The sequence below is a fragment of the Streptomyces sp. NPDC058864 genome (assembly GCF_042742985.1).
In the GTDB taxonomy this organism is placed as follows: Bacteria; Actinomycetota; Actinomycetes; order Streptomycetales; family Streptomycetaceae; genus Actinacidiphila.
In genome coordinates, this window is the sequence record NZ_JBHYMQ010000011.1 from 1 (window position 1) to 57671 (window position 57671).

General features: G+C 73.3%; 44 protein-coding genes (1 of these 44 running past the window's edge). 14 read left to right on the forward strand and 30 right to left on the reverse strand.

The features are described 5' to 3' along the window. The 8 genes from ACFW3D_RS11195 to ACFW3D_RS11230 form a co-directional block, all read right to left on the reverse strand. On the reverse strand, nt 1–1004 hold a 1004-nt coding region (locus tag ACFW3D_RS11195; protein ID WP_500503765.1), incomplete at its 3' end, for an ABC transporter substrate-binding protein. Between the two features lie 431 nt (nt 1005–1435). Continuing rightward, nucleotides 1436–4384, reverse strand: coding sequence for a M14 family metallopeptidase (locus ACFW3D_RS11200; protein WP_500503766.1), 2949 nt, complete (start codon nt 4382–4384; stop codon nt 1436–1438). Nucleotides 4385–4622: 238 nt separating this feature from the next. Then, the gene (locus ACFW3D_RS11205; protein WP_500503767.1) at nt 4623–5294 is read right to left on the reverse strand and encodes a TetR/AcrR family transcriptional regulator; all 672 of its coding nucleotides are present in this window, start codon (nt 5292–5294) and stop codon (nt 4623–4625) included. Further along, nucleotides 5291–6232, reverse strand: a complete 942-nt coding sequence (locus tag ACFW3D_RS11210; RefSeq protein WP_500503768.1) for a hypothetical protein — start codon at nt 6230–6232, stop codon at nt 5291–5293. Before ACFW3D_RS11210 ends, ACFW3D_RS11205 begins: the two co-directional genes overlap by 4 nt. Further along, nucleotides 6229–6717: a hypothetical protein gene (locus ACFW3D_RS11215; protein WP_500503769.1), complete on the reverse strand. Its 489-nt coding sequence runs from the start codon at nt 6715–6717 to the stop codon at nt 6229–6231. Before ACFW3D_RS11215 ends, ACFW3D_RS11210 begins: the two co-directional genes overlap by 4 nt. Before the next feature lie 3 nt (nt 6718–6720). Then, nucleotides 6721–7950, reverse strand: a complete 1230-nt coding sequence (locus ACFW3D_RS11220; RefSeq protein WP_500503770.1) for a macrolide family glycosyltransferase — start codon at nt 7948–7950, stop codon at nt 6721–6723. Nucleotides 7951–8223: 273 nt separating this feature from the next. Further along, nucleotides 8224–9195, reverse strand: a complete 972-nt coding sequence (locus ACFW3D_RS11225; RefSeq protein WP_500503771.1) for a patatin-like phospholipase family protein — start codon at nt 9193–9195, stop codon at nt 8224–8226. A 1039-nt stretch (nt 9196–10234) separates the two neighbouring features. Continuing rightward, nucleotides 10235–10720, reverse strand: coding sequence for a MarR family winged helix-turn-helix transcriptional regulator (locus tag ACFW3D_RS11230; protein WP_500503772.1), 486 nt, complete (start codon nt 10718–10720; stop codon nt 10235–10237). A gap of 151 nt (nt 10721–10871) precedes the next feature. Here ACFW3D_RS11230 and ACFW3D_RS11235 point away from each other — a divergent pair, with 151 nt between their 5' ends. Then, nucleotides 10872–11390, forward strand: a complete 519-nt coding sequence (locus tag ACFW3D_RS11235; RefSeq protein ID WP_500503774.1) for a signal peptidase II — start codon at nt 10872–10874, stop codon at nt 11388–11390. 81 nt (nt 11391–11471) lie between these two features. Here the strand turns inward: ACFW3D_RS11235 and ACFW3D_RS11240 are convergent, their stop codons facing one another. Continuing rightward, nucleotides 11472–11837, reverse strand: coding sequence for a winged helix-turn-helix transcriptional regulator (locus tag ACFW3D_RS11240; protein WP_500503776.1), 366 nt, complete (start codon nt 11835–11837; stop codon nt 11472–11474). Between the two features lie 138 nt (nt 11838–11975). Between ACFW3D_RS11240 and ACFW3D_RS11245 the strand changes: the two genes are divergently transcribed. Together ACFW3D_RS11245 and ACFW3D_RS11250 are read left to right on the forward strand one after the other, a co-directional pair. Further along, nucleotides 11976–13046, forward strand: a complete 1071-nt coding sequence (locus tag ACFW3D_RS11245) for an alkene reductase (protein WP_500503779.1) — start codon at nt 11976–11978, stop codon at nt 13044–13046. A gap of 153 nt (nt 13047–13199) precedes the next feature. Further along, nucleotides 13200–15125 (forward strand): FUSC family protein, encoded by a 1926-nt coding sequence (locus tag ACFW3D_RS11250; RefSeq protein ID WP_500503781.1) that lies wholly within the window; start codon nt 13200–13202, stop codon nt 15123–15125. A gap of 12 nt (nt 15126–15137) precedes the next feature. Here ACFW3D_RS11250 and ACFW3D_RS11255 read toward each other — a convergent pair whose 3' ends face one another. The 15 genes from ACFW3D_RS11255 to ACFW3D_RS11325 all read right to left on the reverse strand — a co-directional run bounded on the left by ACFW3D_RS11255 (nt 15138) and on the right by ACFW3D_RS11325 (nt 34485). Then, a complete protein-coding gene (locus ACFW3D_RS11255) occupies nt 15138–16820 on the reverse strand; it encodes a phytoene desaturase family protein (RefSeq protein WP_500503784.1) in 1683 nt (560 codons plus the stop codon). A gap of 12 nt (nt 16821–16832) precedes the next feature. Beyond that, the gene (locus ACFW3D_RS11260; RefSeq protein WP_500503786.1) at nt 16833–18974 is read right to left on the reverse strand and encodes a SpoIIE family protein phosphatase; all 2142 of its coding nucleotides are present in this window, start codon (nt 18972–18974) and stop codon (nt 16833–16835) included. A 259-nt stretch (nt 18975–19233) separates the two neighbouring features. Further along, nucleotides 19234–19917, reverse strand: a complete 684-nt coding sequence (locus ACFW3D_RS11265) for a hemerythrin domain-containing protein (RefSeq protein ID WP_500503789.1) — start codon at nt 19915–19917, stop codon at nt 19234–19236. 79 nt (nt 19918–19996) lie between these two features. Then, nucleotides 19997–20422, reverse strand: coding sequence for an OsmC family peroxiredoxin (locus tag ACFW3D_RS11270; RefSeq protein WP_500503792.1), 426 nt, complete (start codon nt 20420–20422; stop codon nt 19997–19999). A gap of 251 nt (nt 20423–20673) precedes the next feature. Continuing rightward, entirely contained in the window at nt 20674–21399 is a 726-nt protein-coding gene (locus ACFW3D_RS11275) for a hypothetical protein (protein ID WP_500503794.1), read from the reverse strand. A gap of 192 nt (nt 21400–21591) precedes the next feature. Beyond that, nucleotides 21592–22290: a sigma-70 family RNA polymerase sigma factor family protein gene (locus tag ACFW3D_RS11280; protein ID WP_500503796.1), complete on the reverse strand. Its 699-nt coding sequence runs from the start codon at nt 22288–22290 to the stop codon at nt 21592–21594. Between the two features lie 478 nt (nt 22291–22768). Continuing rightward, nucleotides 22769–24937, reverse strand: a complete 2169-nt coding sequence (locus ACFW3D_RS11285; protein ID WP_500503798.1) for a SpoIIE family protein phosphatase — start codon at nt 24935–24937, stop codon at nt 22769–22771. A gap of 54 nt (nt 24938–24991) precedes the next feature. Then, the gene (locus ACFW3D_RS11290; protein ID WP_500503800.1) at nt 24992–25447 is read right to left on the reverse strand and encodes a carboxymuconolactone decarboxylase family protein; all 456 of its coding nucleotides are present in this window, start codon (nt 25445–25447) and stop codon (nt 24992–24994) included. Next, entirely contained in the window at nt 25444–26409 is a 966-nt protein-coding gene (gene sigJ, locus ACFW3D_RS11295; RefSeq protein ID WP_500503802.1) for an RNA polymerase sigma factor SigJ, read from the reverse strand. Before sigJ ends, ACFW3D_RS11290 begins: the two co-directional genes overlap by 4 nt. Nucleotides 26410–26536: 127 nt before the next feature. Beyond that, nucleotides 26537–27022, reverse strand: a complete 486-nt coding sequence (locus tag ACFW3D_RS11300) for an RrF2 family transcriptional regulator (protein ID WP_500503804.1) — start codon at nt 27020–27022, stop codon at nt 26537–26539. A 21-nt stretch (nt 27023–27043) separates the two neighbouring features. Next, nucleotides 27044–27523 carry a hypothetical protein gene (locus tag ACFW3D_RS11305; RefSeq protein ID WP_500503806.1) on the reverse strand — a complete coding sequence of 160 codons (480 nt, stop codon included), beginning with the start codon at nt 27521–27523 and terminating at the stop codon, nt 27044–27046. A gap of 55 nt (nt 27524–27578) precedes the next feature. Continuing rightward, nucleotides 27579–31331 carry a S8 family serine peptidase gene (locus ACFW3D_RS11310; RefSeq protein WP_500503809.1) on the reverse strand — a complete coding sequence of 1251 codons (3753 nt, stop codon included), beginning with the start codon at nt 31329–31331 and terminating at the stop codon, nt 27579–27581. A 192-nt stretch (nt 31332–31523) separates the two neighbouring features. Beyond that, nucleotides 31524–32204 carry a hemerythrin domain-containing protein gene (locus tag ACFW3D_RS11315; RefSeq protein WP_500503811.1) on the reverse strand — a complete coding sequence of 227 codons (681 nt, stop codon included), beginning with the start codon at nt 32202–32204 and terminating at the stop codon, nt 31524–31526. Nucleotides 32205–32298: 94 nt separating this feature from the next. Then, the gene (gene wrbA / locus ACFW3D_RS11320) at nt 32299–32910 is read right to left on the reverse strand and encodes an NAD(P)H:quinone oxidoreductase (protein ID WP_500503813.1); all 612 of its coding nucleotides are present in this window, start codon (nt 32908–32910) and stop codon (nt 32299–32301) included. 450 nt (nt 32911–33360) lie between these two features. After that, a complete protein-coding gene (locus ACFW3D_RS11325; RefSeq protein WP_500503923.1) occupies nt 33361–34485 on the reverse strand; it encodes an MFS transporter in 1125 nt (374 codons plus the stop codon). A gap of 197 nt (nt 34486–34682) precedes the next feature. Between ACFW3D_RS11325 and ACFW3D_RS11330 the strand changes: the two genes are divergently transcribed. Beyond that, nucleotides 34683–35123 carry an ADP-ribosylglycohydrolase family protein gene (locus ACFW3D_RS11330; RefSeq protein WP_500503815.1) on the forward strand — a complete coding sequence of 147 codons (441 nt, stop codon included), beginning with the start codon at nt 34683–34685 and terminating at the stop codon, nt 35121–35123. 148 nt (nt 35124–35271) lie between these two features. On the opposite strand, the gene ACFW3D_RS11335 is transcribed toward ACFW3D_RS11330, so the two are convergent. Continuing rightward, nucleotides 35272–37437: an OmpL47-type beta-barrel domain-containing protein gene (locus tag ACFW3D_RS11335; RefSeq protein ID WP_500503924.1), complete on the reverse strand. Its 2166-nt coding sequence runs from the start codon at nt 37435–37437 to the stop codon at nt 35272–35274. A gap of 47 nt (nt 37438–37484) precedes the next feature. Further along, on the reverse strand, nt 37485–39965 hold the full coding sequence (locus ACFW3D_RS11340) for a ThuA domain-containing protein (protein ID WP_500503817.1): 2481 nt from the start codon (nt 39963–39965) through the stop codon (nt 37485–37487). 201 nt (nt 39966–40166) lie between these two features. On the opposite strand from ACFW3D_RS11340, the gene ACFW3D_RS11345 reads away from it, so the two are divergent. Next, nucleotides 40167–41210, forward strand: coding sequence for a multicopper oxidase domain-containing protein (locus tag ACFW3D_RS11345; RefSeq protein WP_500503925.1), 1044 nt, complete (start codon nt 40167–40169; stop codon nt 41208–41210). Between the two features lie 35 nt (nt 41211–41245). On the opposite strand, the gene ACFW3D_RS11350 is transcribed toward ACFW3D_RS11345, so the two are convergent. Beyond that, nucleotides 41246–43345: a HEAT repeat domain-containing protein gene (locus ACFW3D_RS11350; protein WP_500503819.1), complete on the reverse strand. Its 2100-nt coding sequence runs from the start codon at nt 43343–43345 to the stop codon at nt 41246–41248. Between the two features lie 157 nt (nt 43346–43502). On the opposite strand from ACFW3D_RS11350, the gene ACFW3D_RS11355 reads away from it, so the two are divergent. Beyond that, complete coding sequence (locus tag ACFW3D_RS11355) at nt 43503–44348, forward strand: GNAT family N-acetyltransferase (RefSeq protein ID WP_500503821.1); 846 nt, start codon at nt 43503–43505, stop codon at nt 44346–44348. 124 nt (nt 44349–44472) lie between these two features. After that, complete coding sequence (locus ACFW3D_RS11360; RefSeq protein ID WP_500503822.1) at nt 44473–45282, forward strand: SDR family NAD(P)-dependent oxidoreductase; 810 nt, start codon at nt 44473–44475, stop codon at nt 45280–45282. Between the two features lie 43 nt (nt 45283–45325). On the opposite strand, the gene ACFW3D_RS11365 is transcribed toward ACFW3D_RS11360, so the two are convergent. Continuing rightward, nucleotides 45326–45802: a MarR family winged helix-turn-helix transcriptional regulator gene (locus tag ACFW3D_RS11365; RefSeq protein WP_500503824.1), complete on the reverse strand. Its 477-nt coding sequence runs from the start codon at nt 45800–45802 to the stop codon at nt 45326–45328. 103 nt (nt 45803–45905) lie between these two features. Here ACFW3D_RS11365 and ACFW3D_RS11370 point away from each other — a divergent pair, with 103 nt between their 5' ends. From ACFW3D_RS11370 to ACFW3D_RS11385, 4 genes are all read left to right on the forward strand, one after another. Then, the gene (locus tag ACFW3D_RS11370; RefSeq protein WP_500503826.1) at nt 45906–46955 is read left to right on the forward strand and encodes an LLM class flavin-dependent oxidoreductase; all 1050 of its coding nucleotides are present in this window, start codon (nt 45906–45908) and stop codon (nt 46953–46955) included. Continuing rightward, on the forward strand, nt 46948–47979 hold the full coding sequence (locus tag ACFW3D_RS11375; RefSeq protein WP_500503828.1) for an LLM class flavin-dependent oxidoreductase: 1032 nt from the start codon (nt 46948–46950) through the stop codon (nt 47977–47979). Before ACFW3D_RS11370 ends, ACFW3D_RS11375 begins: the two co-directional genes overlap by 8 nt. Nucleotides 47980–48013: 34 nt before the next feature. Continuing rightward, entirely contained in the window at nt 48014–48700 is a 687-nt protein-coding gene (locus tag ACFW3D_RS11380) for an NADPH-dependent F420 reductase (RefSeq protein ID WP_500503830.1), read from the forward strand. An 89-nt stretch (nt 48701–48789) separates the two neighbouring features. Further along, entirely contained in the window at nt 48790–51015 is a 2226-nt protein-coding gene (locus ACFW3D_RS11385; protein ID WP_500503832.1) for a hypothetical protein, read from the forward strand. 9 nt (nt 51016–51024) lie between these two features. On the opposite strand, the gene ACFW3D_RS11390 is transcribed toward ACFW3D_RS11385, so the two are convergent. Then, nucleotides 51025–52539, reverse strand: a complete 1515-nt coding sequence (locus ACFW3D_RS11390; RefSeq protein ID WP_500503834.1) for a GntP family permease — start codon at nt 52537–52539, stop codon at nt 51025–51027. A gap of 287 nt (nt 52540–52826) precedes the next feature. Here ACFW3D_RS11390 and ACFW3D_RS11395 point away from each other — a divergent pair, with 287 nt between their 5' ends. From ACFW3D_RS11395 to ACFW3D_RS11405, 3 genes are all read left to right on the forward strand, one after another. Further along, nucleotides 52827–54059 carry a CaiB/BaiF CoA transferase family protein gene (locus tag ACFW3D_RS11395; protein ID WP_500503836.1) on the forward strand — a complete coding sequence of 411 codons (1233 nt, stop codon included), beginning with the start codon at nt 52827–52829 and terminating at the stop codon, nt 54057–54059. A gap of 1 nt (nt 54060) precedes the next feature. Then, a complete protein-coding gene (locus tag ACFW3D_RS11400; RefSeq protein ID WP_500503839.1) occupies nt 54061–55002 on the forward strand; it encodes a hydroxymethylglutaryl-CoA lyase in 942 nt (313 codons plus the stop codon). A gap of 62 nt (nt 55003–55064) precedes the next feature. Beyond that, nucleotides 55065–55856 (forward strand): IclR family transcriptional regulator, encoded by a 792-nt coding sequence (locus ACFW3D_RS11405; protein WP_500503926.1) that lies wholly within the window; start codon nt 55065–55067, stop codon nt 55854–55856. 54 nt (nt 55857–55910) lie between these two features. Here the strand turns inward: ACFW3D_RS11405 and ACFW3D_RS11410 are convergent, their stop codons facing one another. After that, nucleotides 55911–57671 carry the 3' portion of a bifunctional serine/threonine-protein kinase/ABC transporter substrate-binding protein gene (locus ACFW3D_RS11410; RefSeq protein WP_500503841.1) on the reverse strand. 351 nt of this gene lie beyond the right edge of the window, so 1761 of the gene's 2112 nt are visible here — the last part of the coding sequence; the start codon falls outside the window, past its right edge; its stop codon occupies nt 55911–55913.

Sequence of the window (57671 nt, forward strand, 5' to 3'; positions counted from 1 at the left end):
GTGATGCCCTGCGGCACGATCGAGTACAGCGGGGTCGCGGTGCGCTGGTAGACGTCACGGATGAACGCCTTGCGGTCGATCAGGTAGGCCACCGCGCGCCGCACGGCCTTGTTGCCGACCACCGGGTCGTCGAGGTTGAACACCAGGTGCTGGACCTCGGCACCGGTACCCTCCACGACCTGGATCCCGGTGTCGCCGGCTATCGAACTGCGCTGCAGCGACGCGATGTCCGCGGAATTCAGACCACGGTAGGCCAGGTCCACCGACCCGTCCTCGACCGCCTTCTTCAGCGTCGGCTCGTCGCCGAAGAACTTCATCGTCATGCCGGAGTTACGGATCTCCGCCGAGCCCTGGTACTTCTCGTTGACCGAGAACACCGCTTCCCGGCCGGCGTCGTAGGAGTCCAGCTTGTACGGGCCCGAGCCCATCGCCCCGTTGTCCGTGCGGAGCTTGTCCGCCGGGTACTGGGTATGGTCCACGATCGACCCCGCACCCGAGGCGATCTTCATCGGGAACGTGGCGTCGGAGTACTTCAGGTGGAACACCACCCGCTCCGGCGAAGGGGTCTCGATCGTCTTGATCGAGTCCAGCAGCACCGCCGGACCGTTCTCGTCATTGATCTTGATGGTGCGCTCGAACGAGAACTTCACGTCCTCCGACGTCAGCGCCTCACCATTGCTGAACTTCAGGCCCTCACGCAGCGTGCAGTCGAAGGTCTTGCTGCCCTCGTCGGTGAACTTGCAGCTCCGCGCGGCCTCGGGCTCGGGCTTGGTCGCGCCCTTGGGGAAGCTGATCAGCGACTGGAAGACGTTGTTGAACACGATCCAGGAGCCGACGTCGTAACCGGAGGCCGGATCCACCGCGGTCACCTTGTCCGTGATGCCCATCGAGAGGGACTTCCCGGTCGCCCCGCCGTCCGACCCACCCGTGCCGCAACCGGCGACCACTACAGCGGTCACCGTCGCGGAAAGCGGGAGCGCCAGCCGTTGGACTCGATTCCTCACAAGACTTCCTCACTACTTTGCGGTAACCTATACACGGTCACCCGCATACAGTTACGAATTTCCGATTCACGTCAGACGGTCCCTTATCCTGCCAGGCGCCGCTTCGGTGCCCGGACCCGGGGTGACCAGCCGGAACGGCAGCATGCGTCGGCATGTTCGGATCGTGCCGGGCCGCGGCACGGCGGCCCTCACGCCCAAAGCCATGAACCTAGCCGTCGTTCCGTGAACGCCGAATTGCTCCGCAGTGGATTCGCGCCTACCGCCGGCGGAACAGCCGGGGCGCCAGCCTGCCTCGCACCCCATCCAAGCCGATCCGGTGTGAACGGCGCGTGAGCGAAAGAACGGCGGCCCGCACCCCGGAGGGTACGGACCGCCTGGCTCACCGATCTTCTTCGTGCTCCGCTCTCAGCCCCGGAGGGCGGCTCCGGCCGTCATCGGCGGAGCGCCTTGAGCGCCTGGCGGACCAGGGTCGCGCGGTCGGCCGCCGAGGTGACGTGCTCGAGGCCGAAGCCCAGCAGCACGGTGTCGTCCGTGACGACCGCGCCCTGCGTCAGCGGGCCGGTGCGCGTCCAGTCCCGCTGGGCGGGCGGACTGCCCGCGGGCGGACCGGAGACGGTCCAGGGGCCGAGGGAGGTCTCGAAGCCCTCGGTCTCGGTGACCGCGCCGCCGATGACCAGGGAGGTCTCGTCGGCCTGGAGGCCCTGCCCGCCGGAGCCGGGGTCGGTGACGTAGCTGAGCGAGACCTCGACCTTCTTGCCCGCGTAGGCGCTCAGGTCGAAGTTCACCGGCTGCCAGCCCTGGGAGGAGCCCGTGAAGCTGTTCCAGGCGCCCGAGGTGCCGGTCGCCGTGCAGCCGCCCGCGCCCGGGGTCAGGTAGTGCGTGAGCCACGGGTGCTCGCCGATGTAGAACCCGGCCTCGCACTCGGTCGGCACGGTGGTGCTGGTGGCACCGCCCGCCTCGGGGAGCGTGGTCCAGTCGTCGGAACCGACGGTGTGGATCTCCAGGATGGCGTTGTCGTAGCCGGGCTCGGTGCTCCACAGGAGGCGCGAGCGGAGGGTGGGGGTGTCGGCCGCGGTGACCCCGGTCAGGTCGATCGTCCGGGTGAGCCGGTTGTAGGCGTCGTCGGTGTGGACGGCGGCCGCCATGTAGGAGCCCGCGTAGGGCGCGTCGGAGGCGACGGACCCGGTGTACCGGCCGGCTCCCTTGCTCGCGAACTGCGGGTACGTGGCGGGCGCGAGCCAGTCGGAGGTCACCCGGTACGTGCCCGCCGTGTCCAGCGGGTTGCCGGTGGCGGCACCGAGCGGACCGTTGAACCCGGCCAGCGCGCCGGTGCCGGCGAATCCGGTCGCCCCGGCGGTCGCCGTGCGCGAGTACGCGCCGAGGTAGTACTGGCTGAAGTCGTTCGACGGGGTGCCGTCGGCCAGGGCCACGTTGCCGCCCGCCCGCTCGCCCGCCTCGATCAGCTTGCCGCCCTCGTTGAGGTAGGCGCGCAGTTCGAGCTGGGTGGGGTTGCCCGGCAGTGCCGCGCCCGTGTAGTGCACGACGGTGCGGAAGTGCCCGAGGACGCCGAGCGCGTCGGGCGCGCCCTGCGTGGCGACGTCCCAGACGGCCGCGCGGTGGCCGTTGGCCTTCAGCGCGTCGACGTACGCCTTGGTCTGGGTGGCGGCCGCGCCTTCCTCGGCGACGACGAGGGTGTCCGCGGAAGGGCGGTCGGCGACGGTGTAGGTGAAGTGGTCGCTGGAGACCTTCTTGCCGCTCTTGGTCCGGCCGGTGAACCACACCTCGACCTTGTCCCCGACGTCTCCGTCGCGGACCGTGGCGCGGTACTCGTCGAAGTAGAGGTTGTCCTCGCCGCCGAAGGTCTCGCCGCCCCGCCAGGAGCGCAGCGACCCGTCCTTGGTGCGGCCGCCGTTGACGCGGTAGTTGAGTTCCTTGTCGCGCAGCGACTTGCGGGCGACGACCGAGACCTGCTGGTCGTCCCCGCGCGCGTAGGAGGTGGTGAAGGACCCCGGGGTGAAGTCGGCGGCGTCCAGGCCCACGGAGGAGGCGGGGACGTCGGGGTGCGCGGCCGACTCGGCGACGGAGAGCGCGAAGGGGATGTTCTTCGCGAACTCGTCCTGGATCAGCTTCTCGTCGTCGGGGAAGTTGAATCCGGACTGGCAGTCGGAGGCCACCCACTGGTCGTTCGGGTCGATGTCGGAAGCCGTCTGGCACGTCGACATCTCGGGGGTGAACATCGCCAGGCCGTTGACGTTGGACGCGTGGCCGTCCGCCTCGCCGTTGGTGGTGTAGAGCTCCGAGGAGACCTGGGGGTGGTAGCCGGGGATCGCGGAGTTGTCCGGTGTGCCGGCCAGCGCCTTGTAGAGGACGTCGTCGGGGGTGTCCGTGGCCACCTGCCAGCCGACTCCGTAGAGCAGCAGTTCGGCGGCGGAGTGGTAGTTGATGCCGTAGGTGAAGTCGATGCGCTTCTGGAAGGCGTCCAGCGCCCGGGTCTCCGGCTCGGAGTTCGGGCCGGCGCCGCGGTAGGTCTCGCTCGCCGGGTTGGGCGAGGAACCCTCGTTGTCGTAGCCCCACTTGTAGGCGAAGTTGCGGTTGAGGTCGACACCGTCGCCGGCGGTGATGACGCCGTCGCCGTTGATGTCCCGCAGGTTCTTGCGCCAGAGGCGGGTGTCGTCGCTCTCGAAGGTGTAGTCGTAGCCGTCCGGGTTCGCGGATATCAGGAACCAGAGCTCGGTGGAGTCGACGAGCTTCTTGATCCGCTTGTCGGTGCGGTAGTTGTCGAGGTAGTAGTGCATGAGCCGGCGGGTCATCTCCGGCGTGATCCATTCACGCGCGTGCTGGTTGGACATGTACAGCACGGCGGGCTTCGAGCCGTCCTTGGACTTCGCGGCGTCCTTGGTGAGCTTGAGGGCGAGGATGTCCTGCCCGCGCGTCGTCTTCCCGATCGAGACGACCTTCGTCAGGCCGGGGTTCGCGCGGCCGGTGGCGAGGATCTCCTCCTTGATGCCGCCCTTGCCGCTGTACGGGCGGAACACCTTTTCGGCCGCGTTCTGCACGCGCGCCTCGGCCTTGGCTCCGAGCGTGCGCTCGGTGAGCCGTACGCCCTTCCTCTCCAGCTCCTCCGCCTGCTTGCCGGTGAGGTACACCTCGACCGCGGCCGTGCCCTGCGCGGGCGGGCGCTCGCTCAGCTCGTGCGCGTCCTGGCCGGCCTGGAGCAGCAAGGGGATCTGATTTTGCGTCACTTCCGCGCGGTACACCTTGACGGTGTCCGCTTCGGTGGCGGCCGTGCCCGCGTCGCGGGCCTGGGCCATGGGAGCCACCGTCGCACTGCACAGGATGAGGGCGCCGACCGCGGCGATCGTTAAGGATCTGGTTCTCACGAGCATCCCTTCACGTCGTTCCAGGACAGAGGGGCCAATCCCATAAGAAGCCGGGGCGTCAGTCAAGATGCGGGGAAAGACACGTCTGGGGGTGCCGTTGTGTCATCGGGGAGTCATTTCCCTTCCGGCGTCGGCGAATTCGGACGCCATTGCCCGAAGGCGGGTCGCGGGGCCGGGGAAATGCGGGATCGCCGTGAACGCGGTTCGTGATGGGCCGCCCTTACTTCTCGGTAGCCTGCTAATGGCAGGAATAGCCCGTTCCGTATTCGGGGTGCGCGGTCGGCTCCTCGTGCCGGGCCCCGTGGGTGTCTACGGCGCGGGCGAGTACGTCCGTCAGCGTCTCGAAGTCGAGCGAGGCCAGGGGTTCGGCCGGGAAGACGTAGCGCAGCATGACGAGTCCGGTCAGGTGTGCCGACAGCAGGGAGACGGACATCGGCGACCGCCGGACCCCTTCCGGGGCGGTCCGGTGCAGGCACGAGGCGAGGGCCGCGTCGACGCGGTGGCGGAGGGCCGCGGCGATCGGCCCGTCCGACAGTCCGGTGCGGTGGACGGCGACGAGCGCCGGACGGGTCGACTCGTCCTCCCAGACGGTGAGGACCGCCCGGGCCAGCCGCTGCCCCGGGCCGGTGTGCCCGGCTTCCGGCTTCCCGTCAGCAGGGTCGTCGAAGAGGGCGGACAGGTCGATGCGGGAGGACACGGCCTGCCGGAAGAGGGCGTCCTTGTCGGCGAAGAAGTAGTGGATCAACGCCGGGTCCACTCCCGCCCGCAGGGCGATCTCGCGCAGGGTGGTGCCCGAGTGGCCCTTGGCGGCGAAGACTTCGAGCGCGGCCGTGAGGATGCGGTTCCTCCTGTCGCTCCGCTCCGGACGGCGGCCGGCGGCGTCCGGGGGGTCGCCCGTGGGCGGCCTCATGGCAGCAGGTCCTCCGTCACCACGGCCGGGCCGCGGTGGTGGGCGCGGATGACCGCGACCACGGTGTCGGCGGTCCGGTCGACGTGCCTGCGGCCGTCGGGTGCCTCGGCGGTGCGGCTGATGTAACTGTGCGGGCCGACGTGGGTGGCCGGATCGAGACGGTGCACGGTGATCTTTCCGCTGCGGCGGGCGCGGTTCCAGCCGCTGTGGCGGAGCAGTGGCCAGCGCTGGGGGAAGATCCAGGTGCCGAGCCGTTCGATGCGGTCGCCGGCGCTGGTCAGCCGGTGCAGGTGCGCTGCGTGGGTGAGGTCGTTGGCGCCGTTGTGGAATCCACCGAGGGTGATCAGCAGGAGTGGCGCCGCCAGTCGGGCGTGCAGTTCGTCGACCGCGCCGGTGGCGACCTGCGCGCCGCCGCTGTAGCTCAGCAGCACGACGGGGGTGCCGCTGCCGGGGTGGTAGCCGGCGAGCCGGAGCTGGGTGGCGATCTGGCGGCCGACGGCCCGGTTGTACAGCGGCCGGTAGCGGCGGTCGGCGGCGACGAAGATCTGCATGACGTTGTGCAGGAAGAGCAGCAGCCCGATGCGGCGGCGCAGCCATGCCCACACCGGCCGTTCGGCCAGGGGGTCCGCGAGGGGCGAGTAGGGCTGCACTTGACCGAGCACCCGCAGTTCCGGGGCCCGGGCCAGGACGGCAGTGACGAGTTGGCCTCCGTCGCGGGTGTCGCGGACACGGCGTTTGCCGATGCCGTCGAGGTAGACCAGGTACGCGGCCGGGGGGCTGTCGGGAGCCGCGCCGCGGGCGTAGGGCACACCGTCCGGGAGTTCGGTGACGGGGGCGCGCCAGCGCGCACCGTAGGCCAGCACTTCGTAGCGGGCCAGCAGCGCTTCGGCGATCAGGGCGGGCCCGACCGCGAACGCCCAGAGCAGGTGGCCGTTCATGCGATCGCCTCCCGCGGTTCCGTCGCGCCGATCCGGACGACCATACGCCGTACGGCCTCGACCGCGAGACCCAGTCCGGCCCCTGCGACGGCCACGCAACCGGCGGCGTCCCACCAGCCGAGACCGCCGGCCGCGGCGAGCGGGCCGGCCAGGGCGGCCCCGACGCCGACGAAGAGCAGGAGGTGGAGGACGGGGCCGAGCCAGGGAAAGGCGAGGACGCCGGCGAGCATCAGCGGGGCCGCCAGGTCGGCGGTCCACACCGGTCCGGCGCCCTGCGGCGGGGCGGACAGGGCCAGTTCGGCCAGGGTCGCCGCGGTCAGTGGCCACAGCGCGAACACGGCGCCCTCGACGAGGCCGCCGCCCAGCAGCGAGCCCGCCACGAGGGTGCGCGGCATGCCGGGTCGGCGTACGGCCAGGGGCACGATGCGTCCGGCGGCCTCGGACACGCCACCGAGGGCCAGCAGGATCATGACGACGGGTGACATGGCTCAGCCTCGCCCGGGAGCGTCGGCGTGGGCGGCCTGCGCGCGGCCGACTGAGCGAGGTGCACGCAGGTAGCGTTCGAGTTCGTCGGCCGCACGACGGTATCCGCCGGCCTCGCGCTGGGCGGCCCGCAGGTTGGCCGCGGCCGCCAGGAATCCCGGGCCCTGCAGGAGGCGTCGCGCGAGGCCGCGCACACCGTCCTCGGTGATGTCCTGGGTGGGGATCCATAGTCCGGCGCCGAGTTCCTCGACACGGCGGGCCACCATCGGCTGGTCGGCGCCCTGGGGGACGACCAGCATCGGAACCCCCGCGTACAGGGCCTCGTTGACGCTGTTCATGCCCCCGTGGGTGACGAACAGCGCTGCGCGGGCCAGCACTTCGGGCTGCGGGACGAACCGCCGCACCAGCACGTTGGACGGCAGCGGGCCCAGCGCGGCGGGGTCGGTGCGTCCGGTGGAGACGACGACGGCGCCGGCCAGCGGGGCCAGGGCGGTGGAGAGGGTGCGCAGCAGTCGCGGGTCGGCGTTGAACACCGTGCCCAGCGAGACGTACACGACGGGGTCCCGCAACCGGTCGGCCGGGAAGGTGGGGTCGAGGGGGCGGGCACCGATGCTGGGGCCGACGAAGCGGTAGGAGGAGTCGAAGTGCCCGGCCTTCGGCTGGAACGCCCGTGAGGTGTAGACGAGGTTCAGCGGCTGGCGGATGTTGCCCAGGTCGGCCGGCGGCAGCCCGCGGGTGTCGTAGCGGCGACGCAGTTCCCGGCGCGATCGCAGGTAGCCCCGGACGCTTCGGGGCCTGGCGGCCGCGTCGGTCAGCAGGTCCCAGGAGCCGCGGGTCGGACTCGGTACGAGGTGGTTGAACGCGAAGGTGGTGAACGACGAGGCGGCGGGCACGCCGAGTTCGCGGGCGGCGACCGCGCCCCACAGGCAGGCGTTGTCGTGGACGACGAGGTCCGGCCGGCTGCTGCGCAGGTCGGTGAGCACTGCGGGCAGCAGGCCGACGGCGCTCGCGGCCAGCCCGTCCAGCAGGGCGACCGGTGTCGGCGCGTCGGGGAGGGGCCGCTCGCCGCCGGGGTGCAGGTACACCTCGGCGCCCGTGGCCTCGATCTCCTCCCGGAAGGCTGCCGACGTGTGGTAGGTGACGCGGTGTCCGCGCCGGACGAGTTCGGCGACCACCGGGAGGGTCGGGTTGACCCGTCCGTGCATGGCGACGTTGAGGAAGGCGATGGTGCTCACCAGGTTCCTCCGGGGATGCCCCGGCCTTCGGGCCGGGAGGGAATCGGACCCCTGCGGAGCAGGGCGGGAAACGGGGCCTCGCCCCCAGGGCGGAAGACCGTCGGGTGGTGTGCGTGTCGTACCGGACGACGACCGAGCACGGACCACCTCAGCTTTGCCGTGCAGGACCGGGCAGGTTCCCTCCCGGCCGGTGCTGGCGGAGTAAGACCTTGCGGGTCGCCGACCTGCGGGGCTTCCTGAGCGAGGAATCCTCCCGCGCCGGCAGGGGAGGGTTCACAGGAGCCCCCCGGGCCCGTGGGGAGTTGCCCCGGCAGGGTCGGCCGGGGCCGGAGGGAACCCGTCGGTGCGGTACAGGCCCGGGCCGCTGATGCGCAGCGCGTCGAGGAAGTCGCCCGCGGTGCGGTGCGCGGTGCTGATCAGCCGCTGGGAATGGCCGAAGTCCCAGGGCGCGGGCCAGGCGTCGATGCCGGTCGGCAGTACGACGGTCGGGACGTGCCGGGACACCTCGTGCAGATCACGTTCGATCTGATGACGCATCAAGAGCACGCCGGCCCTGGCGGCGACCGCGCCGGCGCCCCGGCGGCGGCCGGTCGGGCCGGGCGGTGAGCCCTCGGGGCCGGTGGACAGGGCCACGACGCCGGCCGCCCCGGCGTGCAGGGCCGCCAGTACCGGGAGGTAGGCGATCACGCCGCCGTCGACGAGCGTCCTGCCCTCGCGCTCGACCGGGGGCAGGATTCCGGGGACGGCCGCGCTGGCCAGCAGCGCGGACTCCAGGTCGCCGTGGTCCAGGAGCGCCGGAGCGCCGGTGTCGAGGTCCATGGCGACCGCCGTGAACGGGACGGGCAGTTCCTCGATCCGGGACGGCAGCCCGGCCCGCGCGATCAGCCGGCGCAGGCCGCGGTCGGCGAAGACGCTGGCCCGTGCGGGCGGGTAGCCGAGGGGGTACACCTCGCGGCGGCGCAGGCGGGTCCACACGTGGTCGAGCCGGGCCGCCGAGCCGTCGGGGTGGGCGGCCGCGATCGCGCCCAGGAGGGCTCCCACCGAGGTACCGATGATCATGTCGGGGACGAATCCGCGCTCTTCCAGCGCGTACCCCGCGCCGACGTGCGCCGCCCCGAGGACGCCTCCGGCACCCACCACCGCGGCCACGGGGCGGGGGAGGGCGCCGAGGGACGCCACTGCCGGCCGCTGCGCCGTCCGGCCGTACGGCAGGGGGCGCACTTCCTCGCCGGCCGTGACGTTCACGGCGCGGCCCCGGCCACGGACGCCCGCCGGGCTCTCGCCCCGAAAGCCCGGGCGTGGCGTGGGGACCGGTGTCCGGCCACGAGCAATCCTCATGATCCACCTCCTTCACCGCGGCACCGTGTCGGATCGGTGTCGCGGCCCGAACGGCCTCCCACCCCGTCCATCTTCGTTACACGAGCGATCGTATCATTCGATACTGTCTCGTGTGCGACCTTCTTTGAAACCAGCACCGAACGCGACCCGGGCACCGGCGGGGAACAGGAGGAAGCCGCGTGGCGAGCGAGCCACGCGGTCGGCGGACCTTCGCGCCGCCGCACCCTCCGTGACGAACGCCGCCTCGGACGACTCCACGGCGCACGGCGACGAAGGGGTGCCCTCCGGGAGAGGTGCGGCGCCGTCCGGGACGATCGCGGTGGTGACGGTCGGCGGTGATTCGGCGGCGGGCGCGCGGACGGGGCGGACCCGTCGCCGCAGCCGCCGGCCGGCAGGGCGGCGAGGTGTATCGATCACGAGCGCTGCCGACAGCGGCCCGGGCTTGACGTGGGCGAAGATCCCTGATGCCCGGCCGACCGTTCACGGCAGGAGACTGCCGGTCGAATGCGCCTGCGAGGCCACCCTGCGGCGCATGCGGCCGCCGAGACGGACATCTCCCGCGCCACGGCCCACACGCTGGGCCGCGGGCGGCGAGCCGTGGGCGAATCAGGCCTTGCCGACCGCTCCGGCCGGTCCCGCACGGCACCGCGTCGGACCCGGGCGGCCGCGGAAGCCCGGGTCTGCCGGCCTCGCCGACTCCGCCGGCCCCGCAACACCGGCCCCGCGCGCCTCGGCCCGACACCGGACCTGCCGGCTCCGGCCGCCCCGGCCGCCCCGGCCGCCCAACGGATCCTCGCCCGCCGCGGCCCGAACACGCCGGCCCATCCCGACCGGCGCCGGCGGCCCGCTCATCCACCGCCACCAACGCGACAGGTCCGGCGAACCGATCCACATCGGCGTCAGGAAACCGACCGGATCTCCGACGGTGGCGGCCGGTGGGGCTTGCTCACGCCTCGCCGCCCGAGGGGTGGGCGAACCGCGTCAGGAGCTCCGTCAACTGCTCGGACCCACCGGGGCCCAGGTCGGCGACCAGACGCTCGGCCAGCGGCGCCGCCGCCACATGGGCCGCGTCGAACAGCTCGAGGCCCGCGGGCGTGATCTCCACCGCCCGCACCCTCCGGTCCCCCGGAACGGCCTTGCGCACGGCGAGACCCTTGCGCTCCAGGTCGTCGACGACCCGCATGATCCCCGCCTTGTCGGACCCCGTCGCCGCGGCCAGGTCCCGCTGCACCGTGGGCCCGCGCTCGACCAGCACCAACAGCACGGCGAAGTGCCGCATCTCGATGCCGAGCGGCCTGATCGCCTCGACCATCACCGCGCCCGCCCGCCAGTGCGCCCGGCGCAGCAGGAGACCCAGGGCGAAAGGCGAGGTGTCCCCGGGGCGGTCGGTCGCGCGCGGAGAACCGGCTCCACGGGGAGTGTCGGCAGTCATGGACGCACATTACCAGCCATCCGCACATTCGAGACCGTATCGATTGAAACCAAATCTCGGCCGCGCGGTGTCACGCCGTTCCGGGCGCCCACTCCCCTGCCGGGAGCTGCGCGTACGCTCGGTGCGGACACCAGCGATCAGGAGGTGGGCGGTGCGGCGGGCGTATCTGCTGTGGACGGTTGCGGCGGCCGGATTCGCCGTGGACCAGGTCACGAAGGCGATCGCCGCGGTGGTGGTCGAGGGCCACGAACCCAGCCACGCCCTGGGCGGTGCGGTGACCTTCACCGCCTTCCGCAACTCCGGGGCGGCCGGATCCTTCGCCCCCCGCGCGACACTGCTCTTCACCCTGGTGGCGGTCGTCGCGCTGGTGGCCATCGCACGGGTCGCCGGCTCCGTACGTTCCGCGGGCTGGGCGGTCGGCCTCGGGCTGATCTTCGCGGGCGCCGGCGGGAACCTCGCCGACCGCGTCTTCCGCACCCCCGGGTTCGGCCGGGGCGCCGTTCTGGACTTCATCCAGATCGGCGATTCCGGGATCTTCAACCTCGCCGATCAGTGCATCACGGCCGGTGCCGTGATCGTGCTCGTCCAGAGCTTCCGCGGCGTCCCGCTGCGCGCCGCCGTCACGAGCGGCACCGGCACCGGCACCGGCACCCAGGCGCTGGAGCGGTAGCAGCGCAACGACGCCGTCGACACGGGGCCACGGCACGTACGCGCCGTGCCCGTCGCGCCCTTCGTCGTGCGAGCCGCCGCATCACGCGGCCGGCTCGACCTCCCCGCCGGACGGAGCGGCCTCGTCCTGCGCGGGCAGCCACGACTCGGCCCACGTCGAGATCTCCCGGACGACCTCCTCCAGGGCGCGCCCCTTGGCGGTGAGGTGGTACTCGATGGTCACCGGGGTGGTCGGCAGGACGTGGCGTTCGACGACGCCTTCCTGCTCGAAGCGCTTGAGGCGGTCCGACAGCAGCTTGTCGGTGATGTCGGGGATGGCGTCGCTGATCTGGCGGAAGTGCGTCGCACCCCGGAGCAGCTCACGCAGGATCACCCCTGCCCACCGACGGCCGATCATCTCGACGGCCAGGTGGTAGCGGGGGCAGAAGTCGGGCTCGTAACCGCTCATACAGCCAGCTTACCAATGGATAGCGGCTTGCCGACAGGGATCTCCTCTGTTAGCTTTCACTCAGCCAGCCACTTTCCAATAGATAGCCCCTATCCCTCAGGGCAGCCCTGCCCTTCGCCGGACGAGGAAGCACCAGAGATGACCACCACACCGTTCGAGCCCATCACCGTCGGGGAAACCCCGGTCCCCCACCGGATCTTCATGTCGCCCATGACGCGCAACCGCGCGACCGCCGAGGGCGGACTCGTCACCGACGTCATGGTGGACTACTACGTGCAGCGGGCCGGGGCGGCCGCGCTGATCATCACCGAGGGCACCCAGCCCAGCCGGGTCGGCCAGGGCTACAACGCGACCCCCGGTCTGCACAGCGACGAGCAGGTGGCCGCCTGGCGCACCCTGACCGACGCCGTGCACGCGGCGGGCGGCAGGATCTTCGCCCAGATCATGCACTCCGGGCGGATCGGCCACCGGGACCTCACGGGCCTGGTCCCGGTCGCGCCGTCCGCCGTGCGGGCGCCCGGCGTCACGTACACCGCCGAGGGGCCGAAGGAGCACGACGTCCCGCGCGAACTGACCGAGGAGGAGATCCTCGAGACGATCGCCGACCACGTCTCGGCGGCACGCAACGCCGTCGCCGCCGGCTTCGACGGCGTGGAGCTCCACTCCGCCTCCGGCTACCTGCTCCACCAGTTCCTCTCCGACAGCGTCAACCTCCGTACCGACCGCTGGGGCGGCAGCACCGAGAACCGCATCCGGTTCGTCGTGGAGACCGTCAGGGCCGTGGCCGAGGCCATCGGCGCGCAGCACGTGGGCCTGCGCATCTCCCCCGGCATCACGGACCAGGGCATCGTCGAGAACGACCCCGCCGAGCTGTACACCGCCCTGCTGACCGCCCTGTCCGACCTGCCGCTCGCCTACGTCCACACCCGCGAGCAGGCGGGGCGCGACCTGACGCGCAAGGTCCGTGCCGCCTGGCCCCGCACGCTCGTCCTCAACCCCCAGTACGACGACGAGCGCCCGCCCCACGAGGCGGTGGCCGACGTCTTCGCGGAGGGCATCGCCGACGCCGTCACCCTCGGCCGGGCCTTCCTCGCCAACCCCGACCTCGTCACCCGCATCAAGGCCCAGGGGCCCTACAACACCCCGGACCCGGCGAGCTACTACGGCGGGGACGAGCGGGGCTACACCGACTACCCGGCCCTCGTCTGAACCCGCCCGCGTGCCGCCCCCGGCGGCGCGCCACATACGGACGCGCCGGGCGCCTCCCTGCCGGGGAGGGGCCCGGCGCTCTGGTAGGACTCGTCACACGGCGCGGGCGGGGCACGGGTTCCGATGCCGTCCGGAGGTACGGAGGCCACGAGCTTGCCCCACTTCCCAGCCGCCGGCGCCGGCCGCTTCCTTCGTGACGCCCTGCGCTCGGGCGGCGGCCCCGGCTACCGCTACGCGGCCGGTCTGCGCGCGGCGTTGAGCATGGGCGTCCCCCTGACCGTCGGCGCGGCCACCGGCCACCTGCCGTTGGGGCTGACCGCCACCATGGGCGCGTTCAGCGCCGTCTACGGCGCGAAGGAGCCGTACGGCAGGCGGGCGGTGCTCCTGGCGGGGGTGGGGGCGGGCTTCGTGCTCTCCGTCGCCGCCGGATCGCTGGCCGGGGGCCGGATCTGGCTCGCGCCGGTCGTGATCGGCCTCGTCGGCGCGGTCGCCACGTACGTCTGCGACGCGCTGCGGATCGGGCCGCCGGGCGGCTACCTGTTCGCGCTCGCCTGTGCCATGTCCACCCCGCTGCCCGTGGACGCGGCGACGATCGGGCAACGGATCATCCTCACCGTGGCCGGCGCGGCCTGCGCCTGGCTGGTGTCGATGTCCGGTTTCCTGGTCGACCGCCGGGGACCGGAGACCACGGCCGTCGCGGACGCCTACGACCAGCTGGCCGCCTACCTCGACGCGATCGGCGGGCCCCGCCAGGACGCCGTCCGGCACCAGGCGGCCATCGCGCTGCGCACCGCCTGGTACGCCGTCGCGGCCCCGCCCCAGCCCCTGGGCCGGGCGGGCGGCCGGGCGCGGCTGAGACCCGCGGTGCGGCAGGCCCACCACGTGTTCGCCACCGCCGTCGGCGCCGCCGCATCGCGTGAGCCGCTGCCGGGCGAACTGGCGGCGGCACTGCGCCGCACGGCCGGCTGCCTCCGTGAACGGCGTACCCCCGCCCCGCTCCCGGCCCCGGGGCCGGGCGGGGAACCCGCCGCGCGGCGCGCCGTGCGCGGCGAGGTCGAGCGGGCCGTGCACGATGCCGTGTCGGGGGCAGCGCCGGACGACGCGGGGGAGCTCCTGGAACCGTCCAGCGCCACACGCTTGCTGGCCTCGGCGAGGAAGCGGCACTCGCTGGTCCTGCCCGCCGCGCTGCGCGTCGGATCGGGCGCCGTCATCGCGGGCTGGCTCGCCCACCTGTGCGGACTCGCACAGCCCTACTGGGCCTCCGGGGCCGCCATCGTGGTACTGCAGGGCGCCAACGTCACCACCGCGATCCGGCGCGGTGTGCAACGCGGCGCCGGCACCGCCGCGGGCGTCCTCCTCGGCGGCGCCGTCCTGGCCCTCCACCCCGGCGCCGCCGCACTGGTGGCGGCAGTGATGCTCGCCCAGTTCGCCGCGGAAGCCGTCCTGGCCCACAACTACGCCCTCGGCGTCGCCTTCATCACTCCCCTGTCGCTCTTCCTGACCGAGGCCGCACAGCCGGCACTGCCCGTGGAGCACCTCGTCACTGCCCGCCTCCTCGACACCGTGTGCGGCTGCGCCGTCGGTGTGGCCGCGGGCCTCACGCTCTGGCGGCGCACCTCGACCGTCCGGCTGCCCGGCACCCTCGCCCACGTCATCCGCGCGGAAGGAACGGCCTGGCACCTGATCCTCACCTCCGGGGACGTCGCCGGGCACAGCGCCGCCGCGACGGCCCGGCACCGCCTGCGCACCGACCTGATCAATCTCCGCACGGTCGCCGACAGCGCCGCCGGCGACCGCCCGGCACCCCGCGAACTCGCCCGGCTCTGGCCGGCCATCGCCGCCACCCAGCAACTCGGCTACCTGGCCATCTCCACCACCCGCCCGCTGCCCCCGCAGGCATCGCCGGGGCCCGCCGGCGACGTCAGCGTCCGGCGCGCCTTCGACGCCCTCGCCGCCTCCGCCGAGACCGGCGCCCCTCCCCCGCCGCTCGAACTCCCCCGGCTTGCGGTGCCGGCCCGGCTGAACGCCGCGCTGCACGGCCTCCACAGCGCCCTGAGCGCCCCTCACCCCGACCGATGACGCCGCCGGGCACTACCTCGCGGCTGCCGACGTGCCCGCCCGGGCCCGTCGGTCCCTCAGCCGGAACCGGAAGTCCCCCAGCACCCGGCGTGCCGCCAGGAAACCCGATGTGGCGTTGTTCCCGGCGCCCGGCCAGGTCGCGGCGCCGGTCAGGTACAGGCCGGGGACCGCCGTGCGGTAGCCGCCGTGCCCGGGCATCGGCCGGAACAGGAAGTTCTGGGCCAGGTGGTGGCTGCCGCCGGTGCTGTCCCCGCCCACCAGGTTGGGATCGGCGGCCTCCAGGTCCTGCGGGGTGTACGCGGTGACGTGGGCGATCCGTGCCCGGGTGCCCGGCGCGTACCGCTCCAGCTTGGCCAGCACCCGGTCGGTCATCGCCTCGGCGACCTCGGGCCAGTGGGTCTGCCGGATCGTGCCCGCCGCGTCACCACGGATGCGGGTGGGCATCGTACGGACCTGGATCCACACGACGTGACGGCCGGCGGGGGCCCGCGTCGGGTCGACCGCGGAGGTCTGCCCGACGATCAGCAGCGGGTCCACGGGCAGCAGTCCCGCCTGGGACTCGGTGTAGGTGCGCGCCAGATCGTCCACGTACGGCGCGACATGGACGTACCCGAAGCCGGACAGTTCCTCCCCCGCCGCCCACGGCAGGGGGCCGTCGAGCGCGAGGTGCAGCATGAACGTGCCCGGGCCGTACAGGAAGCGCTCCGCGTCGCGGCGCACCCGAGCGGGCACCTGCTCCGCTTCCAGCAGGTGCCGGTACAGGACGTCCGGGGCGGTGTTCGCGATCACCGCGCGCCGCGCGGTCAGTGTGCCGCCGTCCGCGGTGCGCACGCCGGCGGCCCGCCCGTCGCGGCACAGCACACGCTCCACCTCGACACCGGTGCGGACCTCGCCACCGTGGTCGGCGAGCACGGCCGCGAGCGCCTGCGGCAGCCGCTGCGCACCGCCCTCGACGACGGACATCCCGTTCTCCATGTCCGCGAACAGTTCCAGGAAGGGGAACATCGCACCGCCGGACACGTCGGGCGCGAAGTCCAGGTGCATGCCCCAGCAGGCCGCCATCGCCTGCGCCTCGCGCGTGGCGAACCAGGCCTCGCCCAGTTCACGGGTGCTCATCAGCAGCGTGTGCGCGAGGTCGCCGGCGCCGCGCACGCCGTGGTGGCGCAGCAGTCCGAGGACCTGACGCGCCGCCGAACGGGACGGCAGCGCGGATCCGTAGAGCGCGAACAGGTGGGGCGCGAAGCGCTGGTACTCGCGGTACAGGCCGGCGAAGCCCTCGGCGTCCCCGGGATCGTGTGCCGCCAGTTCCTCCATGGTGCGTGCGTAGTCGCCGTGCACCCGGACGCTGCCGCCCTCGGGGAACACATTGGCGTAGGGACGGTCGGTGGTGCGGAACCTCAGTCCCCGGCGGGCGAGTTCGGGGCCGAAGTCGGCGTACGCCCGGGAGCCGAGGAAGAGGTTCTGGTTGGTGGAGTACAGGTCGTGCACGAACCCGGGCAGCGTCACCTCGCCGCCGGCGATGGCACCGCCCACGGAGGCGTTGCGCTCCAGCACGGCCACCGACCACCCCGCCCGCGCCAGGTAGAGGGCTGCCACCAGCCCGTTGTGGCCGCCGCCGACGACGACCGCGTCGTAGGAGTCCGCAGCCGTCATCGCCGGGCCCTCCTCGGGGCGTTCGTCCTCGCGCTCGCGCAAAGGCTCATGGACCTATCCTTCGTTCGCCGGTGGGGTGGCGCCGGGGCCGCCCGGGCGGACGATCAGCAGGGCCGTGTCGTCGGTTCCGGGGGCGGTCCGCAGGGCGTGTTCGAGGAGACTGTCCGCGACGGCGTCCACGCCCTGGCCGGCCGTCGCCACCAGGTGCGGCACGAGGTCGCACGCGGCGGACTCCGCGTCGACGCCGGGCGATTCGACGAGGCCGTCGGTGTACAGCGCCAGCAGCGTGCCCGGCGGCACGGGGATCTCCGTGGTGGGGTAGTCGCCGTCCGGTGCGATGCCCAGCAGCAGGCCCGGCGTCAGACCGAGGATCCCCGCGCGTCCGTCGCAGTGGCGGATCAGGGGCGGGGGGTGGCCGGCCGTGGCCAGCCGGGCGACGTGCCGCTCCAGGTCGATGTGGGCGAACAGGCAGCTGGTGAACAGGCCGGTGTCCAGGTCGGACAGCAGGCGGTTGGTCCGGGCCAGTACGTCGCCGGGTGAGGAGTGGGCGCTGGCGTGGGCGTGGACGGCGATGCGGACCTGTCCCATGAGCGCAGCGGCCTGCAGGTTGTGGCCCTGGACATCGCCGATGGTGACGGCCGCACAGTTGGGGCCGCAGTGGATGAGGTCGTAGAAGTCGCCGCCGATCTCGCTGCCGTGGCCCGCCGGCAGGTAGCGGGCGGCGACCTCGAGGCCGGGTATCCGGGGCAGTTCCTTGGGCAGCAGACCGGTCTGCAGGGTGCGGGCGAGCTGGTGCTTGGTGTCGTAGAGGTGGGCGCGGTCCAGGGCCTGCGCGATGAGTCCGGCCAGGGCGATGAGGACGTTGCGCTCGGCCTGGGGGAAGGGACGGGGCCGGTCGTAGGACAGGACCAGCAGTCCGACGGGCCGGCCCGAGGTGATCAGCGGCAGGAAGGCCCACGCGTCCCTGTGCCGGAAGCGGAGGGCCTCCGGGTAGGAGCGGTGCAGGTCGGCGAAGCTGGGGAAGAACAGCGGGGTGCCGCGGGAGAGGGCCCGGGCGGTGACGATGGCGGAGGTCAGGGGCGCCCCGTCGACCTGGGCCATGAACTCGTCGGTGTAGCCGCGGTGGCCGACGACGCGCAGCCGCCCGCCCTCGGCGGTGAGCACGACCAGGCCCTGGGCCTCGAACGCCGGGACCAGCTGGTCGGCGACCTGGTCGACCACGTCCTGCACCCCGACGGCCTCGGTGAGCGTCGCGGCCAGGTACATCAACTGGTACATGGCCGACGCGCCGACCGGGCCGCGGGCGCCCGGCGGAGCCACCGGTCCGTCAGCGGACCGCGCGCACTCCCCCGGTGACGGGGTGACGGTGACGCTGACCCCGGAGGGACCCGGGTCGAGGCGGAAGGACAACCACTGGTCGGGGGGCCGCAGGGCGGTGAACGAGGTGGTCTGCTTGCTGATGACGGCGGCGCGGTACGCGTCCTCGAAGGCCGGGCCGTCGACCCACAGCAGCCGCTCCCACGGCAGGGAGCCCATGAGGTCCGCGGCACCGACGCCGAGCAGCTCGGCCGCCGCCGCGTTGAGGAACCGGACCCGGCCCTCCAGGTCGAGCGAGCAGCACCCGGTCGGCAGCCGCTCGGCGAAGTCGTACGCCGCCAGCGCCTCGTCCCGGCTCGGCTCGCGACGGCGCGCCGACCGCAGGATCAGGGCGTCGGCACCGGCCACGACGGGGTGGCCCCGGTCCGAGTAGTGCTTCAGGAGCCGTCCCGCCCTGCCGCTGAAGATGCCGATCGCGTCCCGCTCGCCGGGGCTCAGCACCGGCGGGTGCCAGACGGGCCACAGCAGGCACACCGCGCCCCATGCCGCGTCACCGTCCATGATCGGCGCCGCCGCCAGCATGATCTCGTAGGGGGCCACCAGCGCGACCCGGGGGAAGCGCTCGGCCAGCTCCCGGGAGTTCCCCACCCACACCAGCGACCGCTCCCGCAGGGCCTGTGCCACCGGTGCCGCGTCGTCCGGCCCGATCCGCGCCCAGGGGGCGGCGATCCGCCGGGACGTCCCGGACAGCGCCACGAGCTCCAGCACCCGGTCCTCCGGCGTGAGCACATAGAGCATGCCCACCGCGGTGTCGGTGTCCCGGACGAGACCCTCGAACAGGCCGGCGAGCCGCCGTATGCCGCCCGTCGTCGGCCTCACGTCATGCCGGGTCACCGCGTTCGCCCCCGTCGCCTGGGTGCCGGGACGCGTGGGCCGGCAACCGGCGGTACCGTGCGCGCCGAGCCGTCCGTCGGTGCCGCTGAGCCCCGCGGCCACCACACCGCTCTGGTCCCATAAACGGACCATACGCCCCAAGGGGCGCTACGGCATCCACAGGCTCCGGCTACGGTAGGCGACCGTCATCTGCTGTGATCGGTGCAGGTCAGCAAGGTGCGCCGTCCGTGAACCGCCGCCGGGATCAGGTGTCCCGGTGGGACGGTCTGGCGGTGCCGTGGATGCGTCTGGCGCGGGAGGCGTAGGCACGGCGGGCGATGACGGGGATCAGGAGGCGCGCGGCGAGCGGGGCGCCGGTGAGCAGGCCCTTGGCGGCCCGGGGTCCGGCCTCGTACGCCAGCATGCCCAGGGACACCGTGAGCGACTTCGTGTCGTGACCGGCGAAGGTGTGCTCCGCGAGCCCGGCCCATTCCGCCGCGGTGACGTGCCGGGCGCCGAGGGGAAGGATCTCCTTCTCCTCCAGTGCGTGGTGCCTGACCGCCCGGTGCGTCAACCGCTCGATCGCGGAGGCGAGTTCACCGCCGGACCGGGCCGTCGACCGCCAGTCCCGCAGGTGCCGGTCGACCTCGGAACGCACGCCTTCCATAAGCCGGTGCTGCTCCCGCATCACGGGGACGACGGCCGCCGCGGCGTGACCGGCGCGTGCGGCGAGCAGCGGCCACAGCAGCAGGTCCTGTCCCCGGTGGTGCCGGTGCAGCAGGGAGCACACCAGCGCGATGTGGTCCGCCACGGCGGCCACGCGCCGGACGTCCCCCGGCGGTACGCCGCGTACGGCCTGCGGGAGGAGGCCCAGCTCCCGGTCCAGCACGGTGTGGAGCACGGGCACGTCACGCACGTCGGCCATCGGCCGGTCGACTGCGGGGTTCACGGAATCCTCTGGGAGTGGCGGATGCCGGGGTGCCGCGCCGGGAGGCGGGGGCGCGGCACCCGGCGTCGTACGGTCCGGGTCAGACGAGCTTGGCCGTCAGGGTGATGGCGGTACCCGCGAGGGCCTGGCTGACCGGGCAGTTCTCCTTGGCGTCCGTGGCCGCCGCGACGAACGCGTCGTCGTCCAGGCCGGCCACGGTGCCCTCCGCGGTGAGGTGGATTCCGGTGATGCCCACGCCCGGCTCGAAGGTCACGTCCGCCGAGGTGACGAGCTTCGTGGGCGGCGTGCCCGCACCGGTCAGGCCGTGCGCCAGGGCCATGGCGAAGCAGCTGGAGTGGGCGGCGGCGATCAGCTCCTCGGGGCTGGTCCTGCCGTCGGCGTCCTCGGCCCGCGAGGGCCAGGACACCGGCTGCCGGCCGGTGCCGGAGGAGTCGAAGGAGACGGTGCCCCTGCCTTCGAGCAGGTCGCCGTCCCAGACGGTGTGCGCGCTGCGCGTTGTTGCCACGATGAACCTTCCAGGAATCACTCGTCGTAGCGGAACAGCGCGATCGCGGCGTCGGACCACCGTGACCACTCGATCATGTTCCGCGCCGCCGACGCTCCCAGAGCGGGCGCGCCCTGGTCATCGGGAGAACTGCGCATCTTCCGCCCGGGCCCGTTGCCGCGCACATGGGAAGAAGTACCGAAGCACGGCGACGCCGGACCCGCGCGCCTGCGCGCACGGGTCCGGCCCTGGCGGGTTCGACGGGGTGCCGGCTACCGCATGCCCTCGGTGACGATGTCCATGTCACCGCTGAAGATGACGACCTTCCCGATCAGGTCCCCGTCGCACTGGAGGATCTCCGATCCCAGGGCCGACTTGCCGCCCGGGAAACCGAAGTCCCAGGCCCAGTGGATGAATTCCCGGTTCTGCGAGTGACCCGTGACGATGCCGCTCAGCGGCGGGGCCTGGCGCTGCACGACGTCGATGTAGGCGTTGACGGCGTCCCGGCCCACGAGGACCTGGTCGGGCTCCATGAACGTGATGTCCTGCGTGTAGATGCCCTCCATCGCCTTGGCGCGCTCGGCGGGGTCCGGGGTCATCCAGACCTCCAGGTGCTTGGCGATGAGCACCCGGGCGGGGTCCGACCCTCCGGTCAGCGTGAGGTGGAGCCGCGAGATCCGCCCGTCCGCGTCCAGGGAGGCGGAGACCTCGCCGCTGGCAGAGCAGCCGTTGCCCCGGAGGTCCGTTCCCGTCCGGCTCCACGTGCCCTTCAAGGAGCCGTCCGCCACCACGGAGGACGTCCAACGGAGGCTGGACTCCTTCCACTTGACCGCCTGCGCCCGATGGAGGCCGACGGCCGGTTCCCGGCCCTGGACCATTTCCCCGCTGTGCATCAGCACCACGTTCTCGGCGAGGACGTCACGGAGGCCGTCCAGGTGGCTGTCGCCGCTGTCGGCGGAGTCCACGATCTCGAAATAGCGGTCGAGCATCGTCGTCACGCTTGCATTCCATTCTGTCTGCACTTGTCGACGGGCGCCGGCACTGCGGGAGCGGCGCCCGGGGCGCGCGATCGCGAGTTCGCGATCACGTTCCCGTCAGGGAGACGACACGGCCTCCGCGGAAGTGACAGATCAGGCGTCCGGAATTTCGCCTCGGGATTCGGGACCGGTAATTCCGGAGGAATGCGCACGTCAATTCCACCGGCGGAGCTTCTCCGGGTTGAGCACGGCCCAGACCTGTGCGACACGGCGGTCGGTGACGTCGAGGCTGATCACCGCGGCCACGGTGCGGTCGCAGCGCGCGACGAGTCCGGTACGGCTGTTCACCGACTGGGCCGTCAGCGTCGTGCGCGGGTGGGGGCCCAGCAGCGTCAGCAGGGTGCGCGTGACCTGCTCGCCGCCGTGCACCGATCGGACCGCCGTCCGCACCTTGCCACCGCCGTCGAAGACGGCCATGGCGTCCGGGGACAGCGCGGACGCCAGCGACGCGGCGTCGCCCGCCGCACAGGCCTCCCCGACGGCACGGACCACCGCGTCGTGCTCCACCGAGGCCGACGGGCCGGAGCGCCGCGCCTGGAGCCAGCGGCGTGCGGCGGCGGTGAGTTCGTCGTCACCCGGCTCCGCAACGCCGCGACCGGTGTCGCGGTCCCCGCCGGACGCGGCAGCCGGGCGGCCCCGGCAGATGCCGCCGGCGGTCGCCGACAGCCAGGCCCGGGGCGACGAGATCCCCGCGCGCTCGGCGTCGGACAGCGCGAACCACCGGCGGTAGGTCTCGTCGATCACGCTCTCCGCGTCGCGGCGGCCACCCGACATCCGGTGGGCGACTTCCAGCAGATGCCGGCGCTCGTCGAGCAGCTCCGCGATCGGCACCGCGTCACCTGCAACGTCCATGCGGCATCCTCCCTCTCGTACGAGACCACACAATGCGGCCGCACGCATCAACCTCGCCGAAGTCCGAGGGCGTGCGGGGGTGGTCCGCGGTGCGGGTGTCCAGTGTCCTTCCGGTCCTGTCAGGGAGACGAGGCGGCCCCCGCGGTTGTGACCGGTCCGCGTGGCCGGGCCTGCGCCGGCCCCCGTGTACCGGCCCGGTCCCTGCGGCGGAACCACGCGCCGTGCGGGGCCACGCGGCGCGCGTGCTCCGCCGGTGCGGACCGGCGTGCGGTGCGCCTCACGCCGCCGGGCTCCACGTGGTGGATCGTGTTCGGCGGAGGACTCACCTCGGCTGCGCGGGCACGGCCCCGGGCATGCGTGCGGTCGTCCCCGACGTCGAGGCGGAGGACCCCGTCTTCCACGGCCGCGGCGGCGGAGAGGTCACGCGGCGCTTCCCCAGCCACTGACGCACCGTCACCCTGGTTGCGCGCCCCGGCCGTTACGCGGCGTCGACGCACCTGATGAGCAGCAGTGCGATGTCGTCCGTGCGGGGGGCCGTCCGGCGGGCCTGGTCGATCAGGTCCGTGGCGAGCCGGTCCATGGACAGGGGAGCCGTCCGGGCGAGGCGGGCGGCGAGCCCGCCCATGGCGTCGTCGAGGTCCACACCCGGGGTCTCGACGAGTCCGTCGGTGTACAGGGCGAGGACGGCACCGGGTTCCAGGGGGATCTCGGTGGTGGGGTACTCCGCCTCGGGGTCTATGCCGAGCAGCAGCCCGGGCGGCACGGAAAGGACCTCTGCGCACCCGTCCGGATGGAGCAGCACCGGCGGCGGGTGGCCGGCGGTGGCCAGGAGGGCCGTGTGCCGTGCGAGGTCGAGACGGGCGAACAGGCAGCTGACGAAGCGGCCCGGGTCGAGCTCCACCAGTTGGCGGTTGGCCTGGCAGAGGGCCTCGGCCGGTGCGGCCCCCGCGGAGGCCTGGGAGCGGATGGCGGGGCGGATCCGGCCCATGAGCGCGGCCGCCCTGACGTGGTGGCCCTGGACGTCGCCGATAACCGCGGCCGCGGTGGTGTCGTCGATGCGGACCAGGTCGTAGAAGTCGCCGCCGATGTCCATGCCGCTGACGCTGGGCAGGTAACGGGCGGCGACGTCCAGCCCCGGGAGGTCCGGCAGCGAGTCGGGGAGCATGGTCGCCTGCAGGGTCTCCGCGAGTTCCTTGCTGGTGTCGTAGAGGCGGGCCCGTTCCAGCGCCTGGGCGATCAGTCCCGCCAGCGCGGTCAGCACGGTGCGCTGGTTCCCGGTGAAGTGGTGGGGCCGGTCGAAGGCGAGGATGCACACGCCGACGGGCCGCCCCGACGCGATCAGCGGCAGGTAGGCCCAGGCGTGCAGACCCTCCCGGCGGAGGGCGTGCGGGTAGGCGGCCACCACCTCGTCGAAGGTGGCGTAGAAGGCCGGCACGCCCTCGGCGAGGGCCCCGACCGCGGCCGGCGAGCCGAGCGCCGCCCCGTTGAAGATCTCCGTCGGGCAGGGGTTGAAGCCCCGGCAGCCCACGAACCGCAGGCCGCCCTCCTCGGACAGGGCCATGGCGAGGGTCTGGGCCCGGAAGGTCGGCAGCATCTGCTCCGCGACGAGGTCGACCACGTCGACCACGCCGACGGCCTCGGAGAGGGCGGCGGCCAGGTGCAGCACCTGGTAGAGCTCGCCCAGCGCGATGGGCCCGCCGCGTGGAGCCGGCGTACCGGGGGGTGCCACTTTCCGCCGACGGGAGCGGGCGTACGGCACGACGCGGACGCTGACCCCGGTGGCATCGGGGTGGAGCTCGAACGCGAGCCACCGGTCCGGCGGGACCATCGCCGTGAAGGACTCCGGCTGCCGGCCGACCACGGCGGCCCGGAAGCGGTCCTCGAAGACGGGATCGCTCGACCAGGACAGTGCCTGCCAGGGGCGCCTGCCGAGGAGGCCGGAGACGGTGCCGCCCAGCAGACGGGCCGCGGTTTCGCTGAGGTAGGTGAACCGGCCCTCCAGGTCGAGGGTGCAGCTGCCTCCCGGCAGCCGTTCGGCGAACTGCGCCGCGGCCAGCGCCTGCGCCGGCTCCCACTCCCGGACGGACGGCTGGGGCATCGTCCGCGGGTGCGCCACCGGGACGACCGGGTGCCCGGCGTCCGCGGCCTCCTCCAGGAACCGGGCAATGCGCTGGCAGGCGGTGCCGACCAGGTCGTGGCCGGGCCCGGGGTGCTCGGCGGCGTCGCAGCAGGGCCAGAAGAGCAGGAGCGCTCCCCAGGGTGCGGCGCCGGTCAGCACCGGTGCCGCGGCCGCCGCGAAGTGGTACGGCATGGCGATCGCCGTGCGCGGGTAGCGGCGGGCGAGTTCCTGGGGCTTGCTCAGCCACACGAGCCGTCGCTCGCGCACCGCGTCGGCCACCGGCACGTGGTCGGACAGGCCCACCCCGAACCAGGGCGCGAGGAAGTCCGCCGGCATGCCCGTGGTCACCTCGAGCCGCAGCGCGTCTCCCCCGGGCGCCAGCAGGAACAGCGCGCCCGCGTGGGCACCCGTCTCACGCGCCGCGAGGTCCAGCAGCCGGTCCAGTTCCGCCCGGGGCCCCCGTCCGGCGGCGTCGGAAGGGGTGCTCGCGTACGCCTGGGCAGCACCGTCGTCCGGTGTAGCGCGCATGGCTCAACCGTACGTCCGGAGCGGCCTGCCCCGCCCGGGGCGCCGGCGGGTGGCTCAGGCGACCCGGTAGCGGCTGGTGATCGCGACGCGGTTGAAAGCGTTCATCACCGTCGCCAGCCAGGCGACCGCCGAGACCTGGTCCTCGGTGAGCACGGCGGCGGCCGCTTCGTAGTCCGCGTCGGCGACGTGCCCGTCCGACACGTGCGCGATCGCCTCGGTCAGGCGCAGGGCGGCGCGGTCGGTCGGCGAGAAGTAGCCGGCCTCCTCCCATGCGGGCAGCACCGCGATGCGGTCCGGGTTCTCGCCCTTCTTGAGGGCGTCGCGCGTGTGCATCCGCAGGCAGAAGGCGCAGCCGTTGATCTGTGACGTGCGGATCTTCAGCAGTTCCACCAGGAGCGGGTCGAGACCCGCCGCGGCGGTGCTCTCCTCCACCGTCTCGGACAGCGCGAGAAGCGCCTTGTAGCTGGCCGGGTGCTGCTTTCCGATGTTGACGCGCTGCTGCTCGGTCATGGGTCTCTCCTCCTGGTGTTTCCTGTCGGGCAAGCCTTGTCGAGGGTCCGCCGTCCCGCGCGGTCGCCGTGCGCGCCGGCTTGGACGTGGGAGATCTTCTCCGGGTTGAGGACCCTGCGGTACGTGGTGATCAGGCCGTCCTCGACCTCCACGGTGTCCACCGAGAAGACCTGGCCCGAACGGTGGTGCAGGAGCGCCGGCTCGCCGCCGACCTCGACGAGGTCGATGCGGTCCGAACGCCACCGGAGCCATACGCCGACCATCAGTTTGGCGATGCGCGCGGCACCGTGGACGAGCTTGCGCGCGGTGGAGACACTGCCGCCGCCGTCGGTGACGTACACGGCCTCCGGGTGCAGGAGCCGCACGAGCCCGGCCAGGTCACCGGCCTCGTAGGCGGCGCGGAACGCGACGAGCAGCCGTTCCCGCTCCGCCCGGGACGCCTGCGGGGTGGACTGCCTCGCCTTGGCCACCTTCCGCCGTGCCCGCGAGGCGAGCTGGCGGGCGGCGGGTGCGGAGGCGTCCAGTACGTCGGCGATCCGGTTGAACTCCAGGCCGAAGACGTCGTGGAGGACGAAGGCCACGCGCTCCGGCGGGGTCAGTTCCTCCATCACCAGGAGCATCGCCGAGCCGACGGACTCGTCGACGAGCACCGGCTCCGACGCGTCCGGTCCCGTCAGCAGCGGCGCCGGCAGCCAGGGCCCCACGTAGGTCTCCCTGCGGACGCGTGCGGACTTCAGGACGTCGTACGACCGCCGGGCGGCGACCGTGACCAGCCAGGCCCGGAGGTCGCCGATGCCGCGCAGATCCGCCACGGCCGCCCGCAGCCACACGTCCTGGGCCACGTCCTCGGCATCGGCAACGCTTCCCAGCAGGCGGTACGCCACGCCGAAGACGGCGGGCCGGTGCGTCTCCCACTCGGCCTCGAGCACCGCGGGGGGCCCGGGCACACGTGTGGCGCTCATGCTGACGTAACCTCCTTCACCCCCCACGCTCGGCAGGAAATCGAGATGTTTCTTATCCTGAATCAGTGAACCATGCCACGATCGGGCCGCGCGGGAGCGGTGCGGCACCGGGCCGGGGAGCGGCGGCTCAGTCCCGCCCGAGCCCGTCGCGTACGTACGTGCCCACCGCCGGGGCGTGCGCCTCGGCCTCCGCCCGTACGTCGGCGAGGCTCTGCTGTGCCAGCGCCTTCCGCCAGGCCAGCTCGGCCCGCCCCATGGCGCTGTTCACCGCACAAGGGCGGCTGAAGCCGCCGGCGGGCACCCGCTCGCCGATGGTGCCGCAGCGGCGGATCTCCGCGCACCGGAACAGGAGGTCGTCCCCCTCGACGGCGAGGACCACGTCCAGCATCGACACCGCCTCCAGCGGGCGGGCCAGCCTGAAGCCGCCGCGCGCACCGGGCACCGACTCCAGCAGCCCCGCCTTGACGAGTTGCTGGAGCTGCTTGTTCAGGTAGGACGGCGACAGATCGTGACCGGCGGCGAGTCGCGCGGTCGGGACCGCCTCACCGTCCCCGAGCCACGCGAGGTTGAGCAGTGTGTGCACCGCCCACTCGACGCCCTTACCCGTTCGCATATCTGGATAATAGACATCCGGTTATCGCGCGTCAAAGCCCTCGGACCGGGATGGGCGGCGGTCGCGGAGCCCGGACACCACGAAGCCGGCGGCACAGAGCGTGCCCGCCGTGCCCGCGACGATGCCGAGGACGGCGGTCGGCGGCATGTCGTCTCCCGCCGGGTAGCGCTGACCGCAGAGGCGCACGGTCCGCGGGTGGTCCGCGGCGGCCTCCAGGCACAGGTGGGCGCCCACGACGACGCGGCCGGGCATGTGCGGCACGGGCAGGTCGTCCTCGGCATGGTGCCGCCCGGCGATGTCGTACCCGACCCGCGCACTCGTTTCCTTGCCGGTCGTCACCTCTTCGACCACGCCGTCCACGCGCACGGGCGAGGCGTCGATCCGGTCGGCGCCACGGACCTGGCCGTACAGGAACCAGGCGACGCCCAGCGTCAGGATGAGGCAGCCGACCGCCACGGCGCACGGCACTTTGGGCACGTCCTTGACGAAGTCCCCCCGCATGCACCGCAGTATGGCACCGCGCCGGCGCAAGGACGCCGGCGCGGTGCCCCTGGTGTCACTTCAGGCCGAAGGCCCTGATGACGGTCTGCGAGACGGACCCCCCGTTGCGTGCCGTGGCGCTGGTGCGCAGCGACACGAACGCGGCAGCGGAAGGTGCGCGCAGCGTGGTGCGCCAGGCGCCCTGACGCTCCTTCAGGTCCTGCCGGTGCCAGGACGCCCCGTCGTCGTAGGAGACCTCCAGCCGGACCGAGGACACCGCGTCCTTCGCCGAAGTCCCGAGCACCGAGGGGGTGATGGAGACGTCCCCGGACCTGTGCGCCCTGCCCGCGGCGTCGAGTTCCGTGCCGTAGTCGAGCTGCACCAGCGGCACGGTCCCCGACTGCGCCTTGCCCGACACGAAGTCCCACTCCGTGCGGGTCCTCGACGAGTACGGGCTCAGCGCCGGATCACCGGCGGTGTCGACGACGAGCCGGTACGGCAACGACTCGGCCGGCAGGTCGAAGGCGTTGACGTAGGGGCTGTCCGTCGTCAGCAGCGTGGTGCCGCCCTGGAGCAGTGAGACGTGGGTGGTCATCGTCTCCGCTCCCGCGGAGCCCGTGTGCGGGGCCCCCGAGTCACTCCAGCCGGGGACGACCAGCGAGAGCGAGGTGTCGTCACGCACCTGGCTGTCGCTGTCCGACATGCGCGGCCGCAGGACCGGGCCGAGCCAGCGCTCCCGCTGGAGGCTGCCCGGCCGGTAGGACGTGGGGCTGTTGACCGCGCCCACCCAGCCGGTGACCGAGGCGGTCTGCTGCCAGGTGGCGTCCTCCCCCGCGGTCACCCAGTCGGTGCGCCGCCCCGGGGCCATGGGCTCGAGGCCGAAGGAGTATCCCGTGGCCCACTCGTACGCCGGGAAGTCCGTCCTGCGCTCCATGGCCTGCTTGCCCTGCGGCTGGGCGAAGTCGAGGTCGATGCGTGCCAGGCGGTCCGGGTCCGCGCGGTACGTCACGTCCTGCGGCACCGCGCCCGCGTGGTACTTGACCAGGTCGTAGACATAGGCGGGGGACGGATGCGCCGCCACCCGGAGCCGCACCCGGTGCTCGCGCGCCGCGGCGATCCTCGCGATCAGTGCCTCGCCCTCGTCCTTGCCCACCGAGACGACGGGCACGTCCACGGCGGCGCTGTAGTCAGGCTCCCCGTACCACGTGGCGAGCCGTCCCACCCCGTCGTTGGCGACGAGCAGCAGGCTCGCCCCGGCGGCCTTCGCGGCGGAGGCCTGCACCGAGGGCGCGACCTCGGCGCTGTGGCGGACCACGGCGACCTTGCCGCGGACCCGCACCTTCGCGAAGTCCTGCGGCGAACCGGCGCCGGCGAACACCGCGTCCTGGGTGGACGTGCCGTCGGGGAGGGCGGCGCTGCCCTCCTGCGCGAGGGCGTCGTCGATCCTCTCGCCGTCGTAGGACAGGTCGAGCGGCGTCTGCTGGGCGCGCAGGCGGGTGGCGAACACGAAGCTGCCGTGCCGCACCTTGGCACCGGTCGGCTGGGCCCAGACGCTGTCGTAGCCCCGGCCGACGACCACGTTCTCCCGCATCGCGCCGTAGTCGTCCGGGCCGGGCTCGGTGGAGGTGAAGGAGCGGAAGAAGTCCAGCCGGGTGTTCACCAGGGTGGCGGGCTTCGGTGTGACGGCCCGCACCTGGTGCGCCTTCGAGGCGTCGAGGACGACCCGCCGGTCCGCGGTCAGGTCCACCTCGGGCGCGCTCAGCAGGGCGATGCCCCGGGAGTCCGGGCCGTGGGTGCCCTCGACGTCCGCGTACGACACCACCGTGTAGGTGTCGGCCGGCAGACGCAGGCTCAGCTCCCCGCTCTCGGGGATCTCGTAGGCCGTGGTGGATCTGCTAAGGGCGCCCTTGAGGTGGATCCAGCCGGTCATCGGCCGGCCCGTACGGTCCTTCATGGCGATGTCGAGGTCGTAGCGCTCGGGTTCGAGGCCGACGCCGGTGACGGTGTGGGCGACCACCGCGCCGCCGGCGTCGCGGGCGACAACCTGGGCGGTGTGGTTGCCCCGCGCCAGGCCCGCCGGGTCGGCGACGGCCTCGACGGTGGTGCTGCCGTGGGCCGGCACGGTGACCTGGTCGGCGGAGAGGGTGAAGACGCCGGCGTCGGAGGCGGCCGCCTCCACCGCGAGCCGCAGCGTCACCGGCTCGTCACCGGAGTTGGTGTACGTGATCTCCTGCTCGACGGCTCCGGTACCGGCGTTCGGCCACGCGAGGAAGCGGAAGGCCGAACCGGTCGCGGTGACCCCGGCACGGACCGCGGCCGCGACGTCGACGCGCCCCGAACCGCCCTGGTACGCGGTCAGGTGGGGCGTCGCCTTGCTGGTGCTCATCAGGGCGTCCTTCAACCGGCCGGCCGGCCAGTCGGGATGCCGCTGCGCCAGCAGGACCGCGGCACCGGCGACGTGCGGCGAGGCCATCGACGTCCCGCTCATCGTCGTGTAGGGGCCCTCCCCCTCACCCGCGTACTGCGACCGGGCGGCCAGGACGTCCACACCGGGGGCTGTCAGGTCGGGTTTGAGGCCCTCGTCGCCGACGCGGGGACCGACGCTGGAGAAGTTCGCGAGCTCGTCGGAGGAGCCGACCGCGCCCACGGTCAGCGCCGCCTCGGCGGCGGCCGGGGAACCGATGGTGTACGGCGTCGCCCCCCGGCCGCTGTTGCCGGCCGCGACGACGAACAGCGTGCCGGTCTCGGCGCTCAGGGCGTCGAGGCTCCGGCTCATCAGGTCCGTGCCGTCGCTGGGCTCGGCGCTGCCCAGGCTCATGTTGACGACCTTGGCGTGCTCCGTGCGGGCGGCCCACTCCATGCCGCCGATGACCCAGGACTCCTGTCCCTCGCCTCGGTTGCCGAGCACCTTGCCGACCACCAGGTCGGCGCCGGGCGCCACGCCCTTCTCCTTGCCCTCCGACGCCGCGCCGGTGCCGGCGACGGTGGAGGCGACGTGGGTCCCGTGACCACTGCCGTCCGGCACGTCCTGGTCGGGAACGAAGCTGCGGGTGCTGACGATCCGGTCCTTGAGGTCCGGGTGTTCGGGGTCGACGCCCGTGTCCAGCACGGCGACCTTCACGCCTGCGCCGGTGTCACCCGACTCCCAGACCTGCGGGGCGCCGATCTGGGCCGTGGTGTCGGCGAGCGTCGCCTTCGTCCTGCCGTCCAGCCAGATCTTGCCGATGCCGCCGGTGAACGACGTTTCCACGGCGGCCCGTCGGGACCCGGCGCCGTCCGGCCCTGAGGAGACGGTGCGGCCCGCGGTGAGCGCGGCCCAGGCGTCGGCCGCCTCCGACCGGTCGGCCGCGACCGCCGCGCCGCCGACGGAGGGCAGGTCGCGGCGGGTCTGCGCGCCGGGCAGGGCGTCACCGCTGCGGCGCAGGGCGGCGGGGTTCCCGCCGGTGATGATCAGGGGCAACCGCGGGGCGCGCGCGTCGTCGTAGCCCTGCGCGATCAGCCCGGTGACGTTGAAGAGCCGCTTGTCTAGGCGGTCCGCGGCCACGTACGCGAGCGCGTCGTCCGGGTAGACGTAGGTGTCGCCCCCCTCGGTGACGATCCGCACCGAACCCGCGGCCCCCGGACGGCGCTCGACGCTCAGCGTGTCACGCCCGCCGCCGGTCCCCGGGGTGACGACGACCTTGTCCCCGGTGATGAGGGTGACGGTGCGCGCCGGACCGCCCGAACGGCCGGACGGCCCCTCCGGTGGTGCGGCGGACGCGGCCGCCCCCGCCGGCGCGGGACTCAGGAGCGTGATGAGTACGGCGGACGCGGTGCCCAGAGCCGCCAAGCCCGTTCTTCGAGCCGTGGAGAACAACACTGTTCCTCCTTGCGATTTCCTGGGCGAATACGATCACATCCCTGAGATTTCGAAAAGATCTTGACAGCCTCCACCAGGGAGGCGGGGCAGACGAGTTGACGCGCGGCACCGGGAACCGGCGCCCGAGGCGGGGCGTCGTCGACCCGCCCCGGGCGCACGGGGTCAGTCGCCGATGCGGGGCGGGGTGGCGGTGCCGTGCACGCGCTCGGCGTGGGCGGCGTACGCGTGTCGTGCGGCGCCCGTCAGCGCCGAGCGCTGCGGCTCGGGCAGCTCGGCGAGCAGCGCCTCGACGACCTCGGGGTCCGCCTCGTACATCGCCATCCCGAGGGACAGCGGCAGGACCTCCTGCGGCGTGCGAGCCATCCCGTGCTCTCCGAGCTGCCGCCACTCGGCCGCGGTGACGTACTGCTCGGCGAGCGGGAGTATCTCCTTCTCCTCCAGCGCCAGGTGCTCCAGGAGCGCGGGCAGCAGCCGGTCGAGGGCGTCCGCGAGCCGCCCGCCGTCCAGCGCCGTGGCGCGCCACCGCGGCAGCAGCACGGTCACCTCCGCATGGGCCTCCTCGATGGCGGCGTGCTGCTCCTCCATCGTCGGCACGATCGCCGCCGCACGGTCGCCCGCGCGCTCGAGCAGGCGCGGCCAGAGCAGCAGGTCCTCGCCCTCGTGGTGGAGGTGGAGGACGGAACAGACGTGTTCGGCGTGGGCGCCGACCGTCTCCGCGCGCCCGGTGTCGCCCGGCTCGACGTCGCGCACCAGCCGGGGAAGGAGTCGGAACTCCCGGCGCAGCATGGTGTGCGCCATGTACATGTCCCGGACGTCCGCCATGGGCCCGTTCACAGGCGTCACTTGAACCTCACTTGCTGCGGGAACCCCTTCGGGACCCGCTTTCGGCGGGCCGCCGCCCCCGGACGGGACGGCGGCCCGGGATCGGCCGGTCCGGTCAGAGGGAGCCGCCGGGCTTGAGGGCGGCGGCGATGCGCGTCACGCGGCCGCCGAGGTAGCGCGCGGCCTCGAGGCGGCTGGGGTCCGGCAGGTCGGCGCCGTTGTTGGACGGGTGCGACGGGCCGTAGGGGTTGCCGCCGGCCGCGAAGAGCAGCGGGTCGGTGTAACCGGGGGACGCGATGAGGCCGCCCCAGTGGTAGAAGGTGTTGTTCATCGCCAGGATGGTGCTCTCCTGGCCGCCGTGGGCGTTCGCCGCGGAGGTGAAGGAGGCGTAGACCTTGTTGGCGAGCCTGCCCTGCGCCCACAGGCCGCCGGTCTGGTCCAGGAACTGCTTGAGCTGCGCGGCCGGGAGGCCGTAGCGGGTCGGGGAGCCGAACAGCACCGCGTCCGCCCAGTCGAGGTCGTCCAGCTCGGCCTGCGGGATCTCCTGCGAGGTCCGGTGGTTCTCGGCCCAGACGGGGTTGCTGTCGATCGCGGCCTGGGGCGCGAGCTCCGCCACCCGGCGCAGCCGGACCTCGGCCCCCTCCTTCTGTGCGCCTTCCGCGATCGCCTGCGCCAGGCTGCGCACGGATCCGGTGGCCGAGTAGTAGATGATGGCGACGCGTGTCACGTCTTCACTCCTTGCTGGGGGAAATGCCGCGGCGCCCCGGGCGCGGATCGGCGATGGCGCCCACGGGGAGGCCGGCACGAGGTTCTGCCTCGTGCTCAGCACCGTAACGGAACATGCGTACGCAAGCAAATATCCCGGGAGCGCCACGGCAGTCACCCTGTGTGCACATTTGCGGACGCAAGCACTTTGTGATGTCATGGCTCGGGCACGCAGTTCCACGGCCCTGAGGCACAGCCTCCAGGCCGCGTGACGACCGTGCCGTGTCCCCCCGGTGCGCCGGTCCGTGGTGTCCCCCGGCGCACCGGGCCGGACCGGTCCCGACGGCGCGCCGCCGTGTCACCGGCCATCCGGACCGTGGCACCGCCGCCATGACGGCTGATCAGGTCCGGCACATCGCGTTCGTGCCGGAATGAACCCGTGGCCGGAATGAACCCGTGGCCCGCAGGGCCGTCACTCCGTGCGCGGCGGACGGCGCAGGAGGAACACGCCCACGGCGGCCGACACGAGGATGACGTACATCGCGAAGGCCACTCCCGCGTCCCGCAGGCCGAGCGCGAGGGTGAGGGCGCCGACGCCGACCACCGGTACGGAGATGCCGACGTAGGCGACGACGAAGAAGGCCGAGATCGTCGCGCCGCGATGCTCCTCGGGAGCCACCGCGCTCACGCCGGTCAGGCCCGCGCGGAACGACATGCCCTGGCCCAGGCCCCCGACGAGGGCGCCCACGACCAGCACCGGCAGGGACTCCACCACCAAAGAGGCCGCCACCACGGCCATGCCGGCCGTGAGCGCCAGGCACCCGGCGGGCAGCGCGCGCCGCACGCCCAGCCGGCCCATCAGCATCTGGCCTGCGGTGGAGGCGCAGAACACGGAGAAGACGACGAGGCCGATGACGGCGAGGTTGCGCTCCCCCAGCGTCAGGGCGAGGAAGCTCGGCGCCACCGCCGTGAACAGACCGAGCATGGAGAAGCCGGCGAACGCGGCAAGTCCGGCCGGCACGAAGGCCGCGCGTGTCCGCGGCGGGACGACCATGCCCTGAGGGCGCAGTGGTGGACGCGGGCTGCGGAGCGTCACCGTCTCGGGCAGGGCGCGGGTGACGGCGAAGGCGGCCAGCAGCAGGGCGATGTGCGCCAGGAAGGGCAGCCGCAGGGGCCACGGCGCGTACTGCGCCAGGATTCCCGACAGCAGCGGCCCGCACCCCAGGCCGCCCATGTTGGCGGCGGTGGCGGCGAGTCCGGCCCGTGCGCGCAGCTCGGGGGGCGCCAGTTCGAGCACGGCGGCCGTGGCGGCCCCGCTGAGCAACCCGGCCGAGAAGCCCGACAGCAGCCGTCCGGCGAACAGCAGCGGCAGGCCGTCCTGGAGCAGGAAGCACACCGCGCTCAGCAGCGACAGCCCCAGTGCGGCCAGCAGCACCGGCCGCCGGCCGAGGACGTCGGAGAAGTCGCCTGCGACGAGCAGGGCGGCGATCACCCCGATCGCGTAGACCGCGAAGACGACGGTGACGACCAGTTCGGAGAACCCGATCTGCTCGCGGTAGAGGCCGTAGAGGGGCGTCGGCAGCGTGGTCCCGGCCATGCCGACCGCAAAGACACCCGCCGCCGCGACGTACGCGCTCCGTGCACGGCGTTTCCCGCGGGCTTGCTCGATCACGCCTCCCAAGCTAGCTGACGGACCGTCGGATCGTCGGGGTTCGGCGCCGCCGGGCGGGGCCCGGGGTCGCCGGCGGCGGACTCCTTGGCGGGAAGGGGCGTGACGTGCGAGGCTGGCGCGCCATGACCCGTGATCCCGGCTTCCGTCTCGACGCGCGGGGCATCGACCGCGCGGCCGGGGTACTGCTCGGGGCGGCCGCCGGCGACGCGCTCGGGGTGCCCTACGAGTTCGCGTCGACCCTGCGCGAGGACCAACGGCCGGGAATGATCGGCGGTGGTCTGGGGCCGTACCGGCCCGGAGAGTACTCCGATGACACCCAGATGCAGGTCTGCGTCGCCCAGGTCGCGGCGACGGGGGCGGATCTGCGCGACCCCGGGTCCCTGGACGCGATCGCCGCGGGCTTCCGGCGCTGGGTGGACCGTGGTGCCACTGACGTCGGCGCCCAGACCCGTGCGGTGCTGGGCACCGCCGGACGGTGCGTCCGTCGCCTGCGTCAGCGGCGCCCTGCTCGGCGCCGCGCACGGCGTACGGGCCCTGCCCGCCGGGCTGGTCGGCCGCCATGAACTCTCCGGCCTCCTGTTCAGCCTCGCCCACGACCTCGTCGCCCCGTACGGGTGACCCGGCCCGGTCGTCGAAGGACGCGGCAGCGCAGCGCGACGGGTCCCCACCGCGGATGCGGCGGGGACCCACGTGGCCGTCAGGGGTGCCGGCTCACAGCTCCTTGACGCGGATGTCGCGGTAGGAGATCACGTCCGTCGTGCTGTGGACCTGGAGGCCGATGTAGCCGGTGGCGTAGCGCCGGCCGTCGGTGCCCGGGTCCCCGGCGCGCGGCGGGGTGAAGACCTGGCCGCAGACGTTGTCGAACTCGTTGATGACGACGCCGTTGCGCAGGATCGTGAAGTGCTGGCCCTCGGCGCGGATCTCGTAGTCGTTCCAGGTGCCCTTGGGGGTCACGCCGGCGCCGCCGAGGCCCACGCGGTCGAAGCCGTAGACGGAGCCCGTCTTGTACATGTCGCCGTCGGGGCGGTCGAGGATCTGGATCTCGTGCCCGTAGTTGATGGCGACCCACTCGGGGCGGGACTCCTCGGGGTGGTCGTGGACGTTCGGGAAGCGGATGAAGACACCGCCGTTGGCGTTGCCCGTGCCCGGGGCGTCGTCGCGGAACTGGAGCTTGAGCGAGAAGTCGCCGTACGTGCGCTCCGGGAACCACAGCATGCCCATGCCGGGGACGGTCGTGCTGCTGGTGATGGCACCGTCGCCGGAGAGGGTGAAGCGGCCGCCGCCGACCTGCTCCCACTTGGCGAGGGACGCCTCGGTGCCGTCGAACAGGTCGCGGTAGCCCTTCGTCTGACCGGGCTTGCCGATCTTCGACTGCTTGGCGGCCTTGGTGATCTTGTTGAACTCGCGCTGGTCGATGACGTTGTCGGCGAGCAGCCGGTCGAGCACGCCGTCGACGTGCTTGAGGAACAGGGCGTGCGAGGACCAGTCCTTCTCGTCCTCGATCAGTTCGTTGATGGTGCAGCGGCTGCGGGTGAGGCGGTTCGGCACGCCCGAGTCCACGGTGCCGACGATGACGGTCAGCCGCTCGTCGTACTCGGGGCAGTCGGGCGGCGGGACGCCGCCGCCCTGCGCGACGGTGAAGGTCACCTCGCGGGCCGTGGAGGTGTTGCCCGCCTTGTCCGTGGCACGGTAGGCGAGCGTGTGGGAGCCGATCCGGTCGACGATGACGGGGACGGAGTAGGCGAGGTAGGGGCCGCCGTCGAGGGAGTACTCGATCCGGTCCACCCCGGAGCCCGCGTCGGTCGCGGTGACGGTGACCTTGGCGCTGGTGATGTAGGCGCCGTTGGAATTCCTGGTGCCGGTCACGGTCGCCGAGGTCTCCGGCGCGGTGGTGTCCTGGGCGGGCGGTGCCACGACGGTGAAGGCGACGGACTTCTCGGCCGCGGCGTTGCCCGCCTTGTCGGCGGCGCGGTAGCGGACGGTGTGGGAGCCGACCTGGTGCACCATCACCGGCGCGGTGTACGGCTGCCAGGCGCCGCCGGCCCCCACGGCGAACTCGATGGTGTTGACGCCGGACCCGGTGTCCGACGCGGTGACGGTGACCGTGGCCATCGTCAGGTAGTTGCCGTCGGCGTCCTTCTCCCCGCTGACGGTGGCGGAGGTCTCCGGCGCGGTCGTGTCGTCGGTCGGCGGCGCGACCACGTCGAAGGCGACGGACTTCTCGGCCGCGACGTTGCCGGCCTGGTCGGCGGCGCGGTAGCGGACGGTGTGGGAGCCGACCTGGTCGACGACCACGGGCGTGGTGTACGGCTGCCACGGGCCGTCGTCACCGACCGCGTACTCGACCGTCCTCACGCCGGATCCGTCGTCGGTCGCGGTGACCGTGACCGTGGCGGAGCCGACGAAGGCGCCGTCGGCGTTCTTCTGGCCCGTGACGTTCGCCGCGGTGGTGGGAGCGGTGGTGTCCTCGTCGCCGGGCTCGGTCACGGTGAGGATGCCCTGCATCTGGCCGTGGCCGGGGATGCTGCAGAAGAAGCGGTAGCGGCCGGGGGTGAGGGTGACCTCCGCGGTGTGCCTTCCGCCGCTGTCGTCACCCGGGTTGGCCAGGATGTTGAGCGGGACGTCGTGGTTGTACTCGGGGTCCGACACGTCGAAGGTGAGCGTGTGCGGCATGCCGATGTCGTTGCCGGTCGCGGCGCTGTTCTCGAAGACCAGCGTCGCCGGGCCGGCCACCGCCGTGGTCGGGAAGCTCGCGTACTGGTCGGTGCGCGAACTGGCCGTCCAGGTGAGCACCTGGGCGGCGGCCGTGGTCCCGCCGGCCGCCGCACGGTCGTCGGTGCGTCCGTACGCGACGGTCGAGGTGAGCCCCAGCACCATCAGCAGCGCGCCCAGCAGGGCCACCAGTGGGCGTAGAGGTCGCTGTCTCACTGTTCCGCCTTCCTGACCAGGTCCTTCGCGGCGGGGGTCGCCTCGCCGCCCTTGTACGTCACACGCCACAGCGCGGACTGGGAGTCGGAGGTGAAGAAGCCGCGCCCGTAGTCGAGGACGTAGAGCGAGCCGTCCGGCGCGAACTTCCAGTCCATGAGGTTGCGGATGCCGCCCTGGCCGACCGGGATGATCTTCTTCAGCGACTCGGCGGTGACGGGCAGTCCGCCCTTGCCGACGGTCCTGGGGTCGGTCAGCACCGCGTGGCGCGGGTTGTCGGCGTCGTAGAAGTCACCGACGAACCACTTGCCGTCCCAGTACCGCGGCCACGCCCCGTCGCCCGCGGTCGTGGCGTCGTAGCGGTAGACCGGGCCGTCCATGGTGGCCTGGCCGCCGCCCTTCAGCCACGGCAGGAGGTAGGTGGCCTCCTCGTTCTTGTAGCTGGGGATCCCGTTGGCGTCCCGCGGGAAGTCGGGGGCGCCGCCCTGCGGGGAGTACCAGATGGTGTTGCCGGTGACGGGCGGCAGGTTCACCAGGCCGTCGTTGTTCGGCGACTCGTTCTTGGGGGCGTCGCAGTCGTACCAGCCGAGCGGCTTACTCGGGTCGGGCAGGTTGCGGTCGCGGTAGGGCTGCTTGTTGCCCATGCAGAACGGCCAGCCGTGGTTGCCGGCCTTGGTGATCGCGGCGAACGTGTCGTACTTCGCCGGTCCCCAGGTCGTGCTCGGCGCGCCCGCGTCGGGGCCGACCCAGCCCGCGTAGAGGATGTCGGTCTTCTTGTCGACGGAGATCCGCGCCGGGTTGCGCACGCCCATGACGTAGATCTCGCCGCGGGTCTTGCCGCCGCCCTCGTCCTGCTCCTTGCCGGTGAACAGGTTGCCCTCGGGCAGGGTGTAGGTGCCGTCCGGCTCCGGGTGGATGCGCAGGATCTTGCCGTTGAGGTTGTTGGTGTTGCCGGCGGTGCGGCGGGCGTCGGCGAAGGACAGGCCCTTGAAGTTGGGCTGCGGGTTGTTGCCGGAGTAACCGTCGCTGAATCCGGACGAGTTGTTGTCGCCGGTCGCGATGTACAGGTTGCCCTTGGAGTCCCAGGCCATGCCACCGCCGGCGTGGCAGCAGCTGTGGACCTGGACGGGCCACTTGAGCAGGACCTTCTCGGAGGCGAGGTCCAGCTTGTTGCTCGCGAGGTCCAGTGTGAAGCGGGAGACGCGCCGCTCCGCGACGTGCTTGTCGCGGTCGAGGCCGGAGTGCGGGGTGTAGTGCAGGTACACCCAGCCGTTGGTCTCGAAGGCGGGGTCGAGCTCGATGCCGAGCAGCCCCTCCTCGACCTTGGTGAGCTCGTCGCCGCCGCCCTTGTTGCCGAAGACGGTCAGGGCGCCCGCGAGGGTCACCTTCTTCGTCGCCGGGTCGTAGACGTGGACCTGGCCGAGACCTTTGCCCATGTCGGGGTTGTTCCAGTCGGTCACCACCGGGGCGCCGTTGGCGCCGCCGCCGCGGCCGATGTACAGCACCCGCCCGTCGAGGGCGACGACCATGCCGTGCGGTTCGCCGATCTGGTCCTGCTGACCGGGCTGGTTGGGCTGGGTGACCTTCACCGCGCTGTAGTTGGCGTCGATCGTCGCCTTGCAGTCGGCGCGTGAGAGCCGGGTGGTCCACTGCAGGGCGCCGCGCAGGTGGTCGCGGAAGTCGGTCTCGGCGAACGACTCCGCCGTACCGCCCATCGCGGTGTAGAAGGAGCGGCCGCCGTCGTAGTCACGGCACCAGGAGACGGGGTGGTCGACGCCGTTGGCGCCGGTTCCCGGCTGGTAGCTGCTCTCCCTGACCTTGGCGACGGTGTGCACCTTGCCGGTCGGGTTGCTCGCCCAGTTGAGCCACTTGTCGGGCCGCTTCCACTCCAGCGGCAGGTCCTTCGTGGCCGGATTGACCCGGTCGGGGATCTCGACGACGGCCCGCTGGACGGCGGCCGGGCTGGTGGCCGCGGGCCGCGCGCCGACGAGACCGGCGAACCAGTCGGAGTACGGTTCGGTGCGCGCCGCGTCGTGGATGCCGAGGAAGCCGCCGCCGGCCTCCATGTAGGCCTCCAGGCCGGCTTCCTGCTCGGGGTCGAGCACATCCCCGCCCCCGGTCAGGAAGACGACCGCGTTGAAGGTGCCCAGGCGCTTGGCGCTGGTGAAGACCGAGGCGTCGTCCGTCGCAACGGTCTTGAAGCGCTGGGCGGCCGGCCCGGACAGGCCGATCGCCTCGATCGCCTCGATGCCCGCGTCGACGGTCGGGGACTCCTCGGTGGCCGAGGCGTGGAACACCAGGACCTTGACGTTCTTGCCGCCCGGTGGCGACGGCAGGGATAACGTTGTCGGCACCGGCTCCGGATACGGTCTGGCCGTGGCGGCGGTGCCGCCCAGCAGGGATGCCGCCAGGGTCCCCGCCACCAGGACCGCGGTCCTGCGGCGCCGGGATCTCGACCGGTGATGTGGTGCGTTGTGCATCGTTCACCCACCCTCCGTGGTCACAGCAACAGCGCCTGAAGCTAGACGGCTTTTGACGGTCCGCCAATAGCTATAGACGGAATCTCACCAACTTTGTCCCGACTGTGGATAAACAGGGGTCGCTGGTCTACCGTGTGGCCGTCCCCGGGGACCCTCGCGCCCCGACCGTCTCCTCACGGCACTGGAGAGACCGGTATGGCTTTGGACAGAAGGAGTTTCAACCGGCGGCTGCTGGCCGGTGGCGTGGTCGCCGCCACCGGGTCGGCCTCGCTGGCGGTGGCCTCCGCACCCACGGCTTCCTCCGCGGAGCCCTCACCGCCCACCGCACCGGCCGGCGGCCAGGTGCGCCACCTCAAGCTCTACGCCGAGCAGTTGCCGAACGGGCAGATGGGCTACGGCCTGGAGAAGGGCAAGGCCACCGTCCCGGGCCCGCTGATCGAACTGGTCGAGGGCGACACCCTGCACATCGAGTTCGAGAACGCCTCGGACGTGGACGCCAGCCTCCACGTCCACGGCATGGACTACGACATCGCCAGCGACGGCACCCGGATGACCCGCAGTCACGTCGAGCCGGGCGGCACGCGTACGTACACCTGGCGCACCCACGCGCCGGGCCGGCGCAAGGACGGCACGTGGCGACCGGGCAGCGCGGGCTACTGGCACTACCACGACCACGTCGTGGGCACGGACCACGGAACGGGCGGGATCCGCAAGGGCCTCTACGGGCCGGTGGTCGTGCGCAGGAAGGGCGACATCCTGCCGGACAAGCAGTTCACGATCGTCTTCAACGACATGACCATCAACAACAGGACCGGCGCCGACACCCCGGACTTCGAGGCGACGGTGGGCGATCGCGTCGAGATCATCATGATCACGCACGGCGAGTACTACCACACGTTCCACATGCACGGTCACCGCTGGGCCGACAACAGGACGGGCCTGCTGACCGGCCCCGACGACCCCAGCCGGGTGATCGACAACAAGATCACCGGACCGGCGGACTCCTTCGGCTTCCAGGTCATCGCGGGCGAACACGTCGGCGCCGGCGCGTGGATGTACCACTGCCATGTCCAGAGCCACTCCGACATGGGGATGGCCGGCATGTTCCTGGTCGCGAAGCCCGACGGCACGATCCCCGGCTACGAGCCGCACCACCCGGACCACCCCGAGGGGGCGGCGAAGTCCGCGAAGAGTGGCGCGAAGACGCCCTCCGGCGGGGAGCACGCGCACCACGACATGGGGTGACGTGCGTCCCGCGGCGGTGAGCCCTCCTCCTGGAGTCAGGAGAAGTGCGCGAGGAAGGCGCGGCAGGTCCGCTGCAGTTCCTCGTCGTGCTCGACGCTTCCGAACCGGCCACTGCGGCGGGTACGGGTCAGCTCCTCGCGCACCTGGGGCAGGGCCTCCTCCGCGGCGGTACCCATCCGGCCGAGGCAGGCCAGCACGTGGTTCGACGTCGCGCCGTTCTGCTGCCAGGCGGCAAGGAGGGTCCGCACGACGACGGGCGCCTCGGCCGGACCGCCGATGTCCCACAGGGCGCTCGCGGCGTGGACGCGGGTCCACTCGTAGTCGGCGGTCAGCATGCTCCGCAGGCGGGGCAGCGCGGGGGCGGCCGGCGGTCCGATCCGGGCGAGCACGTCGGCCGCCGCGTGGTCCCGGTGGCTGTCGAGGAGGCCGTCCAGCAGGGGCACGACGGCGGACGGATCGCCGTCCGCCGCCCACAGGGTGGCCGCGGCGGCCACCTGCACGGCGGGGTCGTCGGCCCGGGCGAGTCCCCGGACCGTGTCGAGGGCGGGTGCGGCCGCGGTCCCGAGAGCGGCGAGTGCGTCGAGGGCGGAGGCGGTGATGCGCCACTGCTCGTGGCGCGCCGCGGCCGTGACGGTTTCGGCGATCACCGGCACGGCCGCCGGATCGCCCAGCCTGGCGAGCGCGGAGAGCAGGGCGTTCGTGCTCATGTCCTGCCACTCCGCGGACACGTCGACACCCGCGAGCTGCCCGCACAGCCGCGGCACCAACCGGTCGGCTGCGAAGTCGAGGTGGCCGGCCACCTGCACGGCACGCCAGGCGTCGACGCCGCCGTCCAGTGCCGTCAGCAGACAGGGCAGGGCACGCGGGTCACCGAGGCGGGCGAGGGCCATGACGGCCTGCTGGTGCGCGCGGCGCGGCAGCGGGTGCGGGGTGGCCCAGGCCTCCGGCCCGTAGGTGTCGCGCTGGGCCGTGACGTATGCGGCGAGGGCATCGCGGGCGGGTTCGGCGATCGCGCTCAGGGCGCCCAGGACCTCGGCGGCTTCGGCGGCGGTGTACGGACGGCCGGGGAGCAGGCAGCCGCCGAGCCGCGAGATGAGGGCGGTGTGGTCGCCGCGCCAGGAGCCCATGAGCTCCTTCGCCATGCGTATCGCGTCGTGACGGGTGGCCGGATCGGGGCTGCCGATCTGCTCGGTCAGGAGCGCGGTGCGCTCGGCGACGCGCGAGTCCAGTACCTCGTGGAAGTTCCGCAGCAAGGTCGTGACCGGGGAGTGCACGCGGTTGTACCGGTCGAGGTCCTCGAACGCGGCGGCGACCTGCGGCGGCACGTTCTGCGCCGCCGCGGGCGCCCCGGGCGCGGCGCACCGGCACTTCCCGGTGGCGCATCCGGCCGCCTCGTCCCCGGTCCCGGGTGCCGGGGCGGGCGTGCTCTGCCGCAGCAGGCCGACGGCCTCGGGCACCGTGCCGGCACCGATGCGTCCCGGGTCGCAGCGGGCACCGTGCACGAGCGCGGCGAGCCGGGTAGGCGGGTCCGCCTCCGTGTCGGCGGCCAGCGCACCGAGCCAGACGCTCACGGCGTCCCTGGCTTCCGGCAGGCGCAGCGCGAGCGTGGCCGCGGTCTCGACGACGGCCAGGCGCTCGTCGATGCCGTCCTCAGCGGGCAGCCGGTCGCGCAGGAGCGCGGCCGCCCGGTCGGCGTCGTCGACGAACAGCCCCAGTGCCCCGATCGCCGCCCGGCGCACCTGGCGGTCGTCGTCGCAGGCGTACGAGACGAAGGACTCCGCGCGCTCGCGCACCACGACCGCGCTTCCCTTGTGGTCCGGCCCGTCGGCGTAGTCGTATCCGCAGCGTTCGACCGCGTGAGCCCCGATGCTGACCAGCAGCCGCACGATCGCGGCCCGGTCGGGTGTGGCGGGGTCGTCGGCCAGGGCGAAGAGGAAGGGCAGGCTCGCCGTCGTACTGGCGTACACGTCCCCTTGGTGGTGGACGGCGCTGTAGAAGTGGCTCAGGGCTTTTCCGCGGGTCTCGGCGTCCGGGGACGCCAGCTCCCTCAGCCACGCCGGGACCTCTGCCGCCGTGCCGTACGCATGGTGCATGGACGCCCAGTCGATGGCGTCGAGTTCTCGTTCGTCGATCATGGGCGGCACTCTGCCGGAAGGCACTGACAGCGGAGCCGCGACAGGAGGCCCGGGCGTCATTTTGTCGATATATGATCCGCGCGGCCCCTCCCCCTCAGGGGTCGCGTTCCGGCTCGCGGGCGGAGCGCACGGGTCGGAGAAGAGAGCCAGGCCTCCCATGAACACAGTGGTCCCCCCGGCGGTCGCGGAGCAGTCCGAGGCCGAGGCGATGTACCGGTTCGAGATGGAGGCGCCCGAGTCCGTCCGGGTGGCGCTCGGGATGAACGCCGCGCGGATCGGCGGCGGTGTCGTGCTGTCGATGCGCCACGACCCAACCCACTACTGGAGCAAGGCGCTCGGCTTCGGCGTCACCGCCCCGGTCACGGCGGAGGTGATCCGTGAGGTGTGCGAGTTCTACCGCGCGGAGGGCACCGCGCAGGCCGTGCTGCAGATCGCGCCCGCCTTCCTGCCCGAGGACTGGGACGACATCTGCGGACGCGAGGGCATCACGGCGGGCTCGTCCTGGGTGAAGCTCGTCTGTCCGGTCGAGGAGGCCGTGACCCGCGCGCAGGCGCTGGAGCCGCCCGCCGGGATCCGGGTCGCCCCGCTGAAGGCGGACCACGCCCAGGAGTGGGGCGCGGTGGTGACCCGTGCGTTCGGCATGCCCGAGGAGCACTACGCGCCGATGACCGCGGCTTCGGCGGCGGAGCCCGGGTGGCACCCGTTCGCGGCCTGGCTGGACGGGGAGATCGTCGGCACGGGCACGATGCACGTTCGCGGCGAGGCGGCCCAGATGTTCGCCGGCGCGGTGCTGCCGCACGCCCGCAGGCGCGGCGGCCAGACCGCCCTGCTGGCCGCCCGGGCCGCCCGGGCGCGGGACCTCGGCTGCCGCGTACTGGTCGCCGAGACCGGCGCCGAGGCGCCCGGCACCCGCAACTCCTCGCTGCACAACATGCGCCGGCTGGGATTCCAGGTGGCGTACGAGCGCCGCAACTGGGTCTGGCGGTCCTCGCCCGAGGCGTGATGCGGCGCAGGCGGTCGCGACGCGCCGGCCGTCCGCGGGGCGCGGCGGCCCTCCGGGGCCCGACCATGGGAGGACCGGGTCCGCACGACGGGACGGGTCCCGGCCCCTCACCCGGAAGGTGCCCATGGCCCAGGAACAGGCAGACCGCGCCGGAGCCGCGCTGATCACCGGCGCGTCCTCGGGGATCGGGCGCTGCTACGCCGAGCAGCTGGCCCGGCGCGGCTACGCGCCGATCCTCGTCGCCCGCCGCGCGGACCGGCTGGGCGCGCTCGCCGAGTCCGTCCGCCGAGAGACCGGTCTGGAGGCGACCGTCCTCGCCGCCGACCTCGCCGACCCGGACGGCCTGGCCCTGGTGGAGCGGGCCGTCCTCGACCACGACAGCCTCGCCGTGGTCGTCAACGCGGCCGGCCTCGGAGCCCTCGGGCCGCTGCGCGAGGCGGCGCCCGCCGACCTGGACCGTCTCGTGGCGGTGAACGTGCTCGCGCTGACCCGGCTGTCCCGGGCGGCCCTGCTCTCCTTCGACCGGCACGGCTCGGGCACCTTGATCAACGTGTCGTCGATCGGCGCGTTCCACGCCCCGCCCGGTGGCACCGCCTATGCCGCGAGCAAGGCCTACGACCTGCACTTCTCGCGGGCCCTGCAACGCGAGGTCGAGGGCAGCGGCATCCGCGTGCAGGTCGTGCTGCCCGGTCCCGTGCGCACCGAGTTCTTCGAGGCCTCCGGCGTGGACTCCGCCCTGTTCCCGCAGGAGTCGTTCGTCGACGCCGACGACCTGGTCCGCGCCACCCTCGTCGGCCTGGACATGGGCGAACTCGTCTGCATCCCCACCCTGCCCGACATGGCGGCCTGGGAGGACGAGGCAGCACGGGGGCAGGGCCTGCGGAACGCGGCGGGCCTGCGCGGCGTCATCAGCGACCGCTACACCCGGCCCTGACCGGCCCAACCGGCCTGCCCGGCCCCGACCGGCCCCGGCGGCCTCAGGAGGGGCCCGAGGCCGCGTCCAGCCGGGCACGCAGGGCCTGGGCTATCTCTCCGGCGGCGGCCAGCTGCTCCGGCGTGAGGGTGTCGACGAACATCTCCCGGACGGCGCCGAGGTGCGGCAGCGTGGCCCCCCGGAAGGCCAGGGCGCCGTCGTCGGTGAGGACGGCCTCGGCACCCCGGTTGTCCGTGGTGCACTCCACGCGCCGGATCAGCCCGCGCCGTTCCATGCGGCCGAGGTGGTGCGACAGACGGCTGCGTTCCCAGCCGATCGCCGCCGCCAGCTCGGAGGAGCGCAGGCGGTGGCCCTCGGCCTCGTGCAGCGCGAGCAGGACCGCGTAGTCCCCGGGGGACAGCGCGGAGTCGCTCTGCAGGCGTGACGCGAGGTGGGAGCGGAGCCGCTCCGTCGTCTCGATGAAGTCACGCCAGATCCGGAGTTCTTCGGTGGTGGGCAGCGGCCCGAGTCTGCGTCCCATGTGCGCCCCTCTGTTTGACACGTCAATCATATCGATGCATGCTTGACGCGTCAATCACTGGCCGCCGGACGCGGAGCCGTTCCGGAGGCGGGAGGAGGGGACCATGAAGCCCACTGCCTTCGAACTGGGTCTGAACTCGTTCGGAGAGATCGCGACGGACGGCGGCCGCGTACTGAGCGACGCCGAGACCGTCCGGCTGCTCGTCGAGGAGGCCGCGCTCGCCGACGCCGCGGGGCTCGACGTATTCAGCGTCGGCGAGCACTACCGGCCCGGACACATGGACACCGCCACCCCTGTCCTGCTCTCCGCGATGGCCACCGCCACCGAGCGCATCAAGCTCGGCACCTCGGTGACCGTGCTCAGCACCAACGACCCCGTGCGGCTCTACCACGCGTTCTCCACCCTGGACGCGGTGTCGGACGGCCGCGCCCAGCTCGTCCTCGGACGGGCCTCGGTCACCGAGTCGTTCGCCCTGTTCGGCCATGACGTCTCCGACTACGACCGGCTCTTCGACGAGAAGCTCGACCTCTTCATGCGCCTGCAGCGGGAGGAGGAGGTCACCTGGTCCGGCACCGTCCGGACCCCGCTGGCCGGCCAGCTGCTGCGGCCGCGCATGCGCGAGGGCGGCATCCCCACCTGGATCGGCGTCGGCGGCAGCCCCAACTCCACCCTGCGCGCGGCCCGCTACGGCCTGCCGCTGATGCTGGCGATCATCGGCGGCCGCCCGCAGCGCTTCGCCGGCCACGTGGACCTCTTCCGGCGCGGCCTCCAGCAGGCCGGGCACCCCGCGCAGCCCATCGGCCAGCACTCCCTGGGCCTCGTCGCGGACACCGACGAAGAGGCGGTCGGGACCTGGTGGCGGTACTGGGAACCGGTCATGACCGCGCTCTCCGAGGAGCGCGGCTTCTACCGGCCCACGTACGAGCGCTACCTGGCCGAGGTCGCCGACGGCGCGCTCTTCGTCGGCTCCCCCGCGACCGTGGCGCACAAGATCGCCCGGGTCGCCCGCGACCTCCACCTGAACCGCTTCGACCTGAAGTACGACATCATGCACCTGCCCCGCCAGGCCCGCGCCCGCACGATCGAACTGCTGGGCCGGGAAGTGGCGCCGATGGTGCGCGAACTGCTCACGAAGGAACCTGCTGATGTCTGACCTCGTCTTCGGCCTCGACACGTTCGGCGACGTGCCGGTGGACGACACCGGTGCCCCCGTCTCCCACGCGGCGTCCATCCGGCAGGTCCTCGACGAGGCCGTCGTGGCGGACCAGATCGGCGTCGACGCCATCGCGCTCGGTGAGCACCACCGCCCCGAGTACTCGGTGTCGACCCCGGAGACCGTGCTCGCCGGAATCGCCACCCGTACCGAGCGGATCAAGCTCGGCTCCGGCGTGACCGTCCTCAGCTCCGACGACCCGGTCCGCGTCTTCCAGCGCTTCGCGACCGTCGACGCCCTCTCGCAGGGCCGGGCCGAGGTGATCCTGGGCCGTGGGTCCTTCACCGAGTCCTTCCCGCTGTTCGGGTACGACCTCAGCGACTACGACGTGCTCTTCGAGGAGAAGATCGAACTCTTCGCCAAGCTCCTCGACGAGAAGCCGGTGACCTGGAGCGGCACCACACGTGCGCCGCTGCAGGACGCCGACGTCTTCCCGAAGACCGAGTCCGGGCGGCTGCGGACCTGGGTCGGCGTGGGCGGCTCGCCCCAGTCGGTCGTCCGCACCGCGCGCTACGGATTGCCGCTGATGCTCGCCATCATCGGCGGCGCCCCCACGCGCTTCGCGCCCTACATCGACCTCTACCGGCGCGCGGCGGAGCAGTTCGGCACGACCGCCCACCCGGTGGGGATGCACTCGCCCGGCTTCATCGCGGACACCGACGAGGAGGCCAGGGAGGGGTTCTGGCCCGGCTACAAGGTGATGCGCGACCGCATCGGCAAGCTGCGCGGCTGGCCGCCGGTCCGCCGCGAGGAGTTCGACGCCGAGATCGAGCACGGCTCGCTCTACGTCGGGTCCCCCGAGACCGTCGCCCGCAAGATCGCCGCGGCGGTGGGCGACCTCGGGGTCCGCCGGTTCGACCTGATCTACACCGTGGGCCCCCAGCCGGTCGGCGCCCGCATGCGTGCCGTCGAGCTGTACGGCACGAAGGTGATCCCCATGGTCCGCGACATCCTCGCGGGCTGAGCCGACGCTGACGCAGGAACGGAACGGAGACGACATGGACACCGAGGGCGTGCGCACGATCGGCATCCTGGGCGCGGGCAAGGTCGGGACCGTACTGGCCCGGCTGGCCCTGACCGCGGGCCACCGCGTGCTGATCGCGGGCTCGGGCGACCCGGCCGCCATCGCGCTCACGGTGGAGGTCCTCACCCCGGGCGCGGTCGCGGTCACCGCCGCCGAGGCCGCCGCCGGGGCCGACCTCGCGGTCCTCGCCCTCCCGCTGGGCAAGTACCGCACCGTCCCGGCCGAGGCACTGCGCGGCAAGCTCGTGATCGACGCGATGAACTACTGGTGGGAGATCGACGGCATCCGCGACGACCTCACCGACCCGCGGACGTCGTCGAGCGAGACCGTGCAGGCCTTCCTGCCGGGGTCCCGCGTGGTGAAGGCCTTCAACCACATGGGCTACCACGACCTGGAGGACGGGGCCCGGCCCGCCGGGACGCCCGGCCGCAAGGCGATCGCCATCGCCGGCGACGACCCCGGCGACCTCGCCGAGGTGGCCCGCCTCGTGGACGCGCTCGGCTTTGAGCCCGTCGTCGCCGGCCCGCTCGCCGAGGGGGCCCGCATGGAGCCGGGCACCGAGCCGTTCGGTGCCAACGTCGACGGCGCGGAACTGCGCGCCATGCTCGACCGGTTCCCGGAGACCGACCGCGGACGGACGGTCGCCGAGGCGCGGGCGTAGACGCCCGCGTACCGGAAGGGCCCGGGCGGGAGGCGATGGCCTCCCGCCCGCGCCCGGCGTTGTCGCACCCCCGTGACACGATCCGCGGCATGGATCTCGACACCGTGTTCGCCGGCCTGGACAGCGTCGCCTGGGCGGATCTGGACCATGCCTACGGCCCCGCCGGCGATGTTCCCGACCTGCTGCGGGCGTTGGCTTCCCCGGACCAGGAGGCCGCGGACGAGGCCGCGCAGGAACTGTGGAGCAGCATCGTGCACCAGGGCTCGGTGTACCGGGCGACGCTGCCGGCCGTGCCGTTCCTGGCGCGCCTCACGACCGCGGGTGTACGGCGCGCGGAGCTGCTGTGCATGGTGGGCGCCGTGGCCGCGGGCGCGGACGAGGGCGATCCGGAACGGCCGGGCGGCGCGCGTGCGGCGGTCGTCGCACAACTGCCGCTACTGCTGCCCCTGCTGGCGGACGCCGACGCCGAAGTACGAAAGTGGGCGGCCTGGGCGGTCGCCCAGTGCGGGCCGGCGGCCGGAGCGGAGGCCCTGGCGGCGCTGCGAGCGCGCTGGGAGAGCGGGACCGGACCGGTGGAGCGGGCCGAGGTGCTGACCGCGTGCGCGGCGGTCGGCCCCGGCACGGCCGACGACCTGTGCGCGGCCGCGGCACGGGCGAGCGAGCCCCCGCAGGTCCGTGTGGCGGCGCTGCTCGCCGTCGTGGACACCGGCCGCCCGTGGGACGACGCGCTGGGCGCCGTCGTGGCCGAACTGTCGCCGCTGGGGCCCCACGTGGTGGACGACCCGTGGGATCGGCAGCCGTTGCGGGCCCTGGTCACCGGACTGCACGAGCGGGGCGACTTCCGCGCCGCGATCGACGTCGCCGTCTCGGCGCTGGAGGGTGCGGTCGAGGCCGTACGCGCGGGTGCGGACCCCAAGGCGGCCGCCGGGGAGGCGACATGGGCGGCCGGGTCCCTCGCGCTGCGTTCCAGGACCGCCCCGGCGCTGCTGCTGCCCGCGATGCTGCCGCTGCTCGACCACCCGGACGCCGCGGGCGACGTCATCGACGCGATACGCGAATGGGCCGTGCCCGCGCCGCAGGCGGTACCTCCGCTGGTCCGCCTGGCCGAGGGCGCGGGAGAGCACGCCGACAGCGCTCTGGCGGCCCTGGTGTGGCTGGGTGCACCGGAGGCGGCGGACCTCCTCGCCCGGCATTTCGAGGTTCGGCCGCGGGCTCTGGAAGCGGCCTTCCGCCGCACCACGCTGAAGCCTCCGGCCCCGCTGCCCTGCACCCCGGCGCTGCTCGACGCCGTACGCGCCCGGCTCGCGGCCCGGACCTCCGGCGCCGCGAAGCCCCGCGAGCGCCGGCCGATGGTGGCTGGCGGGCTCGCCGGCGTCAACGAGCCGGTCCACCTCTCGGGTGTCCTGGCCGGTTGGGGGCCGTCCGCTCGCGCCGCGCTGCCCGAACTGGTCGATGCCCTCCCCCGTCACCCGTTGGTGGTCGGCCGGGCGCTCGCCGCCGTCGCCGGCACCGGGCGCGACCCGGACGTGGTCGCCGCACTCCGTGCCTGTGCCGGGAACGGATCGCCTGCGGCCCCTCAGGAGGCAGCGGCCGCGCTTCACCTCCTCACGGGCGACGCCACCGCCCTGCTCGCCGTGCTGGAGGCGGCCCTCGACGAGCCGGACGGCCGGCGCGACCACTCCGTCCCTGCCGTCGCATCGCTCGGCGAGCAGGCGCGCCCGCTGCTTCCCCGGCTACGCGCGCTGCTGGCCGAACCGGTGGAGACGCGGACGACCATCCCGGCGGTCGAGGCGGCGCTGGCCGTCGCCGCCACCGTCTGGGAACTGACGGGTGATCAGGAGTCCGTGCTGCCCGTGATCCTCGAGGGCCTGAGCTGGGCCGAGCAGCCCTGGGGTGACCGGGCCGCGAGGCGGGCGGCCGAGGTCGCCGCCCTCGTCGGGCCCGCGGCCCGGCCGGCCGCACCGCGGTTGCTGGCGATGGCGGACCGTCCGGGCACGGCCGCGGCGGCCACGCGTGCGCTGGTGGCCCTGCATCCCGGCAGCGACCGCCCGGCCGGCCTCGCGCCGACGGAACTCGTCGACCGCGTGCTGTCGTCGGTCGCGCCCGGTGCGCACCTCCACTCCGCGCTCACCGCGCTGGACGCCCTCGCCGCCCTCGGCCCCGCCGCGTTCACCCCGGCCCAGGTGGACCGCGTACGCCTCCTCGCCGACGGGGAGCACCGCATCGTGCGCTCCGGCCCTCAAGACGACATCGTCCGCAACGACGAGGAGTTCCGCGCCGCCGCCCGCACCCTTCTGGCGGTTCTGACGACCTGACACCCGGGCTCACAGCAACAGCGACATCGGCAGGAGGAGCAGGAGGGCGACGACCGACGCGACGGAGACTCCGAGCGTGCAGCTCTTGAGGGTGCCGCGGGTGGTCTGGCCCATCAGCGACTGGAGCAGCCAGAAGGTGTTGCTCGTGACGTGCACAGCGAACAGCGAGCCGGCGCCGATGGCCAGTGCCACCAGCACGGGGTCGAGGCCGAGGCCGGGTGCGACGGGGGCGAGGATGCCGGCCGTGGTGATGGCGGAGATGGTGACGGAGCCGACGGCGAGGTGCAGTACGGCCGCGACGGCCCAGACCAGCAGCAGCGGTGCGACGTGGCCGCCGGTGGTGAAGTAGCCCCGCAGGACGCGACCGAGGCCGCCGGCCGCCACCACGGCGGCGAGCGAGCCGCCCACCGCGGTCAGGACGAGGATCTGCCCGCTGTCCTTGAAGCCGCGGACCAGGGCGCGTTCCACCCGTTCGCGCCCGACGGTCAGGCGCGCGACGAGCAGCGTGCCGACGAGCCCGGTGAGCAGCGCCACCACGGGGCTGGAGACGAAGGTCAGCACCGGGTTGCGGATGTGGGTGGCCTGGGCGACCGCGCCGGCGCCGATCATCAGCAGGGCGGTCACCAGCGGGGCGAACCGCAGCAGCAGGCGCGGCTGTTTCCCGGCGCCGCACGGCGCCCGGCCCCCCGAGGGTGCTGGCCCCGGTCCCGCAGCGGGCCGGCGCGTCAGGGGACGGCGCCTGCCCGGACCGGCAGCCGGCACCGGGGCGCCACCGACCGTGGCGACGGCTGGGACGGGGCGGCGGACCGGCGCCGCGTCGGCCGCGTCCGCCTTCCCGGTCTGCGGCGCCGCGGGCGCTGCGGTCCCGGAGGCGACGGCCGCGTCCTCGTCGGTGGCGCTGTTCCACAGCCCCCGCCGGAACAGGAAGGACATGATCGTCACCGACAGGAGGACGGTGGGGACGATCAGTACCAGGCCCCACAGCAGCATCGTGCCCAGGGGCACGTGCAGCAGGGCTGCCAGGGCCAGCGCCCCTACGCCGGGCACCATCAGGACGATGCCGCTCTCGAGGCCGATCGCGAGGGCGGCGCCCATGCGGGCGGAGCCGAGCGGGCCGATCCTGCGGGAGGCGGTGCGGGCGAGCGGGGCGCAGATGACCAGGAGCACGTCGAGGTAGATGGCCTGCAGCAGGGTGCCGATGGTGAGCGCCATGGAGTGCGGGAGCCGCCGGGGGCCGAAGGCGTGGAGCAGGCGGTCGACGAGCTGCTCGACGGCGCCCGTCTCCTGGAGGACCGCGCCCATCAGGACGCCGAAGGCGATCAGCAGGCCGACCTGGGCCATGATGTCGCCGAAGCCGGTGGTGACCGTCCTGATCGTCCGGGTCACCCCGAGACCGGTCGCGAGGCCCAGGTAGAGCGACCCCACCACCAGGGAGATCACCGGGTTCACACGGAAGCGGACGATCAGTACGACGATGCCGACGATCGCGACGGCGGTGTTGGCCAGTACCGGGACTTCGGACATCCGCGCTCCCTTGCACACACGGCGCCGGGAAGGCGAGTACGGGCAGGCGCCCCATGGTGGTGCGGAAGCGGGCTCGTCCAGGACCGGCTCTGAGTGAGACGGCGACTCATCATGAGGGTACTCCTCCGGTCCGGCACATGCACACGCATGCGCCGCCCGCCCCATCGCGCAGGGAAACATGCACGTCTCACCCACCGGGATGGACATAAGGGGCTTATTGACGCCTGCTCCCACAACCCACATCATGGAAATTGACATCACGATACGGGTCTGCGAGGTGATGGCAGATGCCCGAACCCTTCGCACCGGACACGAATGCACCGTCCGGTCCTCTCACCGGGCTGCGGGTCCTGGAGCTGGGCAATTTCATCGCCGCTCCGTCCGCCGGCCGTCTCATGGCGGACTTCGGCGCCGACGTCGTCAAGGTCGAACGGCCGCGCGTCGGGGACGAACTGCGCCGCTGGCGGCTGCACGAGGGCGACACCTCACTGCTCTTCCGCGCGATGAACCGCAACAAGCGCTCCGTCACGCTGGACCTGCGGCGCCCGGAGGGCCGCGAGGTGGCCCTGGCCCTGATCCGGCGCGCCGACGTGGTGCTGGAGAACTTCCGGCCGGGCACGCTGGAGCGCTGGGGCCTCGGCCCGGAACGCATGCGCGAGGTCAACCCGTCGGTGATCCTCGTCCGCATCTCCGGCTACGGGCAGACCGGGCCCTACCGCGACCGCCCCGGCTTCGGCGGCGTGGCGGAGGCGGTCGGCGGACTGCGTCACCTCACCGGCGACCCCGACCGTCCCCCGACCCGGGTGGGCATCAGCCTCGCCGACTCCGTGGCCGGTCTGTACGCCGTCGTCGGCGCCCTGGCCGCGCTCCACCGCCGGGCCGCGACCGGGCACGGGGAGGTCGTGGACGTCGCCCTGTACGAGGCGGTGTACTCCCTGATGGAGTCCCTGACCCCCGACCACGACGCCTTCGGCGTCGAACGGGAACGCGCGGGCGGCGCCCTGCCCGGCGCCGCGCCGTCCAACACCTACGCCTGCCGGGACGGGGTGTCCGTGGTCATCAGCGGCAACGGCGACGCGGTCTTCAAGCGCCTGGCGGTCGTCATCGGCCGGCCCGAACTGGCCGACGACCCGCGGCTGGCCGACAACGCGGGCCGCGTGCGGCACGCCGCCGAGCTGGACGCCGCGATATCGGCCTGGACCGGCCGGCTGCCGTACGAGGAGGTCCTGAAGCGGCTGGAGGAGGGCGAGATCCCGTCCGGCCCCATCTACACCGCGGCCGAGATCGCCGAGGACCCGCACTTCGCGGCACGCGGCATGCTCGAACGGCACCTCGTGGCCATCGCCCCCGGCCGGCAGCAGGACGTGGCCTTCCCCGGCATCGTCCCCAAGCTGGCCGAGGCGCCCGGCGGCACCCGGTGGCTGGGCCCGGACCTGGGCGAGCACACCGACACCGTCCTCGCCGAACTGGGCATCGGGGCGGAACGCCGCGCCGAACTGCGCGCGCAGGGGGTGGTGTGAGATGACCGCCGCGCCCGACCAGGTCGTGATCACCGACGTGCTGCTCCGCGACGGGCTGCAGAACGAGCCCGCCGTGCTCCCCCTCGTGGACAAGCTGCGGCTGGCCTACGGGCTGCTGGAGGCGGGGCTGCCCTCGCTGGAGATCGGTTCCTTCGTCAACCCGCGGAAGGTCCCGCAACTGGCCGACACCGACCGGCTGGTGGCCCGGCTGCGGCCCGGGGAGTCCGCGCTGCTGCACACGCTGGTGTTCAACGAACGCGGCGCGCGCCGGGCGATCGGGGCCGGGGCGCGCGACGTACGGCTCACCGTCTCGGCCGGCGACGGCCACAGCCGTGCCAACGCCGGGGTGCCGCGCGACGAGGCACTGGAACGGCTGCGCCCCGCGGTGGACCTGCTGAAGGCCCATCGGGTGCGGCTGGAGGCCACCGTCGCGACCGCCTTCGTCTGCCCCTTCGACGGCGAGACGGACCCGCGCACCGTGGTGGAACTCGCCCGGCAGCTCGCCGCGTTCGGCATCCGCGTGCTGCACCTCGCCGACACGATCGGCGCGGCCAGCCCCTGGCACGTCCGGCGTACCGTCACCGCCGTCCGCGACGCGCTGCCGGAACTCCCCCTCGGCCTGCACCTGCACAACACCTACGGGATGGCGTCCGCAAACGTCTGGGAGGCGCTGCGGCTGGGCGTGCGGCGCTTCGACGCGGCCCTGGGCGGCATCGGCGGCTGCCCGTTCGCGCCCGGTGCCGCGGGGAACCTGGGGACGGACGACCTGGTCAACCTCTGCCACCACGCGGGCATCGCGACCGGTGTCGACGTCCGCCGCCTCACCGCGCTGCGCGAGGAGTTGCGGGTGCTGCTCGGGCACCGGCTCGACTCCGCCCTGTCCGCGGTGCCGACCGCGCCGGTGCCGCTGCGCACCGGCGCCGGGCCGGCTGACGTACGGTGAGTCCCCGTACGGGACGGGCCGGGACGGGCCTGACCAGGACCGGGAAGGACGCGGTGGTGCGCATGGACGGGAAGGCGGGGACCGCGCCGCTGCTGGTGCTGCAGAAGATCCGCCAGATCCTGGAGTGCTTCACCATCGAGCGCCCGGAGCTCAATCTCCAGGAGATCACCCGGGTCACCGGTCTGCCGGCGAGCACCTGCCAGCGCCTGGTCCACAACCTGCTGCGCGAGGGCTTCCTCGACCGTGACGGGGACACCTACCGCATCGGCCTGCACTTCGTGCGGTGGGCGGCGCCGGGCACTTTCGGGCTGGACATCGTCCGCCTCACCCGGCCCGCACTGCAGCGGCTGCGGGACCGGACCGGGGAGACGGCCTGCCTCTACGTCCGCGACGGCGCCCACCGCACGGTGGTGTCGCTGGCGGAGGCCCATCACGTGGTGATGCGGATGTTCGCGGTCGGCATGGTGATGTCCCTGCACGCAGGCTCGGCCGGGAAGGTCTTCATGGCCTTCGACCCCACCGCCCGCCGGGACGCTGTCGGCCACGGCCTCACCCGGCACACCCCGCGGACCGTGGTCGACATCGACCTGCTGGACGACCAGTTGGAGGAGATCCGCCGGAACGGCTTCTCCGCCTCCTTCGAGGAACGCGACATCGGCGCGGCCTCCATCAGCGCCCCCGTCTTCGGCAGCACCGGGGAACTCGCGGCCGCCCTCGGCATCGGCGCACCGACCCAGCGGCTCACCCCGGCCGAGGTGGGCCGGCTCGCCCCCTTCGTCATCGAGGCGGCGCAGGATGCCTCCCGCTCCCTCGGCTACCGCCCCGGCATCCGGAGCGACGACAGCGCGCGCTGACCGCCCGCGGCGGGGTCGGCTCCGCGCGCGGGAGCGCCGGGGCGGGCAAGCCCCTCACGTGGTCCTGCCGATGTCGTCGTGGCGGCAGACGAACCGTGCCCGGCCCTCCTCCACGTGGAACAGGAACCAGCCGCCGTCCTGCGCGGTCTCCAGGAACTGCGACTGGCTCTCGTAGCTGAAGCGGCGGGTGATGCCCTGCCAAGGAGCCCGCAGGAGTTCCGCGCGCAGGGACTCGCGTCCCTCGCCGATCTGCGCGGCGAGGCCGTGTGCGGCGAAGCGGACGGCGTCGTAGGCCTCGGCGGCCCAGGGGCCCGGGGCGGCGCCGTGGCGGGCGCGGTACGCGGTGGCGAACGCCCGGGTCCCGGGGTCGGCGGCGGCGTCGGTGTAGGCGGTGCTGATCCACCAGCCCTCGGCCTCGCGGAGGAAGGACGCGGCCAGCACGTTCTCGTCGGCGGCCCGGGCGCCACGGTGACCGGCGCCGCGCAGGGCCTCGGCGCAGGCGGCGGCGCGGGCCGGGGTGACCCCGGCGAAGAGGACGGCGTCGTCGGGGCGGGCGGCGATGGTGTGCGCGGCGGCGGTGAAGTCCTGGTCGGCGGCGACCTCCAGGACGTCGACGATGCCGTCGAGCTTGCCGTGGACGGTGGCTATCTGGACGGTGGGCAGGCCCTCCTCCTCGTCGGCGAGGTCGTGGACGACGACCGTGCGCGAGGGTCTGGCGACGCGGTTGAGGTAGCGGTCCACGGCGCCGGGTCCCGCGGTACGGGTCGGGCGCAGCACCAGCGCCGTCGTCGTGTGCACGACGCTGAGCCGCTCGGTGTCGGCGCGCGTCACCAGCAGGCAGACGCCGGCCTCGGTGCAGACCGGTACGGCTGCGGGCACGGCCTGGTTGCCGCCCGCCGCGATGACGGCGTGCACGTCGCGGTCGGCGGCGAGCCGGGCGGCAGCGGCGGCGGAACCGGTCGCGGTGCCCCGGTCGTCGGCGGTGCGCAGGACGAGGTCGAAGGGCCGGTCCGGACGGGCGTTGTGCTCGGCGACCGCGAGGGCCGCGCCGCGTTCCTGGGCCAGCACGGCCGCGGCCGAGCGGTCGCCCAGGAGGCCGATGACGCGCGTCGGCAGCGTCCGCCTCCCTGTCCCGCCCGCCCCGCGGGAGCGTCCCCACTGCCACCAGGCGGTGGCGCCGCCGATCGCCCCCACGCCGAGCGCGGCGGACGCCGTGAGCAGCCTCCGTCGGGAAGCGGCGGACGGCGGGCGCGGTCCGGGGGCGGCGGCGGACAGCTCCGTCGGTTCCGGGACCGGCAGGTCGAGGACACGGCCGGCACGGTCGGCGACCACCGCCGGCAGCCCACCGGGCAGCCACGACCGCGGCTCGAACCCGCCGAACAGGCCGCGCAGTTCGCTCACCGTGGGACGTTCGCCGGCTTCCTTGGCGAGGCAGGCCCGCAGGGGCGCGCCGAGTTCTGCCGGCAGACCGGTCAGGTCGGGTTCCTCGTGCACCGTCCTGAAGAGCACCGCGGCCGCTCCCCCGGTGCCGAACGGGGCTCTGCCGGTGGCCGTGTGGGCGAGCACGCAGCCGAGTGAGAAGACGTCGCTCGCGGCCCCGACGGCCTTGCCGCGGGCCTGCTCCGGGGACAGGTAGCCGGGTGAGCCGACGACGGTGCCGTCCGTGGTGAGCGCGGTCGCGCCGACGGCCCGGGCGATGCCGAAGTCGATGAGGCGCGGCCCGTCGGCGGCGAGCAGCACGTTGGCCGGCTTCACGTCGCGGTGGACGAGGCCGGCGCCGTGCACGTCGTCCAAGGCCGCGGTCAGCGCCGCGGC

Bases quoted from the DNA above. Each gene is read 5' to 3' on its own strand.
- ACFW3D_RS11205 (WP_500503767.1), bottom strand. From the start codon at position 5,294: ATGAGGCCGCCCACGGGCGACCCCCCGGACGCCGCCGGCCGCCGTCCG.
- ACFW3D_RS11210 (WP_500503768.1), bottom strand. From the start codon at position 6,232: ATGAACGGCCACCTGCTCTGGGCGTTCGCGGTCGGGCCCGCCCTGATC.
- ACFW3D_RS11215 (WP_500503769.1), bottom strand. From the start codon at position 6,717: ATGTCACCCGTCGTCATGATCCTGCTGGCCCTCGGTGGCGTGTCCGAG.
- ACFW3D_RS11230 (WP_500503772.1), bottom strand. From the start codon at position 10,720: ATGACTGCCGACACTCCCCGTGGAGCCGGTTCTCCGCGCGCGACCGAC.
- ACFW3D_RS11240 (WP_500503776.1), bottom strand. From the start codon at position 11,837: ATGAGCGGTTACGAGCCCGACTTCTGCCCCCGCTACCACCTGGCCGTC.
- ACFW3D_RS11245 (WP_500503779.1), top strand. From the start codon at position 11,976: ATGACCACCACACCGTTCGAGCCCATCACCGTCGGGGAAACCCCGGTC.
- ACFW3D_RS11280 (WP_500503796.1), bottom strand. From the start codon at position 22,290: ATGGACGTTGCAGGTGACGCGGTGCCGATCGCGGAGCTGCTCGACGAG.
- ACFW3D_RS11285 (WP_500503798.1), bottom strand. From the start codon at position 24,937: ATGCGCGCTACACCGGACGACGGTGCTGCCCAGGCGTACGCGAGCACC.
- ACFW3D_RS11290 (WP_500503800.1), bottom strand. From the start codon at position 25,447: ATGACCGAGCAGCAGCGCGTCAACATCGGAAAGCAGCACCCGGCCAGC.
- sigJ (WP_500503802.1), bottom strand. From the start codon at position 26,409: ATGAGCGCCACACGTGTGCCCGGGCCCCCCGCGGTGCTCGAGGCCGAG.
- ACFW3D_RS11300 (WP_500503804.1), bottom strand. From the start codon at position 27,022: ATGCGAACGGGTAAGGGCGTCGAGTGGGCGGTGCACACACTGCTCAAC.
- ACFW3D_RS11305 (WP_500503806.1), bottom strand. From the start codon at position 27,523: ATGCGGGGGGACTTCGTCAAGGACGTGCCCAAAGTGCCGTGCGCCGTG.
- ACFW3D_RS11325 (WP_500503923.1), bottom strand. From the start codon at position 34,485: ATGGCCGGGACCACGCTGCCGACGCCCCTCTACGGCCTCTACCGCGAG.
- ACFW3D_RS11330 (WP_500503815.1), top strand. From the start codon at position 34,683: ATGACCCGTGATCCCGGCTTCCGTCTCGACGCGCGGGGCATCGACCGC.
- ACFW3D_RS11335 (WP_500503924.1), bottom strand. From the start codon at position 37,437: ATGGTGCTGGGGCTCACCTCGACCGTCGCGTACGGACGCACCGACGAC.
- ACFW3D_RS11340 (WP_500503817.1), bottom strand. From the start codon at position 39,965: ATGCACAACGCACCACATCACCGGTCGAGATCCCGGCGCCGCAGGACC.
- ACFW3D_RS11350 (WP_500503819.1), bottom strand. From the start codon at position 43,345: ATGATCGACGAACGAGAACTCGACGCCATCGACTGGGCGTCCATGCAC.
- ACFW3D_RS11355 (WP_500503821.1), top strand. From the start codon at position 43,503: ATGAACACAGTGGTCCCCCCGGCGGTCGCGGAGCAGTCCGAGGCCGAG.
- ACFW3D_RS11360 (WP_500503822.1), top strand. From the start codon at position 44,473: ATGGCCCAGGAACAGGCAGACCGCGCCGGAGCCGCGCTGATCACCGGC.
- ACFW3D_RS11365 (WP_500503824.1), bottom strand. From the start codon at position 45,802: ATGGGACGCAGACTCGGGCCGCTGCCCACCACCGAAGAACTCCGGATC.
- ACFW3D_RS11370 (WP_500503826.1), top strand. From the start codon at position 45,906: ATGAAGCCCACTGCCTTCGAACTGGGTCTGAACTCGTTCGGAGAGATC.
- ACFW3D_RS11375 (WP_500503828.1), top strand. From the start codon at position 46,948: ATGTCTGACCTCGTCTTCGGCCTCGACACGTTCGGCGACGTGCCGGTG.
- ACFW3D_RS11380 (WP_500503830.1), top strand. From the start codon at position 48,014: ATGGACACCGAGGGCGTGCGCACGATCGGCATCCTGGGCGCGGGCAAG.
- ACFW3D_RS11385 (WP_500503832.1), top strand. From the start codon at position 48,790: ATGGATCTCGACACCGTGTTCGCCGGCCTGGACAGCGTCGCCTGGGCG.
- ACFW3D_RS11390 (WP_500503834.1), bottom strand. From the start codon at position 52,539: ATGTCCGAAGTCCCGGTACTGGCCAACACCGCCGTCGCGATCGTCGGC.
- ACFW3D_RS11395 (WP_500503836.1), top strand. From the start codon at position 52,827: ATGCCCGAACCCTTCGCACCGGACACGAATGCACCGTCCGGTCCTCTC.
- ACFW3D_RS11400 (WP_500503839.1), top strand. From the start codon at position 54,061: ATGACCGCCGCGCCCGACCAGGTCGTGATCACCGACGTGCTGCTCCGC.
- ACFW3D_RS11405 (WP_500503926.1), top strand. From the start codon at position 55,065: ATGGACGGGAAGGCGGGGACCGCGCCGCTGCTGGTGCTGCAGAAGATC.